The sequence below is a fragment of the Microbacterium terregens genome (genome assembly GCF_039534975.1).
GTDB classification, from domain to species: Bacteria; Actinomycetota; Actinomycetes; order Actinomycetales; family Microbacteriaceae; genus Microbacterium; species Microbacterium terregens.
The window spans coordinates 1,199,706-1,257,082 of sequence record NZ_BAAAWH010000001.1 but is presented as its reverse complement, the minus strand read 5'-3'; the positions used below and the strand labels follow the sequence as shown (position 1 = coordinate 1,257,082).

Below are 57,377 nucleotides of genomic sequence, written 5' to 3'. Positions count from 1 at the left end.
GGGTGCGGGCGGTCCCTCGGTCACGACGCCGTCCGGGCCGACCGCGCTGACCCGGCGGGGCTCCCACAGGATGCACATCCACGTCGTGACGAGGTACAGGCTGAGGGAGGCGAAGACCAGGAGCGGCTGCGGCACCGACTCCGTCCACCACAGGCCCCGTGCCGCGAGGTAGGCGGTGAAGGCCACCCCCAGCACCACGATGATGCGCCGCACGCTGATCATGAGGCCGCCTCGTGCCATTCCAGGCGCACGGTCGTGCCGTCCGCATCGGAGTCGATGGCGCTCGTGCCGCCGACCGCGGCGACGCGCGCGAAGATCGAGGCACGGATGCCGAGACGATCGTGGGGCACGCGGTCCAGGTCGAAGCCCGCGCCGGTGTCCCGGACGGTCACCACGACCCGCGGCGGGTCCTCGTCGCCCTCCACGCTGACGGCCAGGCCGGATCCGGCGGCGTGCTGCGCGGCGTTCGCGACGGCCTGGGTGGCGGCGAGGACGAGGGCACGCGCAGCGCGGCCCGGCATCGAGGGGGCCTTCTCGGCGATCGTGCGCTCGGCCCGGACCGAGACACCCAGTTCCAGAGCGGCACGTTCGATGTCATCGGCGAGGCTCGCGGCATCCCGTGGCTCGTCGCTGCCCTCTCCCGAGTCCTGCTCGGTATTGGCCAGACGGGTGAGTGCCTCGCGGGCCATCGCGACCGCGAGGGTCTGCTGCCGCGGCGTGTGAGCGCGTTCGGCGGCAATCAGGGCCGCCAGGACGCTGTCGTGCATGAGCGCAGCGACCGCGACGCGCTCCTGCTCTGCGGCGTCGGCGGCCGCGGCGGCGGCGTACGACTGCACGGCACGCGCGCGCGTCTCGTCGACGTTCGCCGCGACGGAACGGAAGACCCACCCGAGGGTGAGCAGCATCGCCCCGAGGATCAGCGCGAACGAGACGTCCAGCGCGACCGTGAACCAGTAGATGCGTTCGAAGTCGCCCTGGATCAGTCTCACCACGCCGAACAGGAGCGGCAGGCCGACCGTCCACACGATCTGCAGGGGCAGCGTGAAGGCGAGCACGCTCGCCACGGTCGCGACGTTGACGAGATACCAGATCCACGGCTGGGCCACGGAGTCCGCGCCCGCACCGGATGTGGCAAGCGGCCAGAGCAGGAGGGCGAGGGGATAGATGATGGCGAAGATGCCCGCGGCGACGCGCACCCCGCGGCCGAAGAGGCAGGCGAGGATCATGCCGGCGAGCGGCACGAAGGTCATCAGCAAGAGCGGCAGGTGCCACTCCGGACGCTCCTGATAGGACGAACCGAGTGCGGCCAGGAAGGCCTGCGTGCCGAGCACGAGGCTGCCCAGGCCCACCACGATGGAGATGATCCGCTCGATGCGCAGTCGCGTGAACGAACCCAGACCCGCGGTCGTCTCACGGGTCTGAGGGATGTGCCCCCAGGCGTCGGCGAGAACCGCGCGGGCGCTCTCAGGCTCCGACACCACCGGCGCCTTCGCGGTCGCTCGGCTCGGCCAGGATCCCGTCCTCCATCGCGCGGCGCAGCAGGTCGACCTTGGTCGGCGCGGGCCTGCCGACCTCGACGTACTTCACGCGCACGCGGGTGATGTTCTCCTTGGCCGTGGAGTAGGCCACCCCCAGGCGGTCTGCGACGACCTTCAACGGCAGTCCTGCCGCGTACAGGCGCAGCACGTCGCGCTCGCGTGCGGACAGCTGCGCGTCGGCGAATGCGCGGTCGCCCTCCACGGCGCTCGCCCACTCGACGTTGTTGAGCGGCTCGCCGTGGGCGACCGTCCGGATCGCGGCCATGACGTCGTCTATCGGCGATCCTTTGCTGACGACACCGGCGGCGCCTGCCGCCAGCGCCTCGCGGACGGCGGCCGGCCGGTCCGCGACGCTGTGGATGATGACGCTGGAGCCGTCCGAGACCAGTCGGCGGACGTTCTCGGTGACGGTCGTGCCGTCGCCGAGCGTCAGGTCGAGGACGACGACATCCGCCGGCAGGGAACGGCTGAGCGCCCGCCAGCTGAGGTAGTCATTGACGTTGCTGCCCGAGAACACGACTTCTTTGTCCGCTCGCGCGCAGGCAGCCTCGAGCCCGAGTCGTACGGACTCGTGATCGTCGATCAGGGCCACTCGCGTCATGCCTGCCAGCCTAGCCGCGGGCAGGGGTCCTCACCGTCTCACCGCACCGCCCTCACCGCACGAACGTGGCGACCGCCTCGATGTGGTGCGAGTTCGGGAAGATGTCGTAGGCGGCGACCCGACGCAGATCGTAGCCCTCGGCGCGGAACGTCGCGACGTCACGGGCGAGCGCGACCGGGTCGCACGCCACGTAGACGACGGTGGCGGGCCGCAGGGCGGCGATGCGCTCGACGACCTCGCGACCCGCGCCGGAGCGGGGCGGGTCCAGGACGGTGACGCCGCGACTGAGCCGTTCGCGCTCCCGGTCGGATGCCTCGGCCCCGAGCCGCGAGAGGAATCGGTCGACCCGCGCGGTCTCGGCGCGGGCGCCCACCCATTCGGCGAGGTTCTCACCGGCGTGTTCGGTGGCACGGGTGTCGGATTCGACGGAAGTGACGCGGCCGCCACCGAGTTCGGCCAGTGCGGCGGCGAAGAGTCCGACGCCGCCGTACAGGTCCAGATGCCACGCGCCCGGGTCGAGAACGGCATCCCCTGCATCGCGCGGAGCGGCGGCGCGGATCGCGGAGCGCACGGCAGCGTCGAGGGTTGCGGCGGCCAGGCGGTGCACCTGCCAGAAGCCACCGGCATCCACCCGGAACTCCCGTGTGCCGACCCGCTCGGTGACGACCTCTCGCGCCTGGGTCGGCGCGCTCCGGACGGTATCGGGGCGCGGGAGCACGCGGACGCGGCCGTCGGCGGGCTGGATCAGATCGATGCGGCCGGGTCTGCCGTGCGTCTGCCGGCGCGCGGCCTGCTCGACGGCCGCCGTCGCGAGCGGAAGGTCTTCGACGGGCACGACCGTGTGGCTGCGGGCGGCGTAAGGACCGATGCGGCCGTCGGCATCGACGTGCAGGCTCACCCTGGTGCGCCACCGGGTGCCGTCGGGCGTTTCCGCATCCACGATCCGCCCCTCCGCGTCGGACACCTCGACGGGGCCGGTCAGGTCGAAGGGCAGCGCGACGCCGCCGAAGCGCTGCAGAGCGTCGGTCAGCACCTCGCGCTTGAGCGAGCGCTGATGGGCCAGGTCGATGTGCCCGAAGTCCGCCCCGCCGGGGCGCAGATGCGGAGGCACCGCGACGTCCGCCTGGCGCCACACGTGCGGCTGCCGGTGGGGCGAGGCATCGAGCACGTCGATCACGTCACCGCGCCAGAACGACTTCTTCCCGACGTCCGTGAGGCGTACGCGGACGCGCTCCCCCGGGATCGCGTCCGGCACGAAGATGACGCGCCCGCCGCGGGTGGCGCCGGCTGACTCCCCGGCGCCTGGTTCCGCCGTGGTCGCGCCCGCGCCGAACCGCCCGACGAACACACCGCCGTGGGCGACGCTGGTCACATCGAGGTCGAGTTCGTCTCCGGCATCCACGTCTCGAGCATTCCACAGCACGCGCGCCGCACAGCTACCGTGAACGCATGCAGGTCTTCCTCGCCTCGACGTCGCCCGCCCGCCTGATGCTGCTTCGACAGGCGGGCATCGAGCCGCGCACGATGGCACCGGCCGTGGACGAGGACGCCGTCATCGCCGCGGTCGAGGCGGCCGAGAGCCGACGGCTGCCCGCCGACGAGCACGTGCTGCTGCTCGCACGGCGAAAGGCGGCGGATGTCGCGTCCCGCGTCCGCGCCGACCACCCCGACTTCGACGGGATCGTCATCGGCGGCGACTCCATGTTCGAGATCGACGGCGAGATCCTGGGCAAGCCGTACACGGCCGAGGCTGCCACACGGCGGTGGCGCGCGATGCGCGGACGGACGGGCGTGCTGCACTCCGGGCACAGCGTCATCCGGGTGCTCCCGGGCGCGGAGCTTCGACAGGCGGATGCGGTGGCCGAAGCATCCGTCACCTTCGCCGCCGACGTGAGCGATGCCGAGATCGCCGCCTACGTCGCATCGGGCGAACCGCTGCAGGTCGCCGGCGCCTTCACGATCGACAGCCTCGGTGGCCCCTTCATCGATCGGGTCGTCGGAGACCCGTCGACGGTGGTGGGCATGTCGCTGTCCACGGTGCGCCGGCTCGCGAGCGCGCTCGGCGTCTCGTGGCCAGACCTGTGGAACCGCGGGTAACCGCGAGGAACCGCACAGGAATGCTCGGACGGGCTCGTAGACTCCCCCACACGTATTGGCGTCTTTCTTGTGCGGTGCACTCAAAAGCGGGCGGAGGCCCCTGGGTAGGCTGGCCTCCATGCCTCAGATCGCCAAGGTTCTCGTCGCCAACCGCGGCGAGATCGCAGTCCGCGTCATCCGCGCGGCGCGAGATGCCGGAAAATCGTCCGTCGCGGTCTACGCCGATCAGGACCGGGACGCGCTGCACGCCCGGCTCGCGGACGAGTCGTACGCTCTGCAGGGCGCGACCAGCGCCGAGACGTATCTGTCGATCGAGAAGATCCTCTCCATCGCGCGCCGTTCCGGCGCCGACGCCGTCCACCCCGGCTACGGCTTCCTCGCCGAGAACGCCGCCTTCGCGCGCGCCGTGATCGGGGCGGGCCTGATCTGGATCGGCCCGACGCCCGAAGCGATCGAAGCGCTCGGCGACAAGGTCACCGCCCGGCACGTCGCCGAGAAGGTGGGCGCCCCGCTCGTCCCCGGCACGCCCGGGCCGGTCAGCGATGCCGCCGAGGTTCTCGCGTTCGCCGAGGAGTTCGGGCTGCCCATCGCGATCAAGGCCGCGTTCGGCGGAGGCGGCCGCGGGCTCAAGGTCGCTCGCGAGTACGACGAGATCGCCGAGATGTTCGAATCCGCGACGCGCGAGGCGATCACCGCCTTCGGCCGCGGTGAGTGCTTCGTCGAGAAGTACCTCGACAAGCCCCGGCACGTCGAGACGCAGTGCCTGGCGGATGCCGCGGGCAACGTCGTCGTGATCTCCACCCGCGACTGCTCGCTGCAGCGGCGTCACCAGAAGCTCGTCGAAGAGGCCCCCGCACCTTTCCTGACCGACGAGCAGAACCGCACGCTGTACGAGTCGTCGAAGGCGATCATGCGCGAGGTCGGCTACATCGGCGCCGGCACGTGCGAGTTCCTCATCGGCGCCGACGGCACCATCTCGTTCCTCGAGGTCAACACCCGCCTGCAGGTCGAGCACCCCGTCTCGGAAGAGGTCACCGGCATCGATCTGGTGCGCGAGCAGTTCCGCATCGCCGAGGGCGGCACGCTGGACTACGACGACCCCGTGCCGGTCGGTCACTCGATCGAGTTCCGTGTCAACGGCGAGGACCCGGGTCGCGGATTCCTTCCCCAGCCCGGTCCGATCCACATGTTCAAGACGTTCGGCGGTCCCGGCATCCGGCTGGATTCCGGCGTCACCGCGGGCGATTCGGTCAGCGGCGCCTTCGACTCGCTGCTCGGCAAGATCATCGTCACCGGCCGCGACCGCGCCGAGGCGATGGAACGCGCGCGCCGCGCGCTGGACGAGTTCGAGGTCACGGGATTACCCACCGTGCTGCCGTTCCACCGCAAGGTGGTCCGCGATCCGGCCTTCACCGCGGAGGATGGCAACTTCGGCGTCTTCACCCGGTGGATCGAGACGGAGTTCGTCAACGACATCCCGCCGTGGGACGGTGAGCTCGATGCGCCCAAGCCGACCGAGGCCCGGCACACGGTCGTCGTCGAGGTCAGCGGCAAGCGGCTCGAGGTCAGCCTTCCCGATCGGATCGTCAGCGCGCCCGGGTCGGTCGGGCGGCCCGCGGCTGTGCCGCCGTCACGACGGTCGCACGCAGCGAACGTCGTCGCGGGCGCGTCGGGCGATGCCGTCAAGGCCCCGATGCAGTCGACGATCGTCAAGGTGGCCGTCGAGGACGGGCAGTCGGTCGTTCAGGGCGACCTGGTCGTCGTGCTCGAGGCGATGAAGATGGAGCAGCCGATCCAGGCGCACAAGGACGGCGTGATCGGCGCGATCAACGCCACCGCCGGCACGACCGTCTCCGCCGGTCACCAGCTCCTGACGATCTCGTAGCCGACCGGCACAGGCCGCGGAACTGCGGCCCGACCTCTGGACCGGATGCCGCAGGCTGGGTCGGCGCGCGACCAGCGGGCCTCAGCCGTCTTCGTTCGCGCGGTCCACGATGTGCATCGCACGGGCCGCGTCGGTGATGCTGCCGCTCAGCGAGGGGTAGGCGGCGAAGACGCGGGAGAGCTGGTCGACGGTGAGGCGGCGGTCGACGGCGATCGCGATCGGATAGATGAGATCCGAAGCCCGCGGCCCGACGATCACGCCGCCGATGACGGTGCCGCTGCCTTGCCGCGCGATGAGCTTGACGAAGCCGTCCTTGGTGCCCATCATCTTCGCCCGCGGGTTGGCCGCCAGCGGCAGCTTGTGCACGACGCCGTCGATGAGCCCGTCGACGATGTCCTGCTCGGACCAGCCGATCGTCGCGATCTCGGGGGCGGTGAAGATGTTCGAGGTGATCCGACGACGCTCCAGCGGGATCACGACGTCGCCCAGCGCGTGGAAGACCGCGGTACGGCCCTGCATCGACGCCACCGAGGCGAGCGGCACGAACGTCGTGCAGTCGCCCGCGGCGTAGATGTTCGGCACCGAGGTGCGCGCGACGCGGTTGACCTGGATGTGACCCGACTCGGTCATCTGCACGCCGGCGGCCTCCAGCCCGATGCCCGCGGTGTTGGGGATCGACCCGACGGCCATCAGGCAGTGACTGCCCTCGACGGTTCGCCCGTCCGAGAGTGTGACGAGCACGCCGTCGCCATCTCGGACGACGGTGTCGGCGCGGGACTTGGACAGCACGGTCATGCCACCGCGTTTGAACACCTTCTCGAGCACCGTCGCGGCGTCCCGATCCTCGCCCGGAAGAACCTGGTCACGGCTGGAGATGAGCGTGACCTTCGATCCGAGGTTCATGTACGCCGACGCGAACTCCGCCCCGGTGACGCCCGAGCCGACGACGATCAGGTGCTCGGGAAGGGAGGTCATGTCGTACAGCTGCGTCCAGGTCAGGATGCGCTGCCCGTCGGGTTTCGCGCTCGGAAGCTCCCGCGGTGACGCGCCGACCGAGACGATCAGGGTGTCCGCCTCGACGCGGTCGAAGTCCGTGCCGTTCGGCCCGGTCGAGACGACGACGGCGTTGTCGCTGTCGAGGCGGCCGAATCCCGAGATCAGCCGGACCCCGGCCTCCACCAGGGATGCCCGCATGTCGTCGGACTGCTGGCGCGCCAGCGACAGCAGTCGTTTGTTGACCGCGACCAGGTTGATGGCGATCTCCGGCTTGAGCGGCTTCCCCTCGCCGCCCCGGGCGAACAGCTGCACGCCGAGATCACCCGCCTGCGAGATCGCCACCGCCGCATCGGCGGTCGCGATCAGCGTCTTGGACGGCACGACGTCGGTGATCACGGCCGAGCCGCCGATGCCGGCACGCTCGATCACGGTCACTTCCGCGCCGAGCTGGGCCGCGCCGAGCGCGGCCTCGTATCCGCCGGGGCCGCCACCGATGATCGCGACACTCTGGGTGCGCTCGAAGCTCAAAGACATGTACCCATCTTCCCAGGCCGAACACGACCTCCGGCAACGGAGGGCTCAGGCATCCGGTTGAGGGTGTCCCGGGGGTGCGGTCTGGCTCCGGGGGCCGCGCCTTCCTAGAGTGGGTGCATGCCCCAGACCTTCGCCAACCCGCTCGATGACCCGTCGGCCGACCCCTTCGAGATCGCGGCGGAGGCCGCGGACGAGATCGCCCGTCTCACCGGCGTCGCCCGCCACGACATCGCCCTCACTCTCGGCAGCGGGTGGGGGCAGGCGGCCGAGCTGATCGGCGAGACGGTCGCGACCCTGCCCTGCACGCAGATCACCGGGTTCAGCAGCCCCGCCCTGGAGGGCCACGTCGGCACGCTGCGCAGCGTGCTGACGCCCCGCGGCCGGCGCGTGCTGATCATCGGAGCCCGCACGCATTTCTACGAGGGCCGCAACCCACGGCGGGTCGTCCACAGCGTCCGCACGGCGGCCGCCACCGGCGCGCGGACCATGGTGCTCACCAACGGCGCGGGTGGCATCCGGCCCACCTGGAAGCCCGGCACGCCCGTGCTGATCAGCGACCACATCAACCTCACCGGCGCGACCCCGCTCGAGGGCGCGACGTTCATCGACCTGACGGACCTCTACTCGATGCGCCTTCGCGACCTCGCGCACTCGATCGACCCCTCCCTCGACGAGGGCGTCTACTGCCAGTTCACGGGTCCGCAGTACGAGACGCCCGCCGAGGTGCGCATGGCCAAGACGATCGGCGGCCACATCGTCGGCATGTCCACCGCCCTAGAGGCCATCGCCGCGCGACAGGCCGGCATGGAGGTGCTGGGCTTCTCGCTCATCACGAACATGGCCGCCGGCATCCAGACCACGCCGCTGAGCCACCAGGAGGTCATGGAGGCCGGCCGTCTGGCGGGGCCTGCCATCTCATCGCTGCTGGCGCGCGTCATCGGGGCGATGTGAGCGCCGACGGAAAGGCCGTCCTGGACGCCGCGCATGCGTGGCTCGCCCAGGACCCCGACAGCCGGACTCGCGCCGAACTGCAGGGGTTGATCGAGGAGACCGACCGGGGGGATGCCGCGGCCGCCGCAGAGCTCGCCGACCGTTTCGCGGGGCGACTGGCCTTCGGCACGGCGGGGCTGCGCGGCGAGCTCGGTGCGGGCAGCAATCGCATGAACCGTGTGCTGGTCGCACAGGCGGCGGCCGGACTCGCGGCGTTCGTCCTCGAACGGGCAGGTGGCGAGCGCACGCCGTCCGTCGTGATCGGCTACGACGGCCGTCGCAACTCGGACGTCTTCGCGCAGGACTCCGCGGAACTGTTCGCCGGCGCCGGGCTGCGCGCGATCCTACTGCCGCGGATGCTGCCGACGCCGGTCCTCGCGTTCGCGGTGCGCCATCTCGGCGCGGATGCCGGGGTCATGGTCACGGCCAGCCACAACCCGCCGAACGACAACGGCTACAAGGTGTACCTGGGCGGCGCCGATGACGGCGCGCAGATCGTCTCGCCCGCCGATCTGGAGATCGCCGCGCACATCCAGCGCATCGCGGATGCCGGGGACGTGGGCGCGCTCCCCCGCTCGCTGGGCTACGAGACGGCGCCCGAATCGCTGGTGGACGCGTATGTCGCCGCCACCGCCGCCGTGGCCCCGGCACCCGAGACGGCCGGCGGGCTCAGCTGGGTGTACACCGCCATGCACGGTGTGGGATGGGACACCCTCTCGCGCGTTCTGAAGGCCGCCGGGTACCCCGAGCCCGTGCCCGTGACGCGCCAGATCGATCCGGACGGGACCTTTCCGACGGTCGCATTCCCGAATCCGGAGGAACCGGGCGCGATGGATCTCGCGTTCGAAGCAGCCCGCAGGTCCAACGCCGACCTCGTCATCGCGAACGACCCCGATGCGGACCGCCTCGCCGTCGCCGTTCCCGACCCGCACGCCCCGGGCGGATGGCGCCGGCTGACCGGCAACCAGATCGGCCTGCTGCTCGGGTGGCGTGCCGCGCGCCTCGCACGGGAGGCCGACGCACCCCCGGGTGCATCACTGGCCTGCTCGCTGGTCTCCTCGCCCGGGCTGAAGGCGGTCGCCGACCACTACGGACTCGACTTTCACACCACCCTCACCGGCTTCAAGTGGATCTCGCGCGCGCCCGGCATCGTCTTCGGGTTCGAAGAGGCCCTCGGGTATCTCGTCAACCCGGACACGGTCCGCGACAAGGACGGCATCTCGGCCGCGATCGCGATGCTCGGGCTGGTCACCGAGGCGCGCGGGCGTGGCGAGAGCCTCTCGCGCGTCCTTGCGGAGTTCGATGCGACCTTCGGGTTCTTCGCGAGCGGCCAGATCGCCATCCGGGTCGATGACGTCTCCACGATCGCGCGGATCATGACGCGGCTGCGGGAGCAGCATCCGTCCTCGATCGGGCGCGTCGCGATCGACCGGGTGGACGACCTGCTGGACGGCGTGGAGGACCTGCCCAAGGGCGATGTCCTGCGCCTGTGGATGACCGACGGGTCGCGGGTCATCATCCGGCCGAGCGGCACCGAGCCCAAGCTCAAGATCTACCTGGACGTGCGCGGCGACTCCTCCGACGATGCGCGGGCGCGCCTGGCCGCACTGGACGAGGGCGCGCGGGCTCTGCTGGACGAGGTGGGCTGAGACAGCGGCGCTGACGCGCGCGGGCTGCGAGGACGGGTGGCGGAGGGCATGGACGAAGACCGCACGACGGATGCCGCGGCCGCAGGGCCGGCATCCGGTCCGGCCGCGGCCGCGGCCGGGGTCGGTGCCGCTGCCGCCGATCCGCCGCACTGGCTGCGCAAGGTCGTCCTGTTCCTGAGCGGACAGACGATCAGCCTGCTCGGCTCGATGCTGGTGCAGTTCGCCGTGTTCTGGTACCTCACGATCACGTACCAGTCCGGTGTGATCATGATGCTGGCCGCCCTGTTCGGCTTCCTCCCCCAGGCGATCGTGTCGATCTTCGGCGGGGTGTGGGCCGATCGTCACAACCGCAAGTACCTCATCATCGTCGCGGATGCCGCCATCGCCGCCACGACACTGGCACTCGCTCTGATCATGACGACCGGCTACGACGCGGTGTGGCTGATCTTCCTGACCATGGCGATCCGATCGGCCGGTGCCGGCATCCAGATGCCTGCGGTATCCGCACTGATCCCGCAGATCACCCCCACCCGGCACCTGATGCGGGTGAACGGGATCAACGGTTCCATCCAGTCCGCGATGGCGCTGCTCGCGCCCGCTGCCGCCGGCGCGATCTACGCGTGGTCATCGGCCGCGACCGGAGGAACGGCGGCATCGCTCGTTCCGATCTTCTTCATCGACGTCGTCACCGCGGTCATCGGGATCGGGCTGTTGACGCTGGTACCGGTCTCGGCCATCCGCAAGGCGGGCGAGGTGGAGACCGGCTACTTCGCCGACCTCGTGGACGGCGTCCGGTACGTCGCCCACCACGCGTTCGTGCGGTGGCTGCTCGCGCTGTTCGCGCTCATCTTCGTGCTGATCGTCGCGCCCTCCAACCTCACCCCGCTGATGCTGGTGCGTTCGTTCGATGCCGGGGAGCAGCAGAACGTGGTGAACCTCGCGGTCCTGGAAGTCGCGTTCAGCGTGGGCATGGTGCTGGGCGGCATCGTCGTGGCCGCGCTGTTCGCCAAGCGCAGCCGGATCGGCATGATCATCGTGTCTTCGCTCGTGTTCGGCGTGCTCTCCATCGGCATGGGGCTCTCACCGAACGTGTGGCTGTTCTTCGGCTTCATGTTCCTGCTCGGGCTGTCGGTGCCCTTCTTCTCGACGCCGTCCACCACGCTGCTTCAGGAGACGGTCGAGCCCGAGCGTCAGGGGCGCGTCTTCGGCTTCCTGGGTATCGTCATGGCGCTCGCAATGCCACTGGGCATGCTGGTGTTCGGCCCGCTCGCCGACGTCGTGCCGATCGAGTGGCTGCTGGTCGCCTCCGGTGTGCTGACCTTCGTGGTGCTGGGTGCGGCCGTGTCACTGCCCGCCGGGCGGCGCGCGGTCACCGCGGCGCGGGCCGCATCCCACGTCACCGATCCGCTCGCCGGCGCGGCGGCCGCCGAGGCCGCGATGCACGACGAGACCGCCCCCTAGGCTCGACGCATGCTTCTTCGCGAACCGATCATCCTCGAGAACGCGTTCGTGCGCCTCGAACCGCTCGCGTCGGAGCATGCGGAGGATCTCGTCGAGGCCGCGGCCGGGCTGGACCACGCCTGGTACACGTCCGTGCCGGCGCCCGAGGGCGTCGAGTCCGAGATCCGCGCGCGCCGCGCGATGCGCGAGGACGGCTCCGTCAACCCGTGGGCCGTGCGGCGCCTGGACACGGGGCGCGTGGTCGGGATGACGAGCTACCTCAACATCGAACAGCCCCACCGCCACGTGGAGATCGGCTCGACCTGGCTCGCGGTCAGCGCCCAGCGCACGGTCGTCAACACCGCCGCCAAGCTGCTGCTGCTCGGCCACGCGTTCGAGGAGTGCGACGCGATCGCCGTCGAGTTCCGCACCCACTGGCACAACCGTCAGTCCCGCGAGGCCATCGCGCGCCTCGGAGCCAAGCAGGACGGCATCCTGCGCAACCACCGCGTCGGTCCCGAAGGCACGCTCCGCGACACCGTGGTGTTCTCGATCCTGCCGCCGGAGTGGCCCGCGGTGCGGCTCGGCCTGGAGTCGCGGCTCGCACGCTGAGCGACGGATGCCGCGGCATCCGCCATGACGGCGCGGCGAGCGCAGGAACTATCGCGGAGTCAGGACGATCCGCCCCGGATCCTCCTGAGCCGGCGACATCTCCTGAACACCCGGGCGCGTGCGCGGGTGTTCAGCCGTCGATGACGGCGACGAGTTCGTCGAGGAAGCCCGCGAAGGTCGTGCTGCGACGCACGATGCGATGGACGCTGTCGCGCTCGGAGAACACCTCGACGAACTGTTCGAAGACCGTCTGGAACGCTTCGCGGTCGGTCTCCGAGAACGCGACGACCGCGACGACCTGCACGCGCCCCTCGCCCCAGGGAATCGACGGGTCGGCGATGCCCACCGCGATGGCCGTGCGCGTCGCGGTCATACCCAGCGCGTGCGGAACGGCGAGGGCATCGGTGAAGGCGGTGGAGGAGAGGCGTTCGCGCTCGATGGTGCGCTCGATGTAGTCCTCATCGATGATGCCCTCCGCCACCAGGGATGAGCCGAGGTGCCTGATCACCGCTTCTTCGCCGGCCTCGGCATCCAATCCGTGCACGAACGCGGACGGCACGAAGTAGCGCTCGAGCTCTTTGCGCAGCCGAGCCAGCCGTCGTGACCGACGGATCCGCGCGGCCGCGGTCTGGACCCGGTCGACATCGGCGTCGGTGAGGAACGGCTGGATCCGGATGAACCGGTCGCCGGCGACCGCGGGTTCGATGGTCGTCAGCACGAGGTCGGTGTCGATCGAGTCCCAGTCCGGATCCACGCGCGTCTCGACGCCGACCACCTCGATCGACTGACCCAGGGAGCGATCCACGCTCGAGCGCAGGAGTTCATGCAGTTCGTAGTATCCGGGGCACACGATGGTGGCGGTCAGGAGCTGGTCCGCGCGCCGGCTGCGTTCCAGCCGGCCGCCGACGTGCATCGCGATGTACGCGATCTCGTCGTCCAGAAGAGGGATGCCGAGCCGCTGCTGCAAGCCGCTGGCGATGAAGACCGCGACCTCGAAGATCATCGGGTACGTCGACTTGAGCGACTTCGTCAGGGGGTTGCGCGACCACGCCTGCTCGCGCGCGCGGTGCTGGAGATTCTGCACGTGCAGCGCGAGACGCAGGATGAAATCCTCGTCCGTGATGTCGACGAGGAACTCGGCCGCCGCCGTCTCGACGACCTCCCGCACGGCCGATTCCACTTCGGGATCCAGTCGCGCGCGTGCGTGATCGGACGGCGCCGACGCGCCCGGCGCGACCACGCGGGTGAGCACGAGGGTCGACAGATGCTGCAGGTCGCCGGCACCGAGGCTGACACCGAGGTGCTGTTCGACGAGCCGGGCGAGAATCGCCGCGACCTCCTGCTGCGCGGGCGGCACCTCGCCCGCGGCGCCTTCGAGCGCCCGATCGCGCCCGACGCGATCCGCGGCGATCGCGATGTGCATGACGACGTCCGAGATGCCGAACTCGTTCACGAAATAGCCGAGGGCACCCAGTTCGGCCACGAGCTCGGTCTTGAACGGCCCGAAGGCGTGGGCGCCGACGGAACCCTCGCCGAGCGTGCGGCGCAGTGCGTCCAGATCGAAGGATCCGGCCTCCATCTCGTCGTGCGCCAGTTTGCTGAGCAGCCGCCGCTGCGCCATCTCGGTTCCGCGCAGCCTCGCCTGGGACGCCGACCGCTCCAGGGTCAGCTCGGTGCCCCCGAGAAGACCGCGCACGCGCGCCAGGTCGGCATCCAGCGTCGCGGGGCTGACGTGCAGCGAATCGGCGGTCTCGAACACGTCGACGCCGTCGTCGGCGTCGAGGAGCGCGCGCACCAGGGTGTGCAGCCGGTCGCGGGGGGTTCCGCCCTCGATGGCCGCGGGCATGCGCAGCGCGACCGCCGCCTCTGCGCCGGCCCGGTAACCCTGCGGGCCGGATTCGACGGCCACCCCGTCGGGAACGCGCGCGTTGATCGCGGTCACATAGGAGCGGACGCTCCGCGGAGTGACGCCGAGCGCGTCGGCCAGCGAGGCGGCCGTCACCCAGTCGCCGTTGCGGGAGAGCAGACCCAGGACACGGTCCTGTCTCGCTCTGGTCACGTGGTCCCCTTGCGCATCGATGCGGTGGTTCCCGGCCAGTCAATCATGCGCCGGGCGGGTCATGGCGGTGCGCGGGGCGGCGCGGTACCGTGATCCCGCCGCCACCAGGCGGCATACCTCGCAGAAGGAGTGGACATGGCAGGAGAACGCCCCGTAGGGGTAACCATCGTCGCTGTGATCGCATGGATCATCGGTGCCGTGCAGATCATCGGTGCGATCGTCGGGTTGGTCGCCGGTGCCGGCATCGACGCGTGGGCGGTGCTGATCGTCGGCATCCTGACGATCGCCGTCAGCCTCGGATTGTTCCGCGGCAGCAACGCCGCCCGCATCATCATGGCCATCGTGTTCACTCTGAACCTGATCGTCGCGGTGTGGGCCATCGTCATCGGTGTCGACTTCTGGGACCAGGTCGTCGCGGGCGCGCTGGCGATCGTCGGTCTCGTGTTCCTGTTCTCGGCGAAGGCCAACGCCTACTTCACGCAGTAGCAGCTCGCGCGGAGACCCCGGCCCCGAGGGGGTCGGGGTCTCCTGCTTTCCGCCCCTCCGGAAAGATGCCTGGTTGCCCGTTCACAGCGTTTTCACAAGAATGGCCGGAGGAGGCCGGTCGATGAGGATCTTGGTTGTCTGCGGTGCGGGTGCGTCCAGCACGTTCGTCGCCCAGCGCGTGCGCCACGCGGCGCACGATCGGGGGCTTCCCTACATCGCCTTCGCCGGCACCGAGATCTCGCTGCCGATCGACCTGGATGCTGCCGATGTGGTGCTGGTCGGACCCCATCTCGTTCATGCCATCGCGGGCATAGAACGCGATGCCGCGCTCCGCGGCACGGCGGTCGTGCTGCTGCCGCCGGACATCTTCACCGACCTCGACGGCACGCGGACCCTCGCGCTCGTGCGCGCGGCGATGGGTGAGCCCGAGGATGCCGTGCCGGCAGCGCACGGCATCGACTCCGACGTTCGACAGGAAGAGGACTGACATGCCCCCGACGACCCGGACCGTGCGAATCGGATCTTCGCACGGACTGCATGCGCGGCCGGCCAAGCTCTTCGCGCAGGCGGCGAAGGAATCCGGCATCCCGATCACGATCTCCAAGGACGCCGGCACCCCGGTGAACGCGGCGAGCATCCTCGGAGTGATCGCGCTGGGAATCGAACAGGGCGATTACGTGACCCTGACCGCCGAGGGCGATGGTGCCGAGACCATCCTCGACGAGCTGAGCGACCTGCTCTCCGCCGACCACGATGCGCCGTAGCCGATGACCGATCCGAGAGAGGCACGATCATGACCGAATTGCGCGGCGTGGGAATCGGGCTGGGCGTGGCCCAGGGCCCTGTCGCCCGCATGGCCGAACCGCTGCCCGCTCCTGCCGACAACCCCAGCACGTTGAGCACAGCCGAAGAGACGGCGCGCGTCCGGGATGCCGTGACCGCCGTCGCGCGCGAGCTCGAGCAGCGCGGCGCGCAGGCCGGCGGCGCCGCCCAGGACGTGCTCGAGGCGCAGGCGATGATGGCCGAGGACCCCAGCCTCGAGGCGGAGATCGACACGCGCATCGCCGCCGGCAAGACCGCCGAATTCGGCGTGCACGACGCGTTCGCGTCGTTCCGCGACACGCTGACCGCGATGGGCGGATACCTCGGCGAGCGCGCCGCCGACCTGGACGACGTCGCCCAGCGCGTCATCGCCCGGCTGCGGGGCCTTCCCCCTCCCGGCGTGCCCGACCCGGGGCATCCGTTCGTGCTGGTCGCGAAGGACCTCGCGCCCGCCGATACCGCCCTCCTGGACCTCGACAAGGTGCTCGCCCTGGTCACGACCGAGGGCGGACCCACCTCGCACACCGCGATCCTGGCGAGGGAGAAGTCCATCGTCGCCGTCGTCGGAGCCGTGGCGGCGACCGGCCTGGCGGACGGCGAGATGGTGATCGTGGATGCCGCGGCCGGCGTCGTCACGACGCAGCCCAGCGCGGAGGAGCTCGACCGCGCGCAGAACCGCGCGGCGGATCGCGCGTCCGCCGCGTCGGCTCCGATCACCCCCGGAGCCCTGGCGGACGGGACGCCCATCCCGCTGCTGGCGAACCTCGGCAATCCCGCGGGTGCCGCCGAGGCCGTCGCCCTCGGCGCGGAGGGCGTCGGGCTGTTCCGCACCGAGTTCCTCTTCCTCAGTTCCAGCAGCGCTCCGACCATCGCGCAGCAGCGTGTCTCGTACGAGGCGCTCCTGTCGGCGTTCCCGGGCAAGAAAGTGGTGGTGCGGGTTCTGGATGCCGGTGCCGACAAGCCGCTTCCGTTCCTCAACGACGCACACGAGGAGAACCCGGCGCTCGGCCTGCGCGGACTGCGTGCGCTGCGCGCCAGCGAGGACATCCTGCGCGAGCAGCTCACCGCCCTGGCCGAAGCGGATGCCGCGACCCGAGCCGCTCCGGGCGGAGGCGCGGATCTCTGGGTGATGGCGCCGATGGTGGCCACCGTCGAGGAGGCCCGCTACTTCACCGCGATCGCCCGGGACTACGGCATCCGCACGGCGGGCGTCATGGTCGAGGTGCCCTCGTCGGCGCTGCTGGCCGACCGCATCCTCATCGATGCGGACTTCGCGTCGATCGGCACGAACGACCTGACCCAGTACACGCTCGCCGCCGACCGGCTGCTCGGCTCGGTGGCGGCATTCCAGGACCCGTGGAACCCCGCCGTGCTGCGGCTGATCCGCGAAGTGGGCGACGCCGGCCGCCTCCACGGCAAGCCCGTCGGCATCTGCGGCGAAGCCGCCGCCGATCCGCTGCTGGCGGTCGTCCTGGTCGGGCTCGGCGCCACGAGCCTGTCGATGGCGCCCACGGCGATCGCTGACGTGCGGGCCTCATTGCTCGAACACTCCCTCGACGAGGCGAAAGCCATCGCCGAGGCAGCCCTCGCTGCGAACGATGCGGCGACCGCCCGAGCCGCGGCGCAGGAAGCCGCGGCCACCCCCACTGAGAAAGTGAAAGAGAGAGAGACACAGCTATGACAACGACGTCTGCGCCCGTATCGGGCGGAAACAGGGCGAGGATCGGAGTCCAGCGCTTCGGCACTTTCCTCTCCGGCATGATCATGCCGAACATCGCCGCGTTCATCGCGTGGGGCTTCGTCACGATGCTCTTCATCTCGGTGGGCTGGCTCGGCCAGTGGTATCCGGTCGCCGATATGCTCGGCGGTTTCGGGAACGCAGCCGACATCGGCTGGGAGGGCGCCATGGTGGCGCTCGCCGAGGCGCCCGATGGCAGCACCTTCCCGCAGTACGTGGGACTGGTCGGCCCGATGGTGACCTACCTGCTGCCGCTGCTGATCGCCAACACGGCAGGTCGCATGGTCTACGGCGAACGCGGCGGTGTCGTCGCGGCCATCGCCACGATGGGTGTGATCGTCGGCACGAACATCCCGATGTTCCTCGGCGCGATGATCATGGGTCCCCTCGCGGCGTGGATCACCAAGCAGATGGACCGGCTCTGGGACGGCAAGATCAAGCCCGGATTCGAGATGCTCGTCAACAACTTCTCGGCCGGCATCCTGGGCATGCTTCTGGCGATCGTGGGCTTCTTCGTCTTCGGACCGGCCGTGCTCGGCATCAGCGCCGCGCTGGGCGGCGCCGTTGCGTGGCTCGTGTCGCTGAACCTGCTGCCGCTGCTGTCGATCATCGTCGAACCTGCCAAGGTGCTGTTCCTGAACAACGCCATCAACCACGGCGTGTTCACGCCCCTCGGCATCGAGCAGGCCGCCGAGACCGGCAAGTCGATCCTGTTCCTCATCGAGGCCAACCCCGGCCCCGGTGTGGGTCTGCTGCTGGCCTTCTCCTTCTTCGGAGTGGGAATGGCCAAGGCCTCGGCACCCGGCGCGATCATCATCCAGTTCTTCGGCGGCATCCACGAGATCTACTTCCCGTATGCGCTGAGCAAGCCGATGACGATCCTGGCCCTGATCGCCGGTGGCGCGACCGGTGTCACCACCAACATGCTGCTCGGTGGAGGCCTGGCGTTCCCGGCCGCGCCCGGCAGCATCATCGCGGTCACCGCCGCGGCAGCCGGACCCGCCGCCGGTGGCATCGGCAACCTGCTGGTGGTCTACCTCTCGGTGGTGCTGGCCGCGACGGTCACGTTCCTGATCACGGCGGTCATCCTCCGGGCCACGCGCAAGCGCGACCTCGAGTCCGGTCTGGCCGGCGACCTCAGCCAGGCCATCGCCCAGACCGAGGCCAACAAGGGCAAGGAGTCGGCGGCACTGGCCGGGCTGCGCGCCAGCGCGGGCAACGACGCTCAGGCCGAACGCGACGCCGAGGCCGCTTACGACGAGGCCGAGACGGCTCGCGCGACGGACGGCGCGCTCAGCGGCGGCATCCTCACCACCAAGCAGGTCCGGAACATCGTGTTCGCCTGCGACGCGGGCATGGGTTCGTCGGCCATGGGCGCGAGCGTGCTGCGCAACAAGATCAAGAAGGCGGGCATCGAGGGTGTCACGGTCGTGAACAAGGCGATCGCGAATCTCGATTCCTCGGCGGACCTGGTCATCACGCAGAACCAGCTCACGGATCGAGCCCGGCAGAAGACGCCGGATGCGATCCACGTCTCGGTGGACAACTTCATGAACTCGCCGAAATACGAGGAGGTCGTAGACCTGGTGCAGGACCAGCACAAGGATGGACAGTAGGCGCTGAGACGGCTGCGGGGTCGGGCGACGTGATGTCCCCGGCTCCGCGGCTTCGCCACAGGGGCATCTATGAGCACCGCTCCCGTGGCCGGCGTCGGCGAGTCGCCGTCGGCGGTGAGCCGAGCCTCCACGCAAGCCGGACCACGAACCCCAAGCCCGCAGCATCCCCAACGAAAGGCGAATCCCATGGCACGTGACGTCCTGAGCCTCGGCCAAGTCCGGATCCACTCCGGCAGCGCAACCCGCGAAGAGGCGATGAAGGAGGCCGCGGACATCCTCGAGGCGGCAGGTGCGGTCACCAGCGCCTACTTCGATGCGATGCAGCAGCGGGAGGAGACGGTCTCGACCTACATGGGCAACGAACTCGCGATCCCGCACGGCACCAACGAGACCAAGCACACGATCCTCGGCTCCGCGCTGTCGGTCGTCCGCTACGACGGGGGTGTGGACTGGGGCGGCGAGCCGGTGACCTTCGTGGTCGGCATCGCCGGCAAGGGCGATGAGCATCTGGAGATCCTCTCCCAGATCGCGATCCTCTTCTCCGACGAGGACGAGGTCGAGAACCTGAAGCGAGCGGAGTCGCCCGAAGAGCTGTACTCGCTCGTCGCCGCGGCGGGCGTCTGATGAAGGCCGTCCACTTCGGCGCCGGCAACATCGGGCGCGGCTTCGTCGGGCTCCTGCTGCACGAAGGCGGCTACGAGGTGGTGTTCTCGGATGTCGCGGCACCGCTGGTCGAGGCCATCAACGCGGTCTCGGAGTACACCGTCCACGAGGTCGGCGAGGGGGACGCGCGTCAACAAGCCGGGGGTGTGGGGCGGAGCCCCATAGAAACTGTGGACACGGTCGTCACCGGCTTCAGGGCGATCAACAGCGCCACCCACCCCGATGAGGTGATCGAGGAGATCGCGGGCGCGAACGTCGTCACCACCGCGGTCGGCCCCACGATCCTGAAGTTCGTCGCGCCGCACATCGTGGCCGGCCTCGCCCTGCGCGACCCGTCCTCCCCCCCGCTGCAGATCATGGCGTGCGAGAACGCGATCAACGCCACCGATCTGCTCCGCGACGAGATCGCCGACCTGGCCGGAGACGCGTGGGACGCGCTGGCCGGGCGCGCCGTCTTCGCGAACACCGCCGTCGACCGGATCGTGCCCGGCCAGCCCGCCGGCGCCGGCGTGGACGTGACGGTCGAGCCGTTCTTCGAGTGGGCCATCGAACGTGCGCCGTTCGGCGACGATCCGCCCAGCATCCCCGGCGCGCATTTCGTCGAGGACCTGGCGCCCTACATCGAGCGCAAGCTGTTCACGGTGAACACCGGGCACGCCGCCACGGCGTACTTCGGTGCGCTCGCCGGCGCCGAGACCATCTCGGGGGCGCTGGCGGACGAGGGCATTTCGGCGCGGGTTGCCGCGGTACTCGAAGAGACCTCCGCCCTTCTGGCGGCCAAGCACGAATTCGACCCCGCTGAGCTCGCCTCCTACCGGGACACGATCCTGCGCCGGTTCCGTAATCCCGCGCTGCCCGACACGGTGTGGCGCGTCGGCAGACAGCCGCTGCGCAAGCTGTCGCGCCACGAACGCTTCGTCGGCCCGGCGGCCGAGGCGGCCGAGCGCGGCCTCTCCGTCGACGGCCTGCTCGACGCGATGGCGGCCGCGCTGTCGTTCGAAGACGCCGAGGACGCGCAGTCCGTCGATCTGCAGCGGATGCTGCGCGAGCAGGATGCGGCATCCGTCACCGGCTCGGTCACCGGCCTGGAGCCGGGGCACCCGCTGTTTCCCCGGATCGAGGCGATCGTCGCGGCGAGACAGGCGGAGCTGGTCTAGCATCGAGAAGTTGCGTGGGCATCGGAGCCCGCGCGTGTGGGAGTGCGATGCAGGAGCTGCGTTATGCCGTCATCGGCGCCGGCCCGTCGGGACTGGCCGCGGCGCGGGCACTCGCGAAAGCAGGCATCGACTTCGACGGCTTCGAGGCCTCGCACGGCGTCGGGGGCCTGTGGGACATCGAGAACCCTCGTTCGACGATGTACCAGTCCGCGCATCTGATCTCTTCGCGCACCACGACCGAGTTCACCGAGTTCCCGATGGACTCCACCGCCGACTACCCCGGCCATCGCTCGCTCCTGCGCTACTTCCGCGACTTCGCGGACCGCTTCGGTCTGACCGGGCGGTTCCGCTTCGATACCCGGGTCACCTCGCTCGAGAAGGACGAGAACGGGTGGATGCTGCGTGCCGAAGGCCCCGCGGAATCGATCGCGCAACGCTACGACGGTGTGATCCTCGCGAACGGCACGCTCGCCGAACCCAACGTCCCGTCCTTCCGCGGCGAGTTCAGCGGTGAGCTGCTGCACACCAGTGCCTACAAGGACGCCGGCCGGCTGAGCGGCAAGCGGGTGCTCATCATCGGCGCGGGCAATTCCGGCTGCGACATCGCGGTCGACGCGGTCCACCACGCGGCATCCGTCGATATGAGCGTGCGCCGCGGCTACTACTTCGTGCCGCGCTACCTGTTCGGTCGCCCATCGGACACCCTCAATCAAGGTCGACCGCTGCCCGCGCGCATCAAGCAGTTCGTCGACACGCGCGTCCTGCGCGCGTTCACCGGCGACCCGGTGCGCTTCGGCTTCCCCAGACCCGACTACAAGCTGTACGAGTCCCATCCGATCGTCAACACGATGATCCTGAACCACCTGGGTCAAGGCGATCTGAGCGTCCGACCCGACATCGACCGCTTCGACGGCGCGACGGTGCACTTCCGGGACGGCACCAGCGGAGAGTACGACCTCGTCCTGCTGGCCACGGGGTACACCCTCGACTACCCCTTCGTCGATCGCGCCGAGCTGAACTGGCGCGGCTCCGCCCCCGACCTGTTCCTGCACGTGTTCCCGCCGTCCTTCAACGGGCTGTACGTGATGGGCATGATCGAGGCATCCGGCATCGGCTGGCAGGGCCGCTACGAGCAGGCCGAGCTGATCGCCGAGTACCTGGCCGCCGTCGCGCAGCATCCCGATGGTGCGGCGGACTTCCGCCGCCGCGTGGCCGAGGAGCCGTGGCCGGATCTGACCGGTGGCTACCGCTATCTCGCCCTCGCGCGGATGGCGTACTACGTGAACAAGGACGCGTACCGTCGCGCCGTCCGCTCCGCCCGGAGCTTCCTGCGCGGCGGGGCCGCGGCGCAGGCCCCTGGCCGCGAGAGCCGGCTGGGCAGACGGCCGGCGTCCGCGCTGGGCCGCTCGAGGAAGAGGACCTCCGCATGAACATCGACGACGTCGTGCTGAACTTCACCCCGGGGACGCTGCTGATCCTGAACGTGGTCCTCGGGCTCATCATGTTCGGGATCGCCCTGGACACCTCCGTCGAGGACTTCAAGGTCGTCGCCCGCAAGCCCAAGCCCTTCATCATCGCGATCCTCGCCCAGCTGATCGTGCTGCCGGCGGTCACGTTCGCCCTGACCCTGATCCTGCCGGTCACTCCGTCGATGGCGCTGGGCATGATCCTCGTGGCCTGCTGCCCGCCGGGGAACATCTCGCAGGTGCTCACGCATCGATCCGGCGGCAACGTCGCCCTGTCCGTCTCGATGACGGCGGTCAGCAACCTGCTCTACATCGTCGCGCTGCCGCTGAGCGTCGCGTTCTGGGGATCGCTGCATCCGACCGCGCGCACGCTGCTCACGGCCGTCGAGCTCAACCCCTGGCAGATGCTGCTGGACATCTTCCTGATCATCGGCCTGCCGTTCCTCGTGGGCCTCGCGATCCGGGCGCGCTTCGCCGCGTTCGCGGCGAAGGTGCAGCCGTTCGTCAAGTGGTTCTCGCTGCTCGCGCTGGTCGGGTTCATCGTCGCCGCGCTGGCCGGCAACTGGGCGTACTTCGTCGCGTTCCTCGGCGTGATCCTGGTGGTGGTCGCCATCCACGACGCCGTCGCCCTCGCCATCGGCTACGGGACGGCGGTCGTCGGTGGTCTCGGGACACGGGAGCGCAAGGCGATGACCTTCGAGGTCGGCATCCGCAACGCCGGGCTCGGACTGGGGCTCGTGTTCACCTTCTTCGGCGGCCTCGGCGGAATGGCCATCGTGGCGGGCTGGTGGGGCATCTGGGACATCATCGCGGGGCTGATCGTCGCCTCGCTCTGGGCGCTGCACACCCGGCGCCGCACCGGCACGCCGAAAGGCGATGCGACACGGCACGGCCGTCGCGAGCAGCGGCGATCGGATGCCGCGACCGGAAACCCGGCCACCGACCATGCTCCCGGGGCGACGCCATGACGGCACGGGTGCTGGTCACCGGCGGGGCGGGCTTCCTCGGTTCACACGTTGCTGCGGCCCTGGTGAGCCACCCCGGCGTCGAACTTGTCGTCGCCGGTGACGTGCGGCGGCCGGAGCATCCGCTCGAGGGAGTCGTCTACGACGATTGCGACGTGACCCGATCGGCGGGACTGGCACTGCTGATGGAGCGGCACGCGATCACCGTCGTGGTGCACCTCGCGGCGATCGTCAACCCGGGTCGGGATGTGGCGATGGAGTACCGCGTCGACGTCGACGGTTCGCGTCACGTGCTCGACGCCTGCGTCGCGACCGGCGTGCGGCGGATCGTGGTGTCGTCTTCGGGAGCGGCGTACGGGTACCACGCCGACAACCCGGAGTGGCTGAGCGAGTCGGACCCGATCCGTGGCAGCGAGGCGTTCCCCTACTCCAGGCACAAGCGGCTCGTGGAGGAGATGCTGGCCGAGCACCGTGTGTCCCACCCGGATCTGGAACAGGTGGTCTTCCGCATCGGCACCATCCTCGGCCCCACGGTGCGCAATCAGATCACCGCCCTCTGGGACGGCTCGCGCGTGCTCGCGGTCCGCGGGTCCGAGTCGCCCTTCGTGTTCGTCTGGGTCGACGACATCGCGGCGGCGATGGCCCGCGCCGCCACCGATGGCCCCCCGGGGATCTACAACGTCGCCGGTGACGGCAAGGTCACCGTGCGCGAGATCGCCGCCCGACTGGGCAAGCCCGTGCTGACCGTGCCGGCGGGCCTGCTCCGGATCGCGCTGCGCATGGGGCGGATGCTGCATCTCACCGTCCACGGACCCGAGCAGGTCGGTTTCCTCCAACACCGCCCGGTGCTCGCGAACGATGCGCTCAAGCGCGACTTCGGCTTCACACCCGCGCGGACCAGCCGCGAGGCGTTCGAGGAGTACCTCGCGACTCATCCCGGCGTCGCGCGCGGCTGACGGTCGCGGCATCCCCCTCCCCGCCTTTGGTGTCCCACTTTTGCATGCGACACGCCGCGCGCGGCATGCAGAAATGGGACACGGATAGGCGGCGGGATGCCGCTCAGGAACCCCAGCCCGCGTCGTGCAGCGCCTCGCGCACGAGGGCGACGGCGCGCGGTCGATCACCTCGCATGTGATGCCGCAAGACGCGAACGTGCCGCCAGCCCGCGCGGCGGATCTCGCTCCACCGATCCGCGTCGCGCTCGAACTGCCGGGGGTCCTCCGCGTGCACGCGCCCGTCATACTCCACTGCGACACGCCAGCGTCGGTAGGCGAGGTCCAGGCGCGCGATCGCCCGGCCGTATTCGTCCCGCAGGATCCAGTTGACCTCGGGTTCAGGGAGACCGGCACGCACGATGAGCAGTCGCAGGCGCGTCTCCTCGGGCGACTCGACGCCGCTTCGCACGTGGTTGAGCGCGGATCGCATCTTCCGCGCCGATCGGCCGCCGAGCACCCGGATCTCGTCTCTGAGTTCGTCAACGGTCCCCCAGCCCTGATGGACGATCGCGTCTGCAGCCGCGACCAGGTCGTCGTGGCCCCACAGACTGCCCGCCTGTCGCCACGCGCGCACGGGGTGCTCCAACGGCAATCCGGACAGCACCACGATGGCCGGTTCCCGCACTTGGAGCCGATGACCGATGACTCCCTCGGTGCGCGGTTCGCGTGCGGGACGATGTGCCGCCACGTGCAGCCCCACGCGATGCGGCCACCGGGGGGTCGGCACCCCGACGAGCGCGAGCGCCGTCTCCCCCCAGAAGAACTGCCAGGGAGCCAGTCGTGGCGCGTATTGCAGACACAGCAGCAGGAGCGGATCCTGATCCTCGGCGGCGAAGGCGTCGGGTGTGCGCACGCCGTGGAAAGGTCGCGCCAGGTCCGCGCCCGCCAGGCGTCCGCGGCCGACGCCGAAGTCGCGCGCAGCGCTTACTGTGAACGGCTGGAGGGACAGCTCGAGGGGCAGGGGGTTTGGTCGCAGCATCCCCCGATCCCAGCCGATCGCACCCATGGAGACACGCGGTCGCCACATGCTGTGCACACCGGCCGGGGCCCCCCTCGCCTGTGGAGGACGCGCCCTCGCGGCCGATGTCCCACATCGGCACGCGACACGCCGAAGAGTCCCTGCACAAGTGGGACACGGGTGGACGACGGCGCCGCGCCGCGGTGAGCGGGGGCTACCGCTCAAAGCCCTCGGCGATCAGCTCGATGAGCTCCTCGCGCTCCTCGATCGGCAGGAACGCTCCGGCCGCGGCGTTGAGCTGGAAGGTCTCGAGGTCGTCGAGGTCGTACTCGAACGTCTCGGCGAGCAGGGCGAGCTCGCGCGTCAGCGATGTGCGGCTCATGGTGCGGTTGTCGACGTTCACGGTCACCGAGAAGCCGAGCTGGTAGAGCAGGTCGAACGGGTGGTCGGCCAGTTCCTCGCCCCACTGCTGGATCGCGCCGGTCTGCAGGTTCGACGACGGCGAGAGCTCGAGGGTGATCTCCCGGTCCCGCACCCACCGCGCGAGGTCGCCGAAGTGCACGAGCACCTCGTCACCGGCGCGCGAGACGACCTCGAGGTCCTCGGCGATCCGCACCCCGTGGCCGAGCCGCACGGCGCGACCGTCGATGATCGCCGAGCGGATCGAATCGAGCCCGGCGGCTTCGCCGGCATGCACCGTCGTGGGGAAGAACTCCGAGGCCAGGTAGTCGAAGGCGACCTTGTGTCGCGAGGGGAGGAAACCCTCCTCGGGGCCGGCGATGTCGAACCCGACCGCCCCTCGGCCGCGCCACGAGACGGCCAACTCCGCGATCTCGAGCGAGCGATCGGTGTGGCGCATCGCGGTGATGAGCTGGCCGACGCGGATGTCGCGCCCGTCCTGCTCCGCGGCCTCCTCGCCCTCCTCGATGCCGGTCTGGACCGCCTCGACGACCTCCTCGAGCGAAAGCCCGCGGGTCAGGTGCTGCTCGGGCGCCCATCGCACCTCTCCGTAGATGACGCCGTCCGCGGCGAGATCCTCGACGAACTCGCGTGCGACGCGGGTGAGCCCTTCGGCGGTCTGCATCACCGCCGTGGTCAGGTCGAACGTCTTGAGGTACTCCACCAGCGACCCCGAGTCGCTCTTGTCGGCGAACCACCCGGCGAGCGCGTCGCCGTCGCTCTCGGGCAGTTCGAGGCCGACGGCATCCCCCAGCTCGAGAATCGTCTGCGGGCGCACGCCGCCGTCCAGATGGTCGTGCAGCGAGATCTTGGGCAGGCTCCGGATCGAAATGTCCTGCAGAGTGGTGTCGCCGTGCTGATCGATCGGCATGTGAGTCTCCTAGCGCCGGACGTTCGGCGCGGTTCGCGTGGTGGACGGGCGTGTGGGGGGCACGGTCTGGGTCGGGCTCATGTGCGGATGCCGCCGCTCATGCCGTGATCCGCTCCAGCACGAGCGGGCGGGAGTCCGGCGCGTCGGCCCCGACCTCCCACGCCCCCTCGAGGGCGGCGTGCGCGCGCTCGAACCGTGTGACGTCGTGTCCGAGCAGGGTGAACAGCGGCTGGCCGACGGCGACCGGGTCGCCGGGCTTGACGTGCAGATCGATGCCCGCGGCGTGCACCACGGGGTCCTCGGCCCGCGCGCGGCCGGCACCGAGCCGCCATGCGGCGATGCCGAACGGGAGTGCGTCCATCCGCGTGACGAAACCGGCCTCGGTCGCGGTCACGGTGTGGGTTTCGCGCGGACGCGGGAGCTCGGCATCCGGATCGCCGTCCTGTGCCCGGATCATGGCGCGCCACGAGTCCATCGCACGCCCATCGACCAGCGCCGCCTCGACGTCCGCGTCGGGCCGGCCGGCGAGGGCGAGCATCTCGCGGGCAAGCGCGACGGTCAGCTCGACGACATCGGCCGGTCCACCGCCGGCGAGCACCTCGACCGACTCGCGCACTTCGTTGGCGTTGCCGATCGCCAGGCCCAGCGGGGTGTTCATGTCGGTGAGCAGCGCGGTGGTCGATACCCCCGAGTCCGTGCCGAGCGCCACCATCGTGCGGGCCAGCTCGCGCGCCTTCTCGACGTCGCGCATGAACGCACCCGAGCCGAACTTCACATCCAGCACGAGCGCGTCGGTGCCCTCGGCGATCTTCTTGGACATGATGCTGGATGCGATCAGCGGGATCGCCTCCACCGTCCCGGTGACATCGCGCAGGGCGTAGAGCTTCTTGTCGGCCGGGGCCAGGCCGGAGCCGGCTGCGCAGATGACCGCGCCCACGTCGCGCAGCTGGTCGAACAGCTCGTCGTTGGTGAGCGCGGCCGTCCATCCCGGGATGGACTCGAGCTTGTCCAGCGTCCCGCCGGTGTGCCCGAGGCCACGGCCGGACAGCTGCGGCACGGCGACACCGAACGAGGCCACCAGCGGAGCCAGGGGCAGGGTGATCTTGTCGCCCACCCCGCCGGTGGAGTGCTTGTCGACGGTGGGCTTGCCCAGGCCGGCGAAGCTCATGCGCTCGCCCGAGGCGATCATCGCGTCGGTGAGAACGCGGATCTCCTCGCGGCTCATGCCGTTCAGGAGCACGGCCATCGCGAAGGCGGCCATCTGCGCGTCCGCGACGTAGCCGCGCGTGTACGCGTCGACCATCCAGCGCAGCGCGTCGTCCGCGACGACCCCGCCGTCCCGCTTGCTGCGGATGACGTCGACGGCGTCGAACGGCTCCACCCCGCCGGCGGCCGACGGGCTGCTCATCGCGAGGCCTCTTCGAGTTCCCGCGGACCGAATGCGTCGGGGAGGACCTCGTCGATCGTGCGGATGCCGGACACCGTCTCCAGCAGCATCCCCGGAATGGCGTGTTCGTACAGCAGCTGACGGCATCGCCCGCACGGCATGAGGGTGCGACCATGCCCGTCGACGCAGACGAAGGCCACCAGCTTGCCGCCACCGGACATGAACAGGTCGCTGACGAGCGAGCACTCCGCACAGAGCGTGACCCCGTACGACGCGTTCTCGATGTTGCAGCCCGAGACGATCCGCCCGTCCGAGACCAGCGCGGCGGCACCGACCTTGAACCGCGAATAGGGCACATAGGCGAGCTCTTTGGCGGCGGTCGCCGCCGCTCGGAGTTCGTCCCAGTCGATGTCGGTCACAGCGCGTCCTCCGGAAGATCGGTGCAGGTTGTGGGCGGATGCCTCGTCAGGCGGGGCGGAAGAGCGGAAGCTCATCCCTTTATGTAGGGGATGCCGTCGGCCGCGGGTGCTCGCGACCGCCCGACGACTCCGGCGACGACGAAGATCGTCACGAGATACGGCAGCATCAGCATGAACTCGCTCGGCACCGGCGAGCCGATCACGCTGAGCGTGTTCTGCAGGCTGGAGGCGAAGCCGAACAGCAGCGCGGCCAGTGTGGCCTTGAACGGATCCCACTGCCCGAAGATCACCGCGGCGAGGGCGATGAACCCGGCCCCGGCGGTCATCTCCTTGTTGAAGGCGATCCCGTTGCCGATCGTGAACACCGTGCCGCCGAGCCCGGCGATCGCGCCGGCCAGCAGAACATTCCAGAACCGGGTCGCGTTGACCTTGATCCCGACCGTGTCCGCCGCCTGCGGGTGCTCGCCCACGGCACGCAGGCGCAGTCCCCACCGGGTGCGGAACATCGCGAACCAGACCGCCGCGACCGCGATGTACATGAGGTACACGATGATCGTCTGACGGAACAGCACGGGGCCGAGGACCGGGATCTCGCTCAGGATCGGAATCGGGATCCGCGGGAAGCGCGGCGGGGAGTTCAGCAGGGCCGCATTCGGCTGCAGCACCTGCGAGTAGAAGAAGCTCGTCAGGCCGATCACGAGGACGTTGAGCACGACGCCGACGATCACCTGATCGACCAGGTACTTGATCGCGAAGGCGGCCAGCACGAAGGCGACCAGCACGCCGGCGAACATCGCCGCGACGAGGCCGAGGAGCGGCTGGCCGGTGAGGCTCGATACCACCGCGGCGCTGAAGGCACCGGCCAGAAGCTGGCCCTCGATGGCGATGTTGACCACACCTGCGCGCTCGCCGATGACTCCGGCCAGCGCCCCGTAGATGAGCGGGATGGCCAGTGCGACGGCTCCGGCGAGCAGGCCGGCGACCGGGATCGCCTTGCCCGCCGCCGCCCACGTCAGGAAGCCGACGATCGCGACGATGATGTAGACCGCGATCACCCAGAGCGGTGTCTTCCGGTAGCCGCGCACCAGCAGGGCGGCGCCGATCGTCAGGAGCACCAGGAGCACGAAGACCACCCACACCGTGGCCACGACGGGCAGCACGATCTCGGGCAGCTGCAGCGCATCCGCCTGCGTCGAGATGCGGAAGGTGGTCTCACCGGAGCGGGGCGCGGCGAGCATCAGGATGGCGTACAGCACGGTGAAGACCGCGAGTGCGATCGGGGCCTTCCAGCTGCGCACTTCGGCCTTGGCCGGAGCCGACGCGATCAGCGCGCCATCGGCGGTGAGGGTCATTTCGCCACCGCCCCGGCCTCGGCCTTGAGCTGCTTCGTCCGCGCCTTCTCGCGCCGGCGCTGGTCGCGCTCCGGCGAAGGCAGGAAGAAGATCGTGCGCACCAGCGGCGGCGCGGCGATGAACAGCACGATGAGCGCCTGCACGACGGTGACGATCTCGATCGGGACGCCCTCGGCCGCCTGCATCGCGAAGCCGCCCGCTTTGAAGGCGCCGAACAGGATGCCGGCGGCGAACGTTCCCCACGGGGTCGAGCGTCCGAGCAGCGCCACGGTGATCGCGTCGAATCCGATACCCGCGTCGATGTCGGCCGAGAAGCCGGTGGTGATGGTGCCGAGCACCTGGTTGACGCCGGCGAGGCCGACCAGGGCGCCGGCGATGAGCATGCCGATGATGTACATGCTCTTGACGTTGATGCCCGCCACACGCGCGGCATGCGGGTTCTCGCCGACGGCACGGAATTTGAAGCCCAGGCTCGAACGGCTCAGGATCCACCACACCACGATGGTCGCGAGGATCACCAGGATGAACCCGAAGTGCAGGTTGTACTGCGGCCCGAACAGCTCGGGGAACACGGCTGTGGGCTTCATCGGCGGCGTCTTGGGGTTGCTGGAACCGGGCGCCTGCAGCAGACCGGGAGTCCGCAGCATCCACGAGATGAGGTAGAACGCGACGTAGTTGAGCATGATCGTGACGATCACCTCGTGCGCGCCCGTCCACGCCTTCAGGGCACCCGCGATCCCGGCCCACAGTGCTCCGGCAGCCAGCCCCGCGATCAGGGCGACGATCATGTGGATGCCCCAGGGCAGGTCGAGCGAGAACGCGACCCAGCCGGCAGCGGCCGAGGCCATCAGCATCTGTCCGCGACCACCGATGTTGAACATGCCGATGCGGAAGGCCAGGGCGACACCGAGGCCCGCGGCGATCAGCGGGGTGGCGAAGGTCAGCGTCTCGGTGAGCGGGCGGATGCCGCGGGCGAACGTGGGCGCGCCGAAGTTGTAGATCGAGCCCTGGAACAGGGCGATGTACGCCCCCGAGACGGCGTCCCAGATCGCGGCGATCGTATCGAGCGGTCGCGCGAAGAAGTAGCCGGCCGACGCCTGCACGTCCTCGTCGGTGAAGGCGATCATGATGCCGCCGACGATCAGCGCCAGCAGCACCGCCAGGACGGAGATCGCGGCGTTGCCCTGCGTGATCCGCAGGAACGTGTCATGCCACTTCGACGGCTCCGGCTGCGGTGGAGCGACGGGATGGTCGGACGCGATGACCGCGCCGCCGGTCAGGTTCTCGCTCACGCGGCGACCCCCTCATCGCTCGGTACCTCGCCGGCCATCATCAGACCCAGGACGCCGCGCGGTGTGTCGCCGGGGACGATCCCGATGATCCGGCCGCGATACATGACGATGATGCGGTCGGCCAGCGCGGTCACCTCGTCCAGTTCGGTGGAGACGACCACCACCGGGATGCCGGCATCCCGCGTCGCGACGATGCGCTTGTGGATGAACTCGATCGACCCCACATCGACGCCGCGGGTGGGCTGAGCCGCCACGAGGAGCGAGAGCTCGCGGCTCAGCTCGCGTGCCAGCACGACCTTCTGCTGGTTGCCGCCGGACAGCGTGCCGACGGGAACCTCGATGCCGGGTGCGCGGACGTCGAACTCGCGGTACTTCTCTTCGGCGAACTCGGCGATGTACCCGAGTCGCAGGCTGCCCGCGCGCACGAAGGGCGGGCCGCTCGTGCGATCGAGCACGAGGTTCTCGGCGATCGACATGCCGCCGACGAGACCGTGCTCCTGGCGGTCCTCGGGGACGAAGCCGACGCCCTCGTCGAGGATGCGCCGGACGCTGGCCCCGAGCAGCTGCTCGCCGTTGAGCGTCACGGAGCCCTGGACGCGGTGCTCGAGACCCACGAGGGCCTCGGTGAGCTCGGTCTGCCCGTTGCCCTGCACGCCCGCGATCGCCACGATCTCGCCGGCGCGGACATCGAAGGTGACGTCGTTGACGACGATCTGATCCTTGGCGTCGATGACCGTGAGGCCCTCCACGACGAGGGCGCGGTCGCCCAGCGTCGGGGCGTCCTTGTGGACCGTCAGCTCCACGGCCCGACCGACCATGAGCTCGGCGAGCTCGGCGTTCGTCGCGTCCGGAGACGCTTCGCCGACGACCTTGCCGAGCCGGATGACTGTGATGCGGTCGGCGACCTCGCGGACCTCGCGCAGCTTGTGGGTGATGAACACGATCGAGGTGCCGGTCTCCTTGAGCTGGCGCATGATGCCCATCAGCTCGTCGGTCTCCTGCGGAGTCAGCACGGCGGTGGGTTCGTCGAAGACCAGGACTCTTGCGTCGCGGGAGAGCGCCTTGATGATCTCGACGCGCTGCTGGACACCGACCGGGAGGTCCTCCACGAGGGCATCCGGGTCGACGTCGAACCCGAAGCGGGCGGAGATCTCACGAACGCGTTCCCGTGCCGTGGCCAGGTCCAGGATGCCGCCGGCCTTGGTCGCCTCGTGGCCGAGCATGACGTTCTCGGCGACGGTGAACACGGGGATCAGCATGAAGTGCTGATGGACCATGCCGATGCCGGCGCGCATCGCGTCGCCGGGCCCCTGGAAGTTCTGCACCACGTCGTCCAGCAGGATGACGCCTTCCTCAGCGCGGTACAGCCCGTACAGAACATTCATCAGCGTCGACTTGCCCGCGCCGTTCTCACCGAGGAGACAGTGGATCTCTCCGGGCTCCACAACGAGGTCGATGTGGTCGTTCGCGACGAGGGTGCCGAACCGCTTGGTGATCCCGCGGAGTTCGAGCTTCATGCTCCAGATCCTAGTAAGAGGGGCGCGTTCAGGGGCATCGGGGAACGAGAACGGGGAGGCTGGTTGCCCAGCCTCCCCGTTCCGTTGCGGGGATCAGCCCGCGAGGTAGGACTCGACGGGGATCGAACCGTCGATGATTCCGGCCTTGATGGTGTCCAGCTCGGCCTGCAGGTCAGGCGAGACCTTCGACTCGAAGTCGTGGAACGGGGCCAGGCCCACGCCCTCGTTCTCGAGCGTGCCGATGAACGGGGTGGCGTCGAACTCGCCCTTGCCCGCGGCCAGCACGGCCTCGTGGACGCCGACGTCGATCGCCTTGCGGATCGATGTGAGCAGCAGGTCCGCCACGGTCGGGTCGGTCTCGAACACGTCGGCGTCGACGCCGAGCAGCGCGATCTCGCGGCCGGAGTCGCGGATCACCGAAGCGGCGCTCTGGTAGATCGGACCACCGACGGGCAGGAGCACGTCGACACCCTGGTCGACGAGGCCCTGCGCGGCGTTGATCGCGTCCTGGTTGGCGGCGAAGCCACCGGTGAAGACGCCGTCCTGAGCAGCACGATCCCAGCCGAGAACCTCGACGGTGTCGCTCTTCTCCGAGTTCCAGTACTCGACGCCCTGGGCGAGACCGTCCATGAAGATCGAGACGGTCGGGAAGTTCATGCCGCCGAACGTGCCGACCTTCTTGGCCGTGGAGAACGACGCGGATGCGTAGCCGGCCAGGAACGCCGCCTGCGCGGTGTCGAAGATGATCGGCTTGATGTTCTCGGCATCCGTCTCGCCGTCGAAGTCGTTGTCGACGATGTCGTCGATCGAGACGAACTCGATGTCCGGGTTGGCGATCGCGGCCTCACCCGCGGCCGATGCCAGCGCGAAGCCCACCGTGATGATGAGCGTGCAGTTCTGGTCGATCAGGCTGGTGATGTTCGGGGCGAAGTCGGACTCCGAGTCGGACTGAACCGTGACGAACTCGACGCCCAGCTCATCGGATGCGGCCTCGAGGCCCTCGAATCCGAGCTGGTTGAACGACTTGTCATCGAATCCGCCGGCGTCGGAGACCATGCAGGGCTTGAAGCCGTCAACGGCCCCGCCTGCGGCTCCATCCTCGGTGGCGGTCGGCTCGGGCGCCGACCCGCAGCCGGCAAGGGCAACGAGCAGTCCGGCGGCGGCAACTACCCCGACGAACTTCTTGGTGGTAGAGATTGTCAACTCACGCCTCCATCAAAGGTGCCCCGCGGACTTCGCGGGTGACAGCCCAAGTTACCCAGTGTGACGGCGCGCTTGCATATCAGAACGCCGTCCGGGGCGGAATGGTTACAAAGACGCAATCTCCTGGCACGCGCCCGCCATCGGCGGGCGGCGGGCGGCCGCTCAGAGCACGTCGCCCCGGCCGGTGAGCTTGAGCGCGTCCACGACGCCCTTCACGCGCTGCGCGTGCTCACTGGTGGTCACCAGGAGTGCGTCCTCGGTGTCGACGATCACGATGTCCTTGACCCCGATGACGCTGATGATCCGCTGCGTCTGCGTCACCACGATGCCGCTGGACGCGTCCGCGAGGATGCGTGCGTTCTCGCCCAGGATCGCCAGGTCATTGCCGCGGCCATGCGAGTTGAGCTTCGCGAGGCTCGCGAAATCCCCCACATCGTCCCAGTCGAAGTGGCCGGGGATCACGGCCAGACGGCCCTTGGCCGCGGCGGGCTCGGCCACGGCGTAGTCGATCGCGATCTTGGTGATGGTCGGCCACACCCGATCCACGACGGGCCCTCGGGCATCGCGGTCATCCCACACCTCGGCCAGGTCCATCAGCCCCGCATACAGCTGCGGCTGGTTCTCGGCGATCTCGCCCAGCAGCACATCGGCGCGCGAGATGAACATGCCCGCGTTCCAGAGGTAGGAGCGGTCGGCGAGGTACTCGCGGGCGGTGTCCAGGTCGGGCTTCTCCACGAACTTCTCCACGAGCGTCGCCTCGGGCGCGCCGGCCACGACCAGCTCGCCGGCCTTCCTCATGTAGCCGAATCCGACGGCGGCTTCGGTGGGCTGGATGCCGATCGTGCAGATGTACCCCTCGCGCGCCACCGCCACGGCCTGCTGCACCGCCCACTCGAACACCTGAGTGCCCCGGATCACGTGGTCGGCCGCGAACGCGCCGATGATGACGTCCGGCTCACGCCGCGACAGGATCGCAGCCGCCAGCCCGATCGCCGCGGCGGAGTCGCGCGGCTCGGACTCGAGGAAGACGTTCCGGTCGGCGATCGTGGGCAGCTCCTTCTCGACCGCGGCGCGGTGCGCGCGTCCGGTGACGACCGCGATGCGGTCGTCACCGGACAACGGCTCGAGGCGGTCCCACGTGTCGCGCAGCAGAGAGTTTCCGGAGCCGGTCAGGTCGTGCAGGAACTTGGGTGCGTCGGCGCGGGAGAGGGGCCACAGCCTGCTCCCGATGCCCCCGGCGGGGATGACGGCATAGAAGTCCTTGATCGGCTCACGCATGCGGCCAGCGTAGTCGCGGCACCTGACCGGACCGTTCCGTGCCGACCCCGGTCCCACCCACAGATTCGTCTCGACGTCAAGACACCTGGGGTCGGCCTCCGTCGCCTCCCCCGTGTGAGCGGTCCTAGGATGGGAGGGAGCCGGCGCATGGTCCGCACCGGCCCGAAACGATCCCGCACCCTTCAGGGAGGACGACCGTGTCCGCAGGCACACGCTTGACACCGTCGGTATCCGAGACCACCTCGAAAGTCCCACGCGGAACGCTGTACCGCGGGCGCGAGGGCATGTGGTCCTGGGTACTGCACCGCATCACGGGGGTTGCGATCTTCTTCTTCCTCCTCGTCCACATCCTCGACACCGCGCTCATCCGCGTCTCCCCCGAGGCGTACAACGCCGTCATCGGCACGTACAAGAACCCGATCATGGGTCTCGGCGAGGTCGTTCTGGTCGGCGCGATCGCGTACCACGCCTACAACGGACTGCGCATCATCCTGGTGGACTTCTGGGCCAAGGGCGCACGCCTGCAGCGCCAGCTGTGGTGGGGGGTTCTCGGTCTGTGGCTGGTGACGATGCTCGCCTTCACCCCCCGTCACCTCATGAACGTCTTCTCCACGATCGGAGGCGGTCACTGATGACTGCGGACACTCTCGCCGCGCCGCGCACGCCGTACGCCCCGCGCCGCTCCGGACCCAACCTCGAGAAGTGGGGCTGGATCTACATGCGCGTCTCGGGCGTGCTCCTGGTCGTGCTCATCTTCGGTCACCTCTTCGTGAACCTGATGCTCGGCGAGGGCATCCACGGCCTGGACTTCGCGTTCGTCGTGGGCAAGTTCGCGAGCCCGTTCTGGCAGTGGTGGGACGTTCTCATGCTGTGGCTCGCGCTGATCCACGGTGCGAACGGCATGCGCACCGTCACGAACGACTACATCACCCACCCCAACGCCCGCCGCGTCCTGGTGTGGGCGATCTGGCTGGCCGCCGGGTTCCTCATCCTTCTGGGCACGCTGGTCGTCTTCACCTTCGACCCGTGCCTGGGCGTCACCTCGGACAGCTCCCTGTGGGACATGTGCCAGGCCTGACCTTCGCCCCGACGACAGACCAGACAGACATAGAGGCATCCTTCACGTGAGCACCCAGAGCCCCCAGAGTCCCGACAGCATCGTCCGGGACGGCGTCCACTACCACCAGTTCGACATCGTCATCGTCGGAGCCGGCGGCGCCGGCATGCGCGCGGCGATCGAGGCCGGCCCCGGCGCCAGGACTGCGGTCATCTCGAAGCTCTACCCGACGCGCTCCCACACCGGCGCGGCGCAGGGCGGCATGGCGGCAGCGCTCGCCAACGTCGAGGAGGACTCCTGGGAATGGCACACGTTCGACACCGTCAAGGGCGGTGACTACCTCGTCGACCAGGATGCCGCGGAGATCCTCGCGAAGGAGGCGATCGACGCGGTCATCGACCTCGAGAACATGGGGCTGCCGTTCAACCGCACGCCCGAGGGCAAGATCGATCAGCGCCGCTTCGGCGGACACACCGCCGATCACGGCAAGACGCCGGTGCGACGCGCGTGCTACGCGGCCGACCGCACCGGTCACATGATCCTGCAGACGCTGTTCCAGAACTGCGTGCGGCTGGGCATCAACTTCTTCAACGAGTACTACGTGCTCGACCTGATCACCGTCATCGATGACGAGGGCGCCACCCAGGTCGCGGGAGTCGTCGCGTACGAACTGGCGACCGGCGACCTGCACGTGTTCCACTCCAAGGCGGTCATCTTCGCCACCGGCGGCTTCGGCAAGATCTACAAGACGACATCCAACGCGCACACCCTCACCGGTGACGGCGTCGGCATCATCTGGCGCAAGGGCCTGCCGCTCGAGGACATGGAGTTCTTCCAGTTCCACCCGACCGGCCTGGCCGGTCTCGGCATCCTGCTCACCGAGGGTGCTCGCGGCGAGGGAGCGATCCTGCGCAACGCGTCGGGCGAGCGCTTCATGGAGCGGTACGCGCCGACCATCAAGGACCTCGCCCCCCGAGACATCGTCAGCCGCTGCATGCAGCAGGAGGTCGCCGAGGGCCGCGGCGCCGGTCCGCACAAGGACTACGTGCTGCTGGACTGCACGCACCTGGGTGCCGAGGTGCTGGAGACCAAGCTCCCCGACATCACGGAGTTCGCCCGCACGTACCTGGGCGTCGACCCCGTGGTCGAGCCGGTGCCGGTCATGCCGACCGCGCACTACGCGATGGGCGGCATCCCCACCAACAACAACGCCGAGGTCCTCTCGACCAACACCAACGTGGTGCCCGGCCTGTACGCCGCCGGCGAATGCGCCTGCGTCTCGGTGCACGGCTCGAACCGGCTCGGCACGAACTCGCTGCTGGATATCAACGTGTTCGGCAAGCGCGCCGGCAAGAACGCCGTGGAGTACGTCAAAACGGCTGAGTTCGTGCCGCTCCCCGAGGATCCCGCCGGCGAAGTGCGCGGACTCATCGAGGGTCTGCGCGCCGGCACCGGCACCGAGCGCATCGCCGTCCTGCGCAAGAAGCTGCAGGAAGAGATGGACAAGAACGCGCAGGTCTTCCGCACCGACGCGTCGCTGACCTACGTGCTGGATGTCATCGAAGAGCTGCGCGGGCGGTTCAAGAACATCCACGTCGACGACAAGGGCAAGCGGTACAACACCGACCTGCTCGAGGCGGTCGAGCTGGGCTTCCTGCTCGACATCGCCGAGGTCGTCGTGGTCGCCGCCCGAAACCGCAAGGAGAGCCGCGGCGGGCACATGCGCGACGACTACCCGAAGCGGGACGACGAGACCTACATGAAGCACACGATGGCCTACCTGTCCGGGGATGCCGGATCGTCGCAGTCCGACGATCACATCCGCCTGGACTGGAAGCCGGTCGTCATCACGCGCTACCAGCCGATGGAGAGGAAGTACTAGAGATGGTGTCCACGCTCGTTGAGACCACCGACTCCTCGACCGCGCTCAGCGCGGACTCCGCAGCCGCCGAGGTCGGCAGCGCACCCGCGGATGACTCCGGCATCCAGTCGTTCCTGGTCACGTTCATCATCCGGCGGTTCAACCCCGAGGTGGACGAAGAGCCGCGCTGGGTCGACTACGACGTCGAGCTGTACTCGACCGACCGCGTGCTGGACGCCCTTCACAAGATCAAGTGGGAGGTCGACGGCTCCCTCACGTTCCGGCGCTCGTGCGCACACGGGATCTGCGGCTCCGACGCGATGCGCATCAACGGGCGCAATCGTCTCGCCTGCAAGACCCTGATCAAGGATCTGGACATCTCCCAGCCGATCTACGTCGAAGCGATCAAGGGTCTGCCGCTGGAGAAGGACCTCATCGTCGACATGGAGCCGTTCTTCGCCTCGTTCCGCGAGGTGCAGCCGTTCCTGATCGCCGGTTCCAAGCCCGAACCGGGCAAGGAGCGCATCCAGTCGATCGTGGACCGCGAGGTCTTCGATGACACCACCAAGTGCATTCTCTGCGCGGCATGCACCTCGTCGTGCCCGGTCTTCTGGACCGACGGACAGTACTTCGGTCCCGCCGCGATCGTCAACGCGCACCGGTTCATCTTCGACTCGCGCGACGACGCGGGCGACATGCGCCTGGACATCCTCAACGACAAAGAAGGCGTGTGGCGCTGCCGCACCACCTTCAACTGCACCGAGGCGTGCCCCCGCGGCATCGAGGTGACCAAGGCGATCGCCGAGGTGAAGCAGGCGATCCTCCGCGGACGCTGACCGCGGGTATGCTCCGAGCGTGAGCACCCCTCCCGTTTCGGCTCTGCGCTCGCGCGTCACCGTCACCGCGGCCTATGCCGCGCAGGGACTCGGCTACGCGGTCGTGGTGACCTCGCTGCCGGTGTTCAAGGACCGACAGGGCATCGATGACGTCGCCGTCTCCCTGATCGTCCTGCTCGTCTGCGTGGCCGCAGCCACGGGCTCGATCGTCGCGGACGGGCTCGCCAGGTGGCGCGGCAGCCGCGTCGCGCTGACCGCGGGACTGGGGTTGGAGGTCCTCGCCCTCGTGCTGATCGTGCTGACCGTGCTGGTTCCGGCGCTCCCGCTCTGGCTGTTCGTGGCGGCATTCGGCGTGTACGGGGTCGGGCTGGGCGGCGTGGACGCCGCCGGCGCCATGCAGGGCGTGCTGGTTCAGCGGCGCTACGGCCGCGACATCATGGGCGGGTACTTCGCCGCGTACACGGCCGCCGCGATCGTCGGCGCCATGGCCGTGGCCGGGGCGACGGCAGTCGGGCTGGCCGTTGTGCTGCCTCTCACTCTCGCCTCGATCGTGGCGATCGCTGTGGCGCTCTTCGGCGTCCGCACGTTCGACCGCGCCCGGGCCGCCGCGCCGGTCGGCCGGCGCTCCGCATCGCCGCTCCCCCGCCGCGGGATCTGGCTCTTCGGCTTCGTGCTGCTGGCGGCGTTCACGGTGGATTCTGCCGTGAGCACCTGGAGCACCGTGTACCTCCAGGACGAGCTTCTGACCGCCGCCGCCCTTGCCCCCCTCGGCTACGCCGCGTATCAGGCGGCGATCCTGGTCACGCGGCTGCTCACCGATCACGCCGCGGGGCGCTTCGGTCGCAGCCGCGTGGTCCTCGTCGCCACGGGTGTCTCCCTCCTCGGATGCGTGCTGGTCGCGCTCCTGCCGTTGCCCGCCGCGGCCATCGGCGGCTTCGCCCTCGCGGGGGTGGCGGTCGGGGCGCTCGTGCCGCTGACCTTCACGTCGGCCGGCGGGTTGGCCCCGGCACGCAGCGACGAGATCATCGCCCGCGTCAATCTGTTCAACTACGTCGGCGCGGTCCTGGGTGCCGTACTGCTGGGACTCCTGGCCGACGCCCCCGGCCTCGGCATCGCGTTCCTGCTTCCGGCGGCACTGCTGGTGCCGGTGCTCTTCGTCGCGCGGCGGTTCCGGGCGCCCGTCGCCGCCTCCCCGTCAGCGCCGCTGGCCGCCGTCTCCGCGGGCGGCGAGGCCGCGGCATCCGTCGATGATTAGCCTGAGACCGTGAGCGAGAAGAGCGCATCGGACGGGCGCAGCGCCGCAGCGGATCCCGTCGATGAGGAGGAGACGCTCCGCCAGCGACTGGAAGCGACGCAGGGATCCCTGCGCGAGCGCATCGACGAGCCGATCCAGGCCGCGACCCGGCTCACCCGCAAGACGATGGCATGGTTCCCGGTGCGGGTGTGGCGCCATTTCCTCCAGAACAACGGGTTCCTGCTGGGCGCGGGCATCAGCTACCAGGCGCTGTTCGCGATCTTCGCCGTCATCTACGTCGCGTTCGCCGTCACCGGACTCTGGCTCGGCGGCAACACCGACGCCGTCAACGCGGTCATCGCGCTGATCAACAGCTACATCCCCGGGCTGATCGGTCCCGACGGCGTGATCACCACGGCGGAGGTGCAGCAGATCGCCTCGAGCACGACCGGCGTGCTGAGCGTCACCGGGCTGATCGCGTTCGGCGCGGTGATCTGGACCGCGATCGGCTGGGTGACGTACTCGCGGCGCGGCGTGCGCGACATGTTCGGGATCCCGCCGGACCGGCGCAGCTACGTGCTGCTGAAGGCCCGGGATCTGGTCGCGGCCGTCATCTTCGGGGCGGCGCTGATCGTAGGTGCGGCGCTGACCTGGGTGAGCTCCTGGGCGCTGTCGTGGATCCTCTCGTTGTTCGGAATCGACCTGGGCGCCGGCATGGTCGACGTCAGCATCCGAATCGGGTCGGTGATCGTCTCGTTCGCGATCAACGCGGCCGCACTCGCGGCGCTGTTCCGCTTCCTCACGGGGACCTCGCTGCGCTGGCGCGTGATCTGGCCGGGCGCACTGCTCGGCGGCGCGGCGCTGACGGTGCTCCAGCTCGGCGCAGGTCTGCTGCTGAGCTACACCCCGTCGAACCCCCTGCTGGCCACGTTCGCGATCTTCGTCGGGCTGCTGCTGTGGTTCAAGATCAGCGGGATCATCATGCTCGTGGCCGCCGCCTGGATCGCCGTGGCCTCCCACGACCGGGACATCCCCATCCTCGCCCCGACCGAGGCGGAGCGGATCGCCGCGGAGCATCGGGCGCTCCTTCTGGCCGCGCAGGTGCGCCTGCGCGCGGCGCGCGAGGCCCGCGCGAGCGCACCCTGGTATCGCGTGTGGCGGGCCGACTTCGCGCTCCGCGAGGCCGAGGACGACCTGCGCCGCGTGGAGGCGTCCGCACCCCCTCCTCCGGTCACGTCCAAGCGCGCTGCGCGCGAGGCCGCGCGTCGGGCGGCTAAGAAGGTCAAGGCGGTCACACCCGCGGTGCCCGATGCCGCCGAGCCGCCGCGCGCGCAGCATGTCCGGGACGATCGTTAAGCTGAGAGGCGTGCCCCATCGCGTCCGAATCGCCTCGATCAACGTCAACGGAATCAGGGCGGCGACCCGCAAGGGGATGCTCGAATGGCTGGATGCCGCGGACGTCGACATCATGGCCCTGCAAGAGGTCCGCGCCACCGCCGACGAGCTGAGGCTCGCCCTGCCGGGGTGGGAGCTCGTCAACGACGAGGCGCTCGCCAAGGGCCGCGCGGGCGTCGCGATCGCGAGCCGCATCGTTCCCGTGGAGGTGCGTAACGTGCTCGGCCAGGAGGGCCTGGACAGCGCGGGCCGCTGGCTCGAGGCGGATATCGAGATCGGCGGCGAACGCCTCACGGTGGTCAGCGCGTACGTGCACACCGGCGAGGCCGACACGCCCCGCCAGGATGCGAAGTGGGCGTTCCTGGACGCCATGGAGGCCCGCCTGCCGCGCCTGGCCGCGTCATCTCCGCTGTCGCTCGTGATGGGCGATCTGAACGTCGGGCACCGCGAGCTGGACATCCGCAACTGGAAGGGCAACGTCAAGAAGGCCGGATTCCTGCCGCGCGAGCGCGCGTACTTCGACCGCTTCCTGGGCGCCGCCGGTGCGGAGGTGACCGGAGCGGACGGGTCGACCGGCACGGGGCTGGGCTGGGTCGACGTCGGCCGCACGCACGCCGGCGACGTCGACGGGCCGTACACCTGGTGGTCGATGCGGGGACGGGCGTTCGACAACGACACGGGCTGGCGGATCGACTATCACCTCGCCACCGCCGAGCTCGCAGCCCGGGTCACCGACTACCGCGTCGTGCGCGCTCCGTCCTGGGGCACGCGCTGGAGCGACCACGCTCCCGTGGTGGCCGACTACCGTCTGGGCGGCTGAGGGCTGCCGGCAGCGCAGGGCGCGGCATCCGTCGTCGTGTCTTGCCCTGCCGTAACGGTCGCGCAGCCGGTCCGTTCGCCCGACTCTAGAATCGGTAGGTGACGAAACCTCGCCTGTACTCCGGCATGCAGCCCTCCGCCGACTCGCTCCAGATCGGCAACTACATCGGCGCGCTCATGCAGTGGCGCGATCTGCAGGAGGCGTACGACGCGTACTTCTCGGTCGTCGACCTGCACGCTCTCACGCAGCCGAACGACCCCGCCGAGCTGCGGGAGAAGACGCGCCGTACCGCCGCGCAGTACATCGCGGCGGGGATCGAGCCGTCCAAGTCCACTCTCTACGTGCAGTCGCACGTCCCCGCGCATCCCGAGCTCGCGTGGATCCTCTCCACGATCACCGGCTTCGGCGAGGCCGGGCGGATGACCCAGTTCAAGGACAAGTCCCAGCGCTACGGGTCCGACGCGACCTCCGTCGGGCTCTTCACGTACCCGGTGCTGATGGCCGCCGACATTCTTCTGTACCAGACGGACATCGTGCCCGTCGGCGACGATCAGAAGCAGCACGTCGAGCTCACGCGCGACCTCGCGGAGCGCTTCAACGCGCGATACGGCGAGACGTTCCGCGTGCCGATGCCCGTGATCCAGCAGGACACCGCGCGCATCTTCGATCTGCAGAACCCAACGGCGAAGATGTCGAAGTCCGCGGAGTCGGATGCCGGAACGCTGTGGCTGCTGGATGACCCGTCCGTGAGCGCCAAGAAGATCATGCGCGCGGTCACCGACAGCGAGGGGTCCGTGCGCTACGACCGCGAGGCCAAGCCCGGTGTCTCGAACCTGCTCGTGATCTACGCCGCCCTCACCGGCCGGCAGATCCCCGCGATCGAGGACGAGTACGCCGGACGCGGATACGGGGACTTCAAGAAGGGTCTCGCCGAGGTCGTGGTGAACGAGTTCGGTCCGGTGCGCGCCCGCGCCCTCGAGCTGCTGGACGACAAGGCGGAACTGGACCGCGTGCTCGCCGTCAACGCCGGCCGCGCCTCCGAGGTCGCGGACCGCACGGTCGCGGACGTCTACGACAAGGTCGGCCTGCTGCGACGGGTGTGACGGTGGCCGTTTTTGCGGCCGTGCTGACGAGTTCGCGTGCACAACGTCGCTATTGGACGACGTCGGCGGGGTTTCGAGCTGCCGAGGCGCCCGAGACCCGCGGATAGGCGACGTTGTGCGCGGGGTGTGCGCGGCGCGGTCGGCGCGGTCGGCGGCGCGGCGCGGCGCGGTCGGCGCGGCGCGGTCAGCGCGGCGCGGCGTGCAGCGCGAAGCTGGCCGACGGACGCGGATCCGGCATGTGGCGCGGGCACAACGTCGCCATCGGACGACGTCGGGGCGCTAACGGGCGCCGGCGCGGGTTCGGCGCCCGGAAACAGCGACGTTGTGCGCGCCGGTCAGAGCGCGCCGGTGTTCAACCGCGGCGCGCACGGCGGCGAGCACCTGATCCGGGTTGTGCATGATGTCTTCGGCGATGGGGCGCAGCGTGACGTATCCCCGGGCGGCTGCAGCCAGGTCACGGCGACGATCGCGTTTGGCGGCATCCCACCCGCCGTGGAACTCCTCGCTGTCGCACTCGATGATCAGCCAGCCATCGACCACCAGATCGACGCGCCCCACGCCGTCGATCACGACCTGGACGTCCACGCTCCAGCCCTGGGCTCGCAGCAGCAGTCGCATGAGCGACTCCGGTCCCGATTCCGCCCGGGGCTCCAAGAAGCCCCGGAGCACCTGGAACCGGCGCGGCAGCAGCCGGAACACCTCGGCAATGCCCTCCTCGTCGACGAGGCCGAGATGCCACGCGCTGTCGAGCGTGGCGATCGCCGCGCGCGGCGGCTGACAGCGGCAGGCCTGCGCAAGCGCCTCGACCACGGGGGCGATAAGGGCCTGCGACTCTGCCGCGGTCGGGCGCCAATGCCGGACGATCCGGTCGCTCCGCGGAGGGATGCGGGTGGACCCGTACGTCATGTGCAGGTGCAGCGAGCCGCTGCGCAGGACGAAGACCTTCAGCAGCGCGAGGAGCGACAGGCAGTCGAGCCGAGCACCCTGTCGCGCCGCGGCCAGGACCGGCGACGGACAGCCGCCCATGACGTAGGTACCCTTGCGCACCCGAATCAGGCGACCCGCCTCGACGGCCGCGTCGATCTGTCGTCGAGTAGCACCTTGGCGCCGCAGCTCCGCGTAGGTGATCGCGCCGGTGGCACCGTCCAGCGCGGTCGCCACCGACGCCGCCGCGCGAGACGAATACATCCGCCCATGCTGACGGCGCGACGCTGCGCGCAGCGCGAGAACGCAACAGCGGCGGACAGGCCGCGCAGGCCGCGACCTGGGGAGGAGCCGCGCACGTCATTCCGGCGCCGCGCGCGCACCGCCTTCCCGTGCGGCACGCGCACATCGTCGCCAATCGAGCTTCGGAGCGGCATGAGCCGCACTGCACGGAGCGTGAGCGCCCGATTCAGCGAGGTTGTGCACGCCGGTCACGCGGGCCACCCGCAGTCGACGGGCCGACGCCCGATACCCTGGCGGCGCGCACCCCGTCACCCTCCGCACGGAGCGACTCACCCTGTCCGCGCCGACTGACGCCGACGTCGATGCGATCTACGCTGCCTGCCAGGATCCCGGCATCCAGCGGTACACCACGCTACCGTCGCCCTACGAGCGGAGTCACGCCGAGGGCTTCATCGCCTCCGTGCGCACCCGCTGGGCGGACCAGTCCGAGGCCACCTGGGCGATCCGGGAGGGAGGCTCCCTCGCCGGCATGATCGGCATCAACGGCATCAGCACCGGCGGCACCGGCGAGATCGGCTACTGGATGACGCCCGCCTTCCGCGGCCGCGCCCTGCTCACCGAGGCCGCCCGTGCCGTGATCGATTGGGGCTTCAGCGACGCCGGCCCCGCCCTGCAGCGGATCGAGTGGCGCGCGGTGGCGGGCAATATCGCCTCGGCGCGGGCGGCCCGCCGCCTCGGATTCCGCTTCGAAAGGGGTTCTGCGCGGGGCGCTGGTCAACTCGTCCGGGCGCGACGACGGCTGGATCGCGGGGCTGCTGCCGCACGACGAGAGGGCGCCGCAGCCCTGGCCCGTGCTGAACGGATGAGTCCGGACCGCCCCTGTCGCTCGCCTGTCGCGAACTGCACCGAGCCGCGGCGTGTTGCGACAGGCGAGCGGAAGGAGGCCGGCACCCTCGGGCCACCACGTGGAAGGAAGGAGACCGACCCCCTCGGGTCGCCACGTGGAAGGAAGGAGACCGGCCCCCTCGGGCCACCACGTGGAAGGATGGAATCATGCCGGAGATGCCCGAAGTCCAGGGCCTCGTCGACTTCCTCGGTGGACGGACGACGGGCCTGACGATCACGCGGGTCACCGTCGCGGCGTTCGCCGCCCTGAAGACCTACGATCCCCCGGTGGACTCCCTCGTCGGCGCCACGATCACCGCGACCGCGCGCCACGGCAAGTTCATCGACCTGGCCACCACGACGACGGATGCCGCACCCCACCTGATCTTCCACCTCGCCAAGGCCGGGTGGCTGAGGTGGTACGAGGAGCTTCCTGCGACGATCATCCGTCCGGGCAGGACGCCGATCGCACTGCGGGTCGCGCTCTCGGATGGGTCGGGATTCGATCTCACCGAGGCGGGCACGAAGAAGTCTCTCGCCGTGTACGTGGTCAACGATCCGCGGGACGTGCCCGGCATCGCGCGGCTCGGCCCCGATCCGCTCGATCCGACGTTCACGCGGGACACCCTCGCCGGACTGATCGAGGGCCGGCGCACGCAGATCAAGGGTGTGCTGCGCGACCAGTCGATCCTCGCCGGCGTCGGCAACGCGTACTCGGATGAGATCCTGCACGACGCCCGGATGTCGCCGTACGCGCTCGCCGCCAGCCTGACTCCCGAAGACATCGACAGCCTCTACGCCGCGATGACCCGCACGCTCGCCGAGGCGGTGGCCGCGGCATCCGGCAAGCCGCCCGCCGAGCTCAAGGACGCGAAACGTCGCGGCATGCAGGTCCATGGCCGCCGCGGCGAGACCTGCCCGGTGTGCGGCGACACCGTGCGGAGCGTCTTCTTCGCCGACAACTCGCTCGAGTACTGCGCCACCTGCCAGACCGGCGGGAAGATCCTCGCCGACCGGCGGCTGTCGCGGCTGCTGAAGTAGAGCTCAGGACAGCGCGGTCACGTCCTCGTCGACCCAGTCCAGGGACTTCGTCACGGCCTTGCGCCACAGCCGCACGCGACGGTCGGCCTCCTCGACGGGCATCGCCGGCTCCCACCGCCTGCCCTCGCGCCAGTGACTGCGCAGGGCGTCGCGATCCGGCCACACGCCCGTCGCGAGCCCGGCCGCGTACGCGGCGCCGAGCGCGGTGGTCTCGATGATCGCGGGCCGCACCACCGGGATCCCGAGGATGTCGGCCTGGAACTGCATCATGAGGTCATCCCGCGAGCCGCCGCCGTCCACGCGCAGCTCGGTCAGTTCCCGCCCGGTGTCGGCGACGATCGCGTCGATGACGTCCCGCGACTGGAACGCCGCCGCCTCGATGGCCGCCCGGGCGATGTGCGCCTTGTTCACGTACCGGGTGAGTCCGACCAGCGCACCGCGGGCGTCCGGTCGCCAGTAGGGAGCGAACAGCCCCGAGAACGCCGGGACGAAGTACGCGCCCCCACTGTCGTCCACCGTCGAGGCGAGCCGTGCCACTTCGGGAGCAGAGCTGATGATGCCGAGGTTGTCGCGCAGCCACTGCACGAGGGACCCGGTCACGGCGATCGAGCCCTCCAGTGCATACGATGCCGGTTCGTCCCCGCACCGGTACGCGACCGTCGTGACCAGGCCATGCGTGGACCGTACGATCTCGGTGCCGGTGTTCACCAGCAGGAAGTTGCCGGTCCCGTACGTGTTCTTGGACTGCCCGGGGTCGAAGGCCGCCTGCCCGAACGTCGCTGCCTGCTGGTCGCCCAGGATCCCGGCGATCGGGATGCCGCGCGCCGCGGGCGGTTCGCGCACCTCGCCGATCACGCCCGACGACGGCACGATCTCGGGCAGCATCGAACGGGGGATGCCGAACACCGCCAGCAGATCGTCCGACCAGTCGAGGGTGGCCAGGTCCATGAGCAGCGTGCGGCTGGCGTTGGTGACGTCCGTGACGTGGATGCCGCCGCGCGTGTCGCCGGTCAGGTTCCAGATCAGCCACGTGTCGGGTGTGCCGAACAGCAGGTGGCCGGCCTCGGCATCCGCCCGTGCGCCGGGAACGGAATCGAGGATCCAGGCGATCTTCGACGCCGAGAAATACGTCGCCAGGGGCAGCCCGGTGCGCTCGGCGAACCGGTCGGTGCCGCCCTCGGCCGCAAGCCGATCGATGAGCGGCTGCGTGCGGGTGTCCTGCCACACGATCGCGTTCGCGACGGGGTGCCCGGTGCGGCGGTCCCAGACGATCGCGGTCTCACGCTGATTGGTGATGCCCACACCCGCGACGTCGCGCGGCGAGAGGCCGGCCTCATCGAGAGCGGCGGCGATCACCCACTGCGTGTTGGTCCAGATCTCGATCGGGTCGTGCTCGACCCAGCCCGGTCGGGGGAAGATCTGCTCGTGCTCGCGCTGGGCGACCGCGACGATCCCGCCCTGCTCGTCGAACACGATGGCACGCGTCGAGGTGGTTCCCTGGTCCAGCGCCAGCACATGATCCGACACGAGCTCTCCTTCGAGTCCCTGCGCGGCCCGAGACGCCGCGCCGGCGCGCAGGGCCGGCTCCGGTCAGGCTATCGCGACGCGGAGGACCCGGCGGATGCCGCATCCGACCAGGTCGGGTCGGCCGCGTGCACCTGCGCGAGCGCGCGGGTGGTCTCCGCCCGGCGCTGCGCGGCATCCCACCCGAGGAGGGCTCCGATCGCCTCCGCGACCTCGGCGGCCGACTCCGCGGTCACCGCGCCGATGAAGGCCAGGCTGGTCCGGCGCAGCAGCACGTCATCGAGGTGCACGACGCCCTCGGTGCGGACCAGGTGGCGCAGTTCGGCCGTGCTGAAGTCGGGCAGAGTCACCAGCGGCCGGTCATCCGGATCCTTCGCGATCGCCGCGATGACCTCGGCAGCGGTGGTGCCGTAGCGGTCCAGCAGGGTCGCGACGCGTCCGAGCGCGAGGTCCCCGCGGTGCGCGTCGATCCATCGCCTGCGGGCGCGCTCGGTGGTGGGGTAGCCGAGGCCGCCGCCGATCGGCACTCCCTTGGTCGAGCTGCGTCGCGGGCGGGCGAGGAGTCCGAGAACGTGGTCGGCGAGGTTCTCGGCGGACGCGCGGAACGTCGTCCACTTGCCGCCGACGAGGCTGAGGACGGTCGCGCTCGCGGGACCGGCGAGCGGCGCCGACTCGATGCGATAGTCCCGCGAGACGAAACCGGGCGCCAGTTCGCCATGCCCGGGAAGCGGGCGGACGCCCGCGAAGCGGTACACGATCCGGCTGCGATCCACCGCGATGCCCGGAAGGACGTAGGCGACCAGGTCGAGGAAGTAGTCGACCTCGGCCTCGGTGCACACGATCGGGTCGCGCATGTCGTGCTCGAGGTCGGTGGTTCCCACGAGCACACGGCCCTTGAGCGGGTAGATGAGGACGATCCTGCCGTCCTTGTGCTCGAAGAACAGCTCGCGCCCGCCCGTCGCCGCGAGCAGCTCGGGGTGATCCAGCACGATGTGCGAGCCCTTCGTGCCGCCCATGTACTCGGTGGGGTCGCCGAGCGCGAAGTTGGTGACGTCGGTCCAAGGCCCCGACGCGTTCACGATGACGGATGCCGCGAACCGAAGCTCCGTGCCGCTCTGCTCGTCGCGGAGCACGACCCGCCCGTCGTCCACGCCGACGGCGGCGGTGTAGTTGGCCGCGCGCGCCGCGTCTCCCCCCGCTTTCAGACCGTCGCGCAGCACGTCGATCGCCAGGCGCTCCGGATCGTGCAGCGACGCATCCCAGTACGTTGCGGTGTACTTGACCCCGGCGTTCAGATGCGGCAGCTGCTGCAGCGACCTGCGTCGTCCGTGGAACTCGTGGCGGGGCACCCGCCCGCCCCCGCGCGAGAAGGAGTCGTAGATGACCAGGCCGATCTTGATCAGGGCCGCCCCGCGCTCGCGGTGCTTGCCCCCGCCGTGGCGGAGGAAGCGCAGCGGCGCCGTCAGCACTCCGGAGAACGTCGAGAAGATGGGGATCGTCGTCTGCAGCGGGCGCACATAGTGCGGGGCGATCTTGAGCAGGCCGTTGCGTTCGGTCACTGCCTCGTGCACGAGCCGGAACTCGCCGTTCTCGAGGTAGCGGATCCCGCCGTGGATCATGTGCGAGGAGGCCGCCGAGGCGCCGCTGACGAAGTCCGCCCGCTCCACCAGGGCGACATCGACGCCCTGCATCGCGAGGTCCCGGAACGTCGCCAGGCCGTTGATTCCTCCTCCGACGACGAGCACGTCCGCGTACGGGCGCGCGGCGAGCGCTTCGAAGCCCGCCTGTGCGTCTGTCATCGTGTCCCCCGTGCTTTCTGCCCGCTCCAGCCCTTCGACCTGGCGGGCCCGGACCCCCGTTCGCGCTGTCGCGCGGCCCCTCCAGGCTACGTGGCGGCAGCGGCTCGGGCTCCGCCCACGCGACCACATGCAGGGTTCATTCAGCCGGTGTTCACCGACTCGGGCTCCATGCGGGCACATGGAATGAATCCGGCCGCGGCGCGTTGACTAGACTCAAGTGCAGATACGTGCTCCGGGGTCGGTGGGAATCCGAACCGGCGGTGACAGTCCGCGAGCCGAGGCAACAGCATCCGATCCGGGTGCCGCCGAGGCTGATCCGGTGGAATTCCGGGACCGACGGTGATGCAGCAGAAATGCTGCGAGTCCGGATGGGAGGCAGCACGAGCGGTGCGTGCGCGCCGCCGTTCGCCATTCCCGGAGCCTGAAGACAAAGGATTCGGATGCCGGTGAACGCTGCGGAGCGCGACGCCATGGTGCGTGCGCTCGAGCTCGCCCGGAACGGCCCCCGCGGCGTGAACCCGCAGGTCGGCGCCGTCATCCTCTCCCCCGAGGGGAACCTGCTGGCCGAGGGCTGGCACCGCGGCGCCGGGACCGTGCACGCCGAGGTCGACGCGCTCTCGCAGCTCGCTGAGGGTGCGGCCGGCGGAGCCACCGCGGTGGTGACGCTGGAACCGTGCAACCACACCGGCCGCACCGGTCCGTGTGCTGTCGCGCTGATCGAGGCCGGGGTATCCCGCGTGATCTACGCGGTGCCCGATCCGAACCCCGAATCGACCGGTGGTGCGCAGCGGCTGCGCGAAGCCGGCGTGTCCGTCGAATCCGGCGTGATGACGGACGAGGGAACCGACCTGCTCGCCGCCTGGCTCACCGTGCAGCGGCTCGGTCGACCCCACGTCACCGTGAAGTGGGCCCAGAGCCTGGACGGACGGGCCGCGGCATCCGACGGCACCAGCCAGTGGATCACCGGACCCGATGCGCGGGCCGACGTGCACCGCCGCCGCGCGGAGGCCGATGCGATCGTCGTGGGCACCGGCACCGTTCTGGCCGATGACCCCGCGCTGACCGCGCGCCGCTCCGACGGCACACTGTACGAGAACCAGCCGATCCCCGTCGTACTCGGCGATCGCCGGGTGCCCGAGGACGCCGCGCTGCGTCGGCACCCGCGGCAACTCGTCCACCGATCGGGCGACGACCTGCCCGCGGTGCTGGCCGAACTGCGCGCGCTCGGCGCGCAACGCGTCTTCGTCGAAGGCGGCCCCACCATCGCGAGCGCGTTCCTGCGCGAAGGCCTCGTCGATGAGGTGCTCGCCTACGTTGCGCCGACCCTCATCGGCTACGGCGCCGATGGCACCGACCACCCCGCGCTCGGTCGCCTCGGCGTCGACACGATTTCGCAGCAGCGACGCCTCGCCGTGTCCGCCGTGCAGGCGCTCGGTGAAGACCTGCTGATCACCGCACACCCCGCCACCGAAGGAGACCTCTGATGTTCACCGGAATCGTCGAAGAGATCGGCGCCGTCACCGCCGTCGACCCGTCCGGGGACGGCGTGCGGCTGCGAGTGCGTGCGCCGAAGGCGGTGTCCGATGCCGCGCACGGCGACTCCATCTCGGTCAGCGGCGTGTGCCTCACGGTCGTCGATCGTGGCGAGGATTGGTTCACCGCGGACGTGATGAGGCAGACCCTGGACATGTCCACTCTCGCCGGGGTCGCGGCCGGCCGGCCGGTCAACCTGGAGCGGGCCACCGCCGCGCACGGGCGGCTGGGCGGGCACATCGTGCAGGGCCACATCGACGGTACCGGGGACCTTCTCGAGATCCGCCCCGGCGCCCAGTGGCGGGTGCTGCGGGTAGGACTGCCCGCCGCCCTGGCACCGTTGGTCGTCGACAAGGGCTCCATCTCGGTCGACGGCGTCTCGCTGACGGTGAGCGCGGTCAGTCCCGCCGACGCCGACGTGCACTGGTTCGAGGTCTCCCTCATTCCCGAGACGCTCGAGGCGACGACCCTCGGCTCCCGCGCGGTCGGCGACCGCGTCAACCTCGAGACCGACATCCTGGCCCGCCACGTGCAGCGCCTCCTCGCCTTCACCCCGACCCCGTCCGCGGCCCACGCCGTGACGGTCGACACACCCGCGGCCCCTGCCGCCCAGACAGAAGGAGGCTCCCGATGAGCCTTTCCCCCATCTCCGCCGCCCTCGAGGCGCTCCGGGCAGGACGCCCCGTGATCGTCGCCGACGACGAGAACCGCGAGAACGAAGGCGACGTCGTGCTGTCGGCCGAGCTGGCGACCCCCGAGTGGATCGCGTGGACGGTCCGCTGGTCGAGCGGGTTCATCTGCGCGCCGATGCCCGGCGAGTGGGCCGACCGGCTCGATCTGCCCCCCATGGTCGAGGTGAACGAAGACGCCCGCGGAACCGCCTATACGGTCAGTGTGGATGCCGCGGACCGCGTCTCGACGGGCATCTCCGCATCTGACCGCGCCCACACCCTCAACGTCCTCGCCAACCCGGAGTCCACGCCGACCAGCGTGATCCGTCCGGGCCACATCCTGCCGCTGCGCGCGGTGGACGGCGGGGTGCGCGAACGCGGGGGACACACCGAAGCCGCGGTCGAGCTGATGCGCCTCGCGGGTCTGAAGCCCGTGGGTGCGATCGCGGAGGTCGTGGCCGAGGACGGCTCGATGATGCGGCTGCCGGGTCTCATCGAACTCGGCGAGCGCGACGGCGTGCCGGTGATCACGATCGAGCAGCTGATCGCCCACCTCGACGAGCACCACCCCGTCCCGGTGACCGCCCACTCCCCCCATCGCCGCCGCGTCAGCCTCCGCGCGGAGGCCAACGTGCCGACCGCACATGGCGGCTTCCGCTTCCTCGCGTACAAGGACCGCATCACCGGCACCGACCACCTCGCGGTCGTCTCGGGCGATCTGTCCGAAGACGCCCCGCTGGTGCGGGTGCATTCGGAGTGCCTGACCGGTGAGGCCTTCGGCTCGCTCAAGTGCGAGTGCGGCCCGCAGCTGGATGCGGCGCTCGACTCGATCGAGCAGGACGGCGGCATCGTCATCTACATGCGCGGTCACGAGGGTCGCGGCATCGGGCTGATCAACAAGCTCCGCGCATACAGCCTGCAGGAGCGCGGGCTCGACACCGTCGACGCGAACCTGGCTCTCGGGCTGCCCGCCGACGCGCGCGACTACGCCGCGGCGGCCGGCATCCTGGCCGATCTGGGTGTGGAGAAGGTGCGCCTGCTCACCAACAACACCGACAAGGTCATGCAGCTGCGCGAGCTCGGGCTCGAGATCATCGAGCAGGTTCCGCTGCTGGTGGGCGTCGGGCCGAACAACCACCAGTACCTGTCCACCAAGCGCGACCGCATGGGCCACCTGATCGCCGAGGACGACCTGACCGACGCGCTCGCACAGATGCACGAGCTCGGCTCGACCCCGCACGGGACCGGCGCATGAGCGGCAAGGGAGCGCCGATCGTCGGCGGCAGCGACGCCACGACCCTGAACGTGGTCGTCGTCGCAGGAACCTGGCACCGCGTCATCAGCGACGGCTTGATCGCCGGCGCGGAGCGCGCCCTGCAGGCGGCGGGCGCGTCGTGGCAGCTCGTGCGCGTCCCCGGATCGTTCGAGCTCGCGGTCGTCGCGCAGGCGGCCTTCGCTGCCGGCGCGGACGCGGTCGTGGCCCTCGGCGTCATCATCCGCGGCGGCACCCCGCACTTCGAGTACGTGTCGGCCGCGACCACCGACGGCCTCACCCGCGTCGCGCTGGATGCCGGCAGGCCGATCGGATTCGGCGTGCTGACCCTGGATGACGAGCAGCAGGGCCTGGATCGCGCTGGTCTGCCGGGCTCTTCCGAGGACAAGGGCGCCGAGGCGGCGGATGCGGCCGTCCGAACGGCGCTGGTCCTGCGGGAGCTGCGCGCCTGACGCCGTTCCCGCTGCGCGCTTGCTGAGGCACGCCTTGCTGGTGGATCGCCGGTACGGGGAATAGCGTTGGCGGCATGGACGCTCTCGAAATCCTTCGCCAGGTCGTCGTGCTCGTGCATCTGAGCGGCTTCGCGCTGCTGTTCGGCGCGTGGGCGGTCGAAGTGTTCAACCGCCGGGTGCAGGTCACGTCGCTGATGAGCATCGGCCTTTCGATCTCCTTCGTCGCGGGGCTCATCCTCGCCGCGCCGTGGGGCATCCCGTACGAGCTGAACTACGTGAAGATCGTCGTCAAGCTCGTCGTGCTGCTGGTCATCGGCGCCCTGCTCGGCGTCGGATCCTCCCGTCAGCGCAAGGGCGGCACCGTGCCGCCCGCCGTGTTCTGGCTGGTCGGCATCCTGACCCTTCTGAACGCAGCGATCGCGCTGCTGTGGCGCTGACGCGGGAGCACTCATGACCAGCACCGCCGCCGCACCGATAGCCCCCGCCAACCCGCGTTCGCGCGTGATCGCCGCCAGCCTGGTGGGCACGACGATCGAGTTCTACGACTTCTACGTCTATGCCACGGCCGCCGTCCTGGTCTTTCCGATCCTGTTCTTCCCGACCGGGAACGACACCACCGCCCTGCTCGCGTCGTTCGGCGTGTTCGGTGCGGCGATGATCGCGCGGCCGGTCGGAGCCGTGATCTTCGGTCACTTCGGCGACCGATTCGGCCGCAAGGCGACCCTCGTCGCCTCGCTGCTCACGATGGGGATCGCGACGTTCCTGATCGGCTGTCTTCCGACCTTCGACGCGATCGGGTGGTGGGCCGCGCTCCTGCTGCTGATCCTGCGCCTGACGCAGGGCTTCGCGCTCGGCGGCGAGTGGTCCGGCGCGGCGCTGGTGGCCACCGAGAACGCGCCGGCCGGCAAACGGGCCTGGTACGGGACCTTCCCGCAGCTCGGCGCGCCGCTCGGCTTCATCATCGCCAACACGGTGTTCCTTGCCATCAACTGGCTGCTGCCGCATCCGGAGGGCGCCGGGCAGCGCTCCGAGGCGTTCCTGGCGTGGGGATGGCGCGTGCCGTTCCTCTTCTCCGCCGTGATGGTCATCATCGGCCTGTGGGTACGGCTGCGCCTGGTCGAGTCCGAAACGTTCGTCAAGGCGGAGGAGAAGGGCGTCATCCGCCGGTTCCCGCTCGGCGCCGTGCTGCGCCACCACTGGAAGCACCTGATCCTCGGCACCTTCATCATGCTGGCGACCTACGTGCTGTTCTACCTGATGACCAACTTCACGCTCTCGTACGGTACGAAGCCTGCCGACTTGAGCACCGCATCCGCAGCCGCCGAGGCGGCCGCGCAGGCTGCCGGGCAACCGTTCGATGCGGTCGCGTTCGCTGCCCAGTTCTATCCCGGACTGGGCTTCGGCTACACCGACTTCGTCCTGATGCAGATCATCGGTGTGATCTTCTTCGGCATCTTCACCCTGCTGTCCGGACCCATCGCCGACAGCATCGGCCGCCGCACGCTGCTCATCTGGGTCACCTGCGGCATCATCGTCTTCGGACTGCTGTTCAACGTGTTCCTGCTCCCCCAGGCAGACCCCAAGTTCACCGGCGCGCTGGTGCAGGCGTTCCTCGTCTTCGGGTTCGTGCTGATGGGAACCAGCTTCGGGCCGATGGGGGCGGTGCTGCCTGAGCTGTTCCCGACGAACGTCCGCTATTCCGGCTCGGCGATCGCGTACAACGTCTCGTCGATCCTCGGGGCCGCCCTCGCCCCGATCGTCGCGGTCGCGCTGTGGGCCGCCGCCGGCGGGAGCCCTTGGCTGGTGGGCCTCTACCTGTCCGGGATGTCGGTGTTGACGCTTGTGGCGCTGTTCCTGTCACCCGAGACCAAGGACATCGACTACGACGAAGATCTGGGCCTGGGCGTCACCGGATCGCTGTAACCCCGATCAGTCGAGGGAGAGCGCGTGAGGTCCCTTCGTCGTTGCGGGCGGCACGCGGTGCCCGGCCTCGCCGAGCGCGTTGCGGCAGCGACGCAGGTACTCCGCGAACTGCGCGCGCTCCTGCTCGGACAGATCCGAGACGAGCAGCTCCTCGAGCTCATCCACGCGCGGAGCGAGCCCGGCGACCGCGTCCGCGCCGCTCTCGGTGAGGTAGAGCAGAATGCGTCGGCCATGCTGCGGATCCCGCTCCCGACGCACCAGACCGGCCTCCAGCAGCGGGTCCATCGTCGCGGCCATCGTCTGGGCGCGCACGAACGACCGACGGGCGAGCTCTGAGCTCGTGATGCCGGGACGCCGTGCGAGCACGGTCATCGCCGTGTACTGCGCCGCCGTCATGCCCGCGCTCGCGCACGCTTCGAAGAAGCGCGGCCTCAGCGCGAGGTCGAGCTGCTTGATGACATAGATGAGATTTCCCTGCCGTTCCATACTGACCCTCTCCCCAGTGCGGTTCAGGCTAACGCAGGCGAGGTGACAAGTGGTTTAGTTTCAGGTAACCTGAATCTATCGCGGTACGAACGTGCCGGCGAAGCAACGTGTTCGAAGGAGAATGCCCATGCAGGAGGCCGTCGCACTCTCGACTGCCATCGAGGATCTCGCCGCTCTGCGGGGCACGGCTTTCGGGCCGTCGTCGTGGCGAGAGATCACCCAGGACGAGGTCGATCTGTTCGCCCGGGTATCCGGGGATCACAACCCCATCCACCTGGACGCGGAGTACGCCGCATCCACGCCGTTCGGCACACGCATCGCACACGGACTGCTCACGCTCAGTCTTGTGGTGCCGCTCATGGCCGAGGTGTTCGAGGTCACCGGTGCCGGCATGGGCATCAACTACGGACTGAACAAGGTGCGCTTCCCCGCACCGGTGCCCGTCGGCTCCCGCATCCGCGTGCACGGCGAGGTCTCCACGGTCACCGAGGTCAACGGTGGCTGGCAGATCGAGGTGCCGGTAACCTTCGAGATCGAGAATTCCGTGAAACCCGCCTGCGTCGCCGAGTTCGTGCTGAGGTACTACCGATGAGCGAGACCACCCAGACCGAGATCCGCCTCGACGGTCGCGTCGCGATCGTCACCGGCAGCGGCCGCAGTCTCGGCCGCGCGTACGCCGAGGCCCTGGCGGCGGCAGGTGCCGCCGTGGTGGTCAACGACGTCGACCCGACCACGGCCGCCGAGACCGTCGCCTCGATCACCGACGCCGGCGGCCGTGCCGTCGCCGTCATCGCCCCCGTGGGTCCCGCGTCGACCGCAGACGCCCTGGTGGATGCCGCGCTGTCGAATTTCGGCCGGCTCGACATCCTCGTCGCCAACGCCGGGGTGCTCCGCGACCGCGTGCTGTGGAAGATGGGCGATGACGACTTCGACGCCGTCGTGGACACACACCTGCGCGGCACCTTCACGTGCGGCCGCGCCGCCGCGATCGCGATGCGCGCACAGGCCGAAGGCGGGCGGATCATCCTCATCGGGTCGCCCGCCGGCCAGTACGGAAGCTTCGGCCAGACCAACTACGCGGCGGTGAAGGCCGGACTGGTCGCCATGGCACGCACCTGGTCGCTCGAGCTCGGCCGCGCCGGCATCACCGCGAACGCCGTCATTCCGACCGCCCTGTCGCCGATGACCGCGACGATCCCCGCCTACACGGCCGTGTACGAGGACTTCGTCGCCGGCAATCCGATCCCGACCGAGTACCGCCGCGATCACGCC

General features: G+C 69.8%; 53 protein-coding genes and 1 riboswitch (2 of these 54 cut by a window edge). Of the genes, 34 read left to right on the top strand and 19 right to left on the bottom strand.

The features are described 5' to 3' along the window. The 4 genes in view from ABD655_RS05620 to ABD655_RS05605 are tightly spaced (at most 52 nt apart) and all read right to left on the bottom strand, a layout consistent with a single transcriptional unit that may run on beyond the window. Positions 1–222: the 5' end (the start) of a hypothetical protein gene (locus ABD655_RS05620; protein ID WP_344712285.1), read on the bottom strand. Its footprint begins 843 nt before the window's first position; the window shows 222 of its 1,065 coding nt (coding positions 1–222); the start codon lies at positions 220–222; the stop codon falls past the left edge of the window. After that, a complete protein-coding gene (locus ABD655_RS05615; protein ID WP_344712283.1) occupies positions 219–1,478 on the bottom strand; it encodes an ATP-binding protein in 1,260 nt (419 codons plus the stop codon). Before ABD655_RS05615 ends, ABD655_RS05620 begins: the two co-directional genes overlap by 4 nt. Continuing rightward, a complete protein-coding gene (locus ABD655_RS05610; protein ID WP_344712281.1) occupies positions 1,465–2,139 on the bottom strand; it encodes a response regulator in 675 nt (224 codons plus the stop codon). The genes ABD655_RS05615 and ABD655_RS05610 overlap by 14 nt, the downstream gene beginning before the upstream one ends. A 52-nt stretch (positions 2,140–2,191) precedes the next feature. Beyond that, complete coding sequence (locus tag ABD655_RS05605) at positions 2,192–3,541, bottom strand: class I SAM-dependent RNA methyltransferase (protein WP_344712279.1); 1,350 nt, start codon at positions 3,539–3,541, stop codon at positions 2,192–2,194. A gap of 47 nt (positions 3,542–3,588) precedes the next feature. Here ABD655_RS05605 and ABD655_RS05600 point away from each other — a divergent pair, with 47 nt between their 5' ends. Further along, positions 3,589–4,236, top strand: a complete 648-nt coding sequence (locus tag ABD655_RS05600; RefSeq protein ID WP_344712277.1) for a Maf family protein — start codon at positions 3,589–3,591, stop codon at positions 4,234–4,236. A 118-nt stretch (positions 4,237–4,354) separates the two neighbouring features. Further along, the gene (locus ABD655_RS05595; protein WP_344712276.1) at positions 4,355–6,121 is read left to right on the top strand and encodes an ATP-binding protein; all 1,767 of its coding nucleotides are present in this window, start codon (positions 4,355–4,357) and stop codon (positions 6,119–6,121) included. Between the two features lie 81 nt (positions 6,122–6,202). Here the strand turns inward: ABD655_RS05595 and ABD655_RS05590 are convergent, their stop codons facing one another. Next, positions 6,203–7,651 (bottom strand): NAD(P)H-quinone dehydrogenase, encoded by a 1,449-nt coding sequence (locus ABD655_RS05590; RefSeq protein WP_344712275.1) that lies wholly within the window; start codon positions 7,649–7,651, stop codon positions 6,203–6,205. Positions 7,652–7,768: 117 nt separating this feature from the next. Between ABD655_RS05590 and ABD655_RS05585 the strand changes: the two genes are divergently transcribed. The 4 genes from ABD655_RS05585 to ABD655_RS05570 are packed head-to-tail and all read left to right on the top strand — an operon-like array spanning position 7,769 to position 12,342. After that, entirely contained in the window at positions 7,769–8,602 is an 834-nt protein-coding gene (locus ABD655_RS05585; RefSeq protein WP_344712274.1) for a purine-nucleoside phosphorylase, read from the top strand. Then, a complete protein-coding gene (locus tag ABD655_RS05580) occupies positions 8,599–10,290 on the top strand; it encodes a phospho-sugar mutase (protein WP_344712272.1) in 1,692 nt (563 codons plus the stop codon). The genes ABD655_RS05585 and ABD655_RS05580 overlap by 4 nt, the downstream gene beginning before the upstream one ends. 48 nt (positions 10,291–10,338) lie before the next feature. Further along, on the top strand, positions 10,339–11,751 hold the full coding sequence (locus ABD655_RS05575) for an MFS transporter (protein ID WP_344712270.1): 1,413 nt from the start codon (positions 10,339–10,341) through the stop codon (positions 11,749–11,751). A 9-nt stretch (positions 11,752–11,760) separates the two neighbouring features. Beyond that, positions 11,761–12,342, top strand: coding sequence for a GNAT family N-acetyltransferase (locus tag ABD655_RS05570; RefSeq protein ID WP_344712268.1), 582 nt, complete (start codon positions 11,761–11,763; stop codon positions 12,340–12,342). A 130-nt stretch (positions 12,343–12,472) separates the two neighbouring features. Here the strand turns inward: ABD655_RS05570 and ABD655_RS05565 are convergent, their stop codons facing one another. Continuing rightward, positions 12,473–14,401, bottom strand: a complete 1,929-nt coding sequence (locus ABD655_RS05565; RefSeq protein ID WP_344712267.1) for a BglG family transcription antiterminator — start codon at positions 14,399–14,401, stop codon at positions 12,473–12,475. Positions 14,402–14,536: 135 nt separating this feature from the next. Here ABD655_RS05565 and ABD655_RS05560 point away from each other — a divergent pair, with 135 nt between their 5' ends. The 10 genes from ABD655_RS05560 (at position 14,537) to ABD655_RS05515 (ending at position 24,270) form a co-directional block, all read left to right on the top strand. Then, positions 14,537–14,887, top strand: coding sequence for a hypothetical protein (locus ABD655_RS05560; protein ID WP_344712265.1), 351 nt, complete (start codon positions 14,537–14,539; stop codon positions 14,885–14,887). A 121-nt stretch (positions 14,888–15,008) separates the two neighbouring features. Beyond that, positions 15,009–15,374, top strand: a complete 366-nt coding sequence (locus tag ABD655_RS05555) for a PTS sugar transporter subunit IIB (RefSeq protein WP_344712264.1) — start codon at positions 15,009–15,011, stop codon at positions 15,372–15,374. Between the two features lies 1 nt (position 15,375). Next, positions 15,376–15,651, top strand: coding sequence for an HPr family phosphocarrier protein (locus ABD655_RS05550; protein WP_344712262.1), 276 nt, complete (start codon positions 15,376–15,378; stop codon positions 15,649–15,651). A gap of 29 nt (positions 15,652–15,680) precedes the next feature. Continuing rightward, a complete protein-coding gene (gene ptsP, locus ABD655_RS05545) occupies positions 15,681–17,390 on the top strand; it encodes a phosphoenolpyruvate--protein phosphotransferase (protein ID WP_344712260.1) in 1,710 nt (569 codons plus the stop codon). Then, positions 17,387–19,063: a PTS mannitol transporter subunit IIBC gene (locus tag ABD655_RS05540; protein WP_344712258.1), complete on the top strand. Its 1,677-nt coding sequence runs from the start codon at positions 17,387–17,389 to the stop codon at positions 19,061–19,063. The genes ptsP and ABD655_RS05540 overlap by 4 nt, the downstream gene beginning before the upstream one ends. 186 nt (positions 19,064–19,249) lie before the next feature. After that, on the top strand, positions 19,250–19,687 hold the full coding sequence (locus ABD655_RS05535) for a PTS mannitol transporter subunit IIA (RefSeq protein WP_344712257.1): 438 nt from the start codon (positions 19,250–19,252) through the stop codon (positions 19,685–19,687). Then, a complete protein-coding gene (locus ABD655_RS05530; protein WP_344712256.1) occupies positions 19,687–20,883 on the top strand; it encodes a mannitol-1-phosphate 5-dehydrogenase in 1,197 nt (398 codons plus the stop codon). Before ABD655_RS05535 ends, ABD655_RS05530 begins: the two co-directional genes overlap by 1 nt. A 47-nt stretch (positions 20,884–20,930) precedes the next feature. Beyond that, on the top strand, positions 20,931–22,313 hold the full coding sequence (locus ABD655_RS05525) for a flavin-containing monooxygenase (RefSeq protein ID WP_344712255.1): 1,383 nt from the start codon (positions 20,931–20,933) through the stop codon (positions 22,311–22,313). Further along, complete coding sequence (locus tag ABD655_RS05520; RefSeq protein WP_344712254.1) at positions 22,310–23,317, top strand: bile acid:sodium symporter family protein; 1,008 nt, start codon at positions 22,310–22,312, stop codon at positions 23,315–23,317. Before ABD655_RS05525 ends, ABD655_RS05520 begins: the two co-directional genes overlap by 4 nt. Continuing rightward, positions 23,314–24,270, top strand: coding sequence for an SDR family oxidoreductase (locus ABD655_RS05515; protein WP_344712252.1), 957 nt, complete (start codon positions 23,314–23,316; stop codon positions 24,268–24,270). The genes ABD655_RS05520 and ABD655_RS05515 overlap by 4 nt, the downstream gene beginning before the upstream one ends. A 103-nt stretch (positions 24,271–24,373) precedes the next feature. Here ABD655_RS05515 and ABD655_RS05510 read toward each other — a convergent pair whose 3' ends face one another. The 9 genes from ABD655_RS05510 to ABD655_RS05470 all read right to left on the bottom strand — a co-directional run bounded on the left by ABD655_RS05510 (position 24,374) and on the right by ABD655_RS05470 (position 35,045). After that, entirely contained in the window at positions 24,374–25,288 is a 915-nt protein-coding gene (locus ABD655_RS05510; RefSeq protein WP_344712251.1) for an endonuclease domain-containing protein, read from the bottom strand. 193 nt (positions 25,289–25,481) lie between these two features. After that, on the bottom strand, positions 25,482–26,597 hold the full coding sequence (locus ABD655_RS05505; RefSeq protein WP_344712250.1) for an adenosine deaminase: 1,116 nt from the start codon (positions 26,595–26,597) through the stop codon (positions 25,482–25,484). A gap of 97 nt (positions 26,598–26,694) precedes the next feature. Continuing rightward, positions 26,695–28,005 (bottom strand): thymidine phosphorylase, encoded by a 1,311-nt coding sequence (locus ABD655_RS05500; RefSeq protein WP_344712248.1) that lies wholly within the window; start codon positions 28,003–28,005, stop codon positions 26,695–26,697. Next, positions 28,002–28,478: a cytidine deaminase gene (locus ABD655_RS05495; protein ID WP_486348126.1), complete on the bottom strand. Its 477-nt coding sequence runs from the start codon at positions 28,476–28,478 to the stop codon at positions 28,002–28,004. Before ABD655_RS05495 ends, ABD655_RS05500 begins: the two co-directional genes overlap by 4 nt. Continuing rightward, on the bottom strand, positions 28,475–29,755 hold the full coding sequence (locus ABD655_RS05490) for an ABC transporter permease (RefSeq protein ID WP_344712244.1): 1,281 nt from the start codon (positions 29,753–29,755) through the stop codon (positions 28,475–28,477). Before ABD655_RS05490 ends, ABD655_RS05495 begins: the two co-directional genes overlap by 4 nt. Continuing rightward, positions 29,752–31,047, bottom strand: a complete 1,296-nt coding sequence (locus ABD655_RS05485; protein ID WP_344712242.1) for an ABC transporter permease — start codon at positions 31,045–31,047, stop codon at positions 29,752–29,754. Before ABD655_RS05485 ends, ABD655_RS05490 begins: the two co-directional genes overlap by 4 nt. After that, complete coding sequence (locus ABD655_RS05480) at positions 31,044–32,564, bottom strand: ABC transporter ATP-binding protein (RefSeq protein WP_344712240.1); 1,521 nt, start codon at positions 32,562–32,564, stop codon at positions 31,044–31,046. Before ABD655_RS05480 ends, ABD655_RS05485 begins: the two co-directional genes overlap by 4 nt. 93 nt (positions 32,565–32,657) lie before the next feature. Beyond that, positions 32,658–33,767 carry a BMP family lipoprotein gene (locus ABD655_RS05475; RefSeq protein WP_344712238.1) on the bottom strand — a complete coding sequence of 370 codons (1,110 nt, stop codon included), beginning with the start codon at positions 33,765–33,767 and terminating at the stop codon, positions 32,658–32,660. A gap of 162 nt (positions 33,768–33,929) precedes the next feature. Continuing rightward, entirely contained in the window at positions 33,930–35,045 is a 1,116-nt protein-coding gene (locus ABD655_RS05470; protein WP_344712236.1) for a mannose-1-phosphate guanylyltransferase, read from the bottom strand. 197 nt (positions 35,046–35,242) lie between these two features. Here ABD655_RS05470 and sdhC point away from each other — a divergent pair, with 197 nt between their 5' ends. The 8 genes from sdhC (at position 35,243) to trpS (ending at position 43,351) form a co-directional block, all read left to right on the top strand. Then, a complete protein-coding gene (sdhC, locus tag ABD655_RS05465; protein WP_344712234.1) occupies positions 35,243–35,677 on the top strand; it encodes a succinate dehydrogenase, cytochrome b556 subunit in 435 nt (144 codons plus the stop codon). Further along, on the top strand, positions 35,677–36,123 hold the full coding sequence (locus ABD655_RS05460) for a succinate dehydrogenase hydrophobic membrane anchor subunit (protein ID WP_344712233.1): 447 nt from the start codon (positions 35,677–35,679) through the stop codon (positions 36,121–36,123). The genes sdhC and ABD655_RS05460 overlap by 1 nt, the downstream gene beginning before the upstream one ends. Positions 36,124–36,169: 46 nt before the next feature. Next, complete coding sequence (gene sdhA, locus ABD655_RS05455; RefSeq protein WP_344712231.1) at positions 36,170–37,984, top strand: succinate dehydrogenase flavoprotein subunit; 1,815 nt, start codon at positions 36,170–36,172, stop codon at positions 37,982–37,984. Positions 37,985–37,986: 2 nt separating this feature from the next. Next, positions 37,987–38,799: a succinate dehydrogenase iron-sulfur subunit gene (locus ABD655_RS05450; protein WP_344712229.1), complete on the top strand. Its 813-nt coding sequence runs from the start codon at positions 37,987–37,989 to the stop codon at positions 38,797–38,799. Positions 38,800–38,818: 19 nt separating this feature from the next. After that, positions 38,819–40,054 carry an MFS transporter gene (locus ABD655_RS05445; protein ID WP_344712227.1) on the top strand — a complete coding sequence of 412 codons (1,236 nt, stop codon included), beginning with the start codon at positions 38,819–38,821 and terminating at the stop codon, positions 40,052–40,054. A 9-nt stretch (positions 40,055–40,063) separates the two neighbouring features. Then, positions 40,064–41,389, top strand: a complete 1,326-nt coding sequence (locus ABD655_RS05440; protein ID WP_344712225.1) for a YihY/virulence factor BrkB family protein — start codon at positions 40,064–40,066, stop codon at positions 41,387–41,389. Between the two features lie 10 nt (positions 41,390–41,399). After that, positions 41,400–42,248, top strand: a complete 849-nt coding sequence (locus ABD655_RS05435; RefSeq protein ID WP_344712223.1) for an exodeoxyribonuclease III — start codon at positions 41,400–41,402, stop codon at positions 42,246–42,248. A 98-nt stretch (positions 42,249–42,346) separates the two neighbouring features. Continuing rightward, positions 42,347–43,351, top strand: a complete 1,005-nt coding sequence (gene trpS, locus ABD655_RS05430) for a tryptophan--tRNA ligase (protein ID WP_344712221.1) — start codon at positions 42,347–42,349, stop codon at positions 43,349–43,351. 279 nt (positions 43,352–43,630) lie between these two features. Here the strand turns inward: trpS and ABD655_RS05425 are convergent, their stop codons facing one another. Next, positions 43,631–44,539, bottom strand: a complete 909-nt coding sequence (locus ABD655_RS05425) for a type IV toxin-antitoxin system AbiEi family antitoxin domain-containing protein (protein WP_344712220.1) — start codon at positions 44,537–44,539, stop codon at positions 43,631–43,633. Positions 44,540–44,753: 214 nt separating this feature from the next. Between ABD655_RS05425 and ABD655_RS05420 the strand changes: the two genes are divergently transcribed. Together ABD655_RS05420 and ABD655_RS05415 are read left to right on the top strand one after the other, a co-directional pair. Beyond that, on the top strand, positions 44,754–45,635 hold the full coding sequence (locus ABD655_RS05420) for a GNAT family N-acetyltransferase (RefSeq protein ID WP_344712219.1): 882 nt from the start codon (positions 44,754–44,756) through the stop codon (positions 45,633–45,635). Beyond that, a complete protein-coding gene (locus ABD655_RS05415; RefSeq protein WP_344712218.1) occupies positions 45,572–46,444 on the top strand; it encodes an Fpg/Nei family DNA glycosylase in 873 nt (290 codons plus the stop codon). Before ABD655_RS05420 ends, ABD655_RS05415 begins: the two co-directional genes overlap by 64 nt. A gap of 3 nt (positions 46,445–46,447) precedes the next feature. On the opposite strand, the gene glpK is transcribed toward ABD655_RS05415, so the two are convergent. Both glpK and ABD655_RS05405 read right to left on the bottom strand, forming a co-directional pair. Further along, entirely contained in the window at positions 46,448–47,971 is a 1,524-nt protein-coding gene (gene glpK, locus ABD655_RS05410) for a glycerol kinase GlpK (protein WP_344712216.1), read from the bottom strand. A 68-nt stretch (positions 47,972–48,039) separates the two neighbouring features. Next, a complete protein-coding gene (locus tag ABD655_RS05405; protein ID WP_344712215.1) occupies positions 48,040–49,767 on the bottom strand; it encodes a glycerol-3-phosphate dehydrogenase/oxidase in 1,728 nt (575 codons plus the stop codon). A 224-nt stretch (positions 49,768–49,991) separates the two neighbouring features. After that, positions 49,992–50,152: riboswitch (FMN riboswitch) on the top strand. A 55-nt stretch (positions 50,153–50,207) separates the two neighbouring features. On the opposite strand from ABD655_RS05405, the gene ribD reads away from it, so the two are divergent. The 6 genes from ribD (at position 50,208) to ABD655_RS05375 (ending at position 55,619) form a co-directional block, all read left to right on the top strand. Continuing rightward, positions 50,208–51,251, top strand: a complete 1,044-nt coding sequence (ribD, locus tag ABD655_RS05400; protein WP_344712213.1) for a bifunctional diaminohydroxyphosphoribosylaminopyrimidine deaminase/5-amino-6-(5-phosphoribosylamino)uracil reductase RibD — start codon at positions 50,208–50,210, stop codon at positions 51,249–51,251. Continuing rightward, on the top strand, positions 51,251–51,934 hold the full coding sequence (locus tag ABD655_RS05395) for a riboflavin synthase (RefSeq protein ID WP_344712212.1): 684 nt from the start codon (positions 51,251–51,253) through the stop codon (positions 51,932–51,934). Before ribD ends, ABD655_RS05395 begins: the two co-directional genes overlap by 1 nt. Continuing rightward, positions 51,931–53,226, top strand: a complete 1,296-nt coding sequence (gene ribA / locus ABD655_RS05390) for a GTP cyclohydrolase II (RefSeq protein ID WP_344712210.1) — start codon at positions 51,931–51,933, stop codon at positions 53,224–53,226. The genes ABD655_RS05395 and ribA overlap by 4 nt, the downstream gene beginning before the upstream one ends. Next, the gene (gene ribH, locus ABD655_RS05385) at positions 53,223–53,696 is read left to right on the top strand and encodes a 6,7-dimethyl-8-ribityllumazine synthase (protein ID WP_344712208.1); all 474 of its coding nucleotides are present in this window, start codon (positions 53,223–53,225) and stop codon (positions 53,694–53,696) included. Before ribA ends, ribH begins: the two co-directional genes overlap by 4 nt. A gap of 74 nt (positions 53,697–53,770) precedes the next feature. Further along, entirely contained in the window at positions 53,771–54,133 is a 363-nt protein-coding gene (locus ABD655_RS05380; RefSeq protein ID WP_344712206.1) for a Fe-S protein, read from the top strand. 13 nt (positions 54,134–54,146) lie between these two features. Further along, positions 54,147–55,619, top strand: coding sequence for an MFS transporter (locus ABD655_RS05375; RefSeq protein ID WP_344712204.1), 1,473 nt, complete (start codon positions 54,147–54,149; stop codon positions 55,617–55,619). Positions 55,620–55,625: 6 nt separating this feature from the next. Here ABD655_RS05375 and ABD655_RS05370 read toward each other — a convergent pair whose 3' ends face one another. Then, entirely contained in the window at positions 55,626–56,105 is a 480-nt protein-coding gene (locus ABD655_RS05370) for a MarR family winged helix-turn-helix transcriptional regulator (protein ID WP_344712202.1), read from the bottom strand. A 127-nt stretch (positions 56,106–56,232) separates the two neighbouring features. Here ABD655_RS05370 and ABD655_RS05365 point away from each other — a divergent pair, with 127 nt between their 5' ends. Further along, complete coding sequence (locus ABD655_RS05365) at positions 56,233–56,697, top strand: MaoC family dehydratase (protein ID WP_344712200.1); 465 nt, start codon at positions 56,233–56,235, stop codon at positions 56,695–56,697. Then, positions 56,694–57,377, top strand: the 5' portion of a protein-coding gene (locus ABD655_RS05360) for an SDR family NAD(P)-dependent oxidoreductase (protein ID WP_344712198.1). The gene runs 237 nt beyond the window's last position; 684 of the gene's 921 nt are visible here — the first part of the coding sequence; it begins with the start codon at positions 56,694–56,696; the stop codon falls past the right edge of the window. The genes ABD655_RS05365 and ABD655_RS05360 overlap by 4 nt, the downstream gene beginning before the upstream one ends.

Excerpts from the sequence above, each read along its gene's own strand:
- ABD655_RS05610 (WP_344712281.1), bottom strand. The coding sequence starts at position 2,139 with ATGACGCGAGTGGCCCTGATCGACGATCACGAGTCCGTACGACTCGGG.
- ABD655_RS05600 (WP_344712277.1), top strand. The coding sequence starts at position 3,589 with ATGCAGGTCTTCCTCGCCTCGACGTCGCCCGCCCGCCTGATGCTGCTT.
- ABD655_RS05595 (WP_344712276.1), top strand. The coding sequence starts at position 4,355 with ATGCCTCAGATCGCCAAGGTTCTCGTCGCCAACCGCGGCGAGATCGCA.
- ABD655_RS05590 (WP_344712275.1), bottom strand. The coding sequence starts at position 7,651 with ATGTCTTTGAGCTTCGAGCGCACCCAGAGTGTCGCGATCATCGGTGGC.
- ABD655_RS05585 (WP_344712274.1), top strand. The coding sequence starts at position 7,769 with ATGCCCCAGACCTTCGCCAACCCGCTCGATGACCCGTCGGCCGACCCC.
- ABD655_RS05575 (WP_344712270.1), top strand. The coding sequence starts at position 10,339 with ATGGACGAAGACCGCACGACGGATGCCGCGGCCGCAGGGCCGGCATCC.
- ABD655_RS05570 (WP_344712268.1), top strand. The coding sequence starts at position 11,761 with ATGCTTCTTCGCGAACCGATCATCCTCGAGAACGCGTTCGTGCGCCTC.
- ABD655_RS05560 (WP_344712265.1), top strand. The coding sequence starts at position 14,537 with ATGGCAGGAGAACGCCCCGTAGGGGTAACCATCGTCGCTGTGATCGCA.
- ABD655_RS05555 (WP_344712264.1), top strand. The coding sequence starts at position 15,009 with ATGAGGATCTTGGTTGTCTGCGGTGCGGGTGCGTCCAGCACGTTCGTC.
- ABD655_RS05550 (WP_344712262.1), top strand. The coding sequence starts at position 15,376 with ATGCCCCCGACGACCCGGACCGTGCGAATCGGATCTTCGCACGGACTG.
- ptsP (WP_344712260.1), top strand. The coding sequence starts at position 15,681 with ATGACCGAATTGCGCGGCGTGGGAATCGGGCTGGGCGTGGCCCAGGGC.
- ABD655_RS05540 (WP_344712258.1), top strand. The coding sequence starts at position 17,387 with ATGACAACGACGTCTGCGCCCGTATCGGGCGGAAACAGGGCGAGGATC.
- ABD655_RS05535 (WP_344712257.1), top strand. The coding sequence starts at position 19,250 with ATGGCACGTGACGTCCTGAGCCTCGGCCAAGTCCGGATCCACTCCGGC.
- ABD655_RS05530 (WP_344712256.1), top strand. The coding sequence starts at position 19,687 with ATGAAGGCCGTCCACTTCGGCGCCGGCAACATCGGGCGCGGCTTCGTC.
- ABD655_RS05525 (WP_344712255.1), top strand. The coding sequence starts at position 20,931 with ATGCAGGAGCTGCGTTATGCCGTCATCGGCGCCGGCCCGTCGGGACTG.
- ABD655_RS05520 (WP_344712254.1), top strand. The coding sequence starts at position 22,310 with ATGAACATCGACGACGTCGTGCTGAACTTCACCCCGGGGACGCTGCTG.
- ABD655_RS05515 (WP_344712252.1), top strand. The coding sequence starts at position 23,314 with ATGACGGCACGGGTGCTGGTCACCGGCGGGGCGGGCTTCCTCGGTTCA.
- ABD655_RS05510 (WP_344712251.1), bottom strand. The coding sequence starts at position 25,288 with ATGCTGCGACCAAACCCCCTGCCCCTCGAGCTGTCCCTCCAGCCGTTC.
- ABD655_RS05505 (WP_344712250.1), bottom strand. The coding sequence starts at position 26,597 with ATGCCGATCGATCAGCACGGCGACACCACTCTGCAGGACATTTCGATC.
- ABD655_RS05500 (WP_344712248.1), bottom strand. The coding sequence starts at position 28,005 with ATGAGCAGCCCGTCGGCCGCCGGCGGGGTGGAGCCGTTCGACGCCGTC.
- ABD655_RS05495 (WP_486348126.1), bottom strand. The coding sequence starts at position 28,478 with ATGAGCTTCCGCTCTTCCGCCCCGCCTGACGAGGCATCCGCCCACAAC.
- ABD655_RS05490 (WP_344712244.1), bottom strand. The coding sequence starts at position 29,755 with ATGACCCTCACCGCCGATGGCGCGCTGATCGCGTCGGCTCCGGCCAAG.
- ABD655_RS05480 (WP_344712240.1), bottom strand. The coding sequence starts at position 32,564 with ATGAAGCTCGAACTCCGCGGGATCACCAAGCGGTTCGGCACCCTCGTC.
- ABD655_RS05470 (WP_344712236.1), bottom strand. The coding sequence starts at position 35,045 with ATGCGTGAGCCGATCAAGGACTTCTATGCCGTCATCCCCGCCGGGGGC.
- ABD655_RS05460 (WP_344712233.1), top strand. The coding sequence starts at position 35,677 with ATGACTGCGGACACTCTCGCCGCGCCGCGCACGCCGTACGCCCCGCGC.
- ABD655_RS05450 (WP_344712229.1), top strand. The coding sequence starts at position 37,987 with ATGGTGTCCACGCTCGTTGAGACCACCGACTCCTCGACCGCGCTCAGC.
- ABD655_RS05425 (WP_344712220.1), bottom strand. The coding sequence starts at position 44,539 with ATGTATTCGTCTCGCGCGGCGGCGTCGGTGGCGACCGCGCTGGACGGT.
- ABD655_RS05415 (WP_344712218.1), top strand. The coding sequence starts at position 45,572 with ATGCCGGAGATGCCCGAAGTCCAGGGCCTCGTCGACTTCCTCGGTGGA.
- ABD655_RS05405 (WP_344712215.1), bottom strand. The coding sequence starts at position 49,767 with ATGACAGACGCACAGGCGGGCTTCGAAGCGCTCGCCGCGCGCCCGTAC.
- ribD (WP_344712213.1), top strand. The coding sequence starts at position 50,208 with ATGCCGGTGAACGCTGCGGAGCGCGACGCCATGGTGCGTGCGCTCGAG.
- ABD655_RS05395 (WP_344712212.1), top strand. The coding sequence starts at position 51,251 with ATGTTCACCGGAATCGTCGAAGAGATCGGCGCCGTCACCGCCGTCGAC.
- ribA (WP_344712210.1), top strand. The coding sequence starts at position 51,931 with ATGAGCCTTTCCCCCATCTCCGCCGCCCTCGAGGCGCTCCGGGCAGGA.
- ribH (WP_344712208.1), top strand. The coding sequence starts at position 53,223 with ATGAGCGGCAAGGGAGCGCCGATCGTCGGCGGCAGCGACGCCACGACC.
- ABD655_RS05380 (WP_344712206.1), top strand. The coding sequence starts at position 53,771 with ATGGACGCTCTCGAAATCCTTCGCCAGGTCGTCGTGCTCGTGCATCTG.
- ABD655_RS05375 (WP_344712204.1), top strand. The coding sequence starts at position 54,147 with ATGACCAGCACCGCCGCCGCACCGATAGCCCCCGCCAACCCGCGTTCG.
- ABD655_RS05370 (WP_344712202.1), bottom strand. The coding sequence starts at position 56,105 with ATGGAACGGCAGGGAAATCTCATCTATGTCATCAAGCAGCTCGACCTC.
- ABD655_RS05365 (WP_344712200.1), top strand. The coding sequence starts at position 56,233 with ATGCAGGAGGCCGTCGCACTCTCGACTGCCATCGAGGATCTCGCCGCT.